Raw genomic sequence first — 57,671 nt, 5'->3', positions numbered from 1 at the left:
CATCCTGTCAGGGCTCGACCGGCCGACCGCGGGAGCGGTACGCGTCGCCGGGCACCAGCTGATGGGCATGAAGGGCCGCGAGCGGCTGCGGTATCGGCGCAAGACGGTCGGCTTCGTATGGCAGCAGACCGGGCGCAACCTGATCCCGTACCTCAGCGCCCAGGAGAACGTGATGCTGCCGATGTCGTACACCTCGGTGCGCCGCGGGCAGCGCTCGGCGCGCGCCGGAGAGCTGCTGGAACTGCTCGGCGTCGGCTACTGCCGGGAGCGCCGCCCGGCGCAGCTGTCCGGCGGCGAGCAGCAGCGGGTGGCGATCGCGACCGCGCTGGCCAACGAGCCGGAGGTGTTGTTCGCCGACGAGCCGACCGGCGAGCTGGACTCGGCCACCAGCGACGAGGTCTTCGACGCGCTGCGCGGTGCGAACCGCGAGCTGGGGGTGACCGTCGTGGTGGTCACGCACGATGCGGCGGTATCCGAGCGGGTCGGGCGTACTGTGGAGATCCGGGACGGCCGGATCAGCACCGAGACGGTACGGCCCGCGCACGGCGCGCACGATGGCGGTTCGGAGGTCGTGGCCCAGTCCTACGCGGTGCTCGACCGCGCGGGCCGAGTCCAGCTGCCGCACGAGTACACCGAGGCGCTCGGGCTGCGTGAGCGGGTGCTGCTGGCGCTTGAGCCGGACCACATCGGCATCTGGCCGCAGTACCGCAGCCCCGGAAGCGCCGCTGCGGCTGCTGCCGGCGATGGCGACGACGGCTCCGGTCCGCTGCCGGCGAGTGTGGAAGGGGACGAGCAATGAGCGAGGCCGACCGCGGGGCCGACGCCGCTGCCGCCCCAGCATCCGGCACGGTCCTCGATGACAGCGGCCCGATGGTCGTCGCGCAAGGTCTGCACCGCGTGTACGGCAGCGGCGAGCGCGCGGTGCACGCGGTCAATGACGTGTCCTTCGACGTGCCGCGCGGCGAACTGTGCGTCATCGTCGGGCGCTCCGGCTCCGGCAAGACCACGCTGCTCAACCTGATCGGCGCGCTCGACCGCCCGGACTCCGGGGAGCTGGCCATCGACGGCCGCCCGGTGTTCGGCAAGGGCCGGCGCCCGGCCGACTCCGAACTGGCCGAGCTGCGGCGCGGCACCGTCGGGTTCATCTTCCAGTCCTTCGCGCTGCTGCCGGTGCTCACCGCGGCGGAGAACATCGGCATGCCGCTGCGCCTGCGCCGCGCCCCGGTGGCCGAGCGCGAGCAGCGGGTCAAGCTGCTGCTCGACCTGGTCGGCCTCGCCGCGCACGGCAAGCAGCGGCCGGGCGAGCTGTCCGGCGGCCAGCAGCAGCGGGTCGCGATCGCCAGGGCGCTGGCCAACACCCCGCGCCTGCTGATCGCGGACGAGCCGACCGGCCAGCTCGACCGGGCCACCGGCCGCTCGGTGATGCGCCTGCTGCGCGCGATCATCGCCGCCGAACACGTCACGGCGCTGGTCGCGACGCACGATCCGGCGATGGTCGAACTCGCGGACCGGGTTCTGACACTGCGCGACGGCCAGCTGGCCGAGGCGTGAACCGAGGGATGATCGTGTACGGATACATCGGCTCGATGAAGACCAAGCCGGGCTGCCGCGACGAGGTGGCGGCGCTGCTGACGGCCGGTGCGGCCGCCCTGCGCGCGATCGGGTGCAGCCACTACCTCGTCTTCGCCTCGGACACCGACCCCGACACCATCTGGGTGACCGAGGTCTGGGAGAGCAAGGAGAAGCACGACGCCTCGCTGCAACTGCCGGAGGTCAAAGCCGCGATCGCCACGGCGATGCCGATGCTGACCGGCGAATTCACCCGCCAGGAACTGTCCGTCTTGGGCGGGCTCGGGGTCTAAGATCCGCAGGCGCGTCGCTAGGTTGGCCGGGTCCATCGCACACGCCACTCCGGCCGAGCCGGTCAGCTGACGCTGCGCGCCTTAAGCGCCCTGGCCAGGTCGTCGCGTGCTTCGAGGACCAGTCGGCGCAGCGCCGGGGCGTGCCCGTCCTCGGCGAGCCAGCGGTCGGTGCGTGCCAGCGTGGCCTCCTCCACCACACGGCTCGGGAAGGCGAGCACCGCGATCCGGCGCGAGTTCTCGATCGAACGCTGCGACCACACCTCGTCCAGCGCGGTGAAGTACCGCTCGACAAAGGGGAGCAGCAGGTCGGGGCGCTCCGGCGTCGCGGCTAGGCCGAGCAGCAGGTCGCGCAGCAGATCGGTGGGCTGGTCGCCGGATTCCACCGCGAGCTTCCAGGCCGCCGCCTTCGCCTCGGCGGTCGGACGCGCGGCGAGGCAACCGGCGTGCTTGCGCCGGCCGGCCGCCGTCGCGTCCCGCATCAGCTCCGCATCGAGCCGGGTCTGGTCGGCGTGGCCGCCGCGGGCCAGCGCGTGCAGGAAGGTCCAGCGCAGATCCGTGTCCACGGTAAGGCCGTGAATGGGCGCGGCGTCGCTGGTAGATCCGGCGCCCTCCGCGGGCGCAGTGCCTTCGAGCAGCGCGTCCAGCAGGGCGTAGTCCTCCGCCGAGCATGCGGTCGCGGCGAAACCGCGGGCCCAGGCGAGCTGGTGGTCGGAGCCGGGTGTCGCGGCGGTCAGCTCGCGCCGAGCCATCGCGGCGGCCTGCCGTGCCGCCTCCCGCGCGGCCTGCGGCGTCAGATAGAACTCGAGCACGGTCTCGGTCTGCTGCAACAGGTTCTGCACGACGCCGACCTCCGACTCGGCCGCCGCGTGCCGGTCCACGAAGTCGATGAAATCGCGCCCGGACAGCTCGGCGTCCCGGGTCATGTTCCACAATGCCGACCACAGCAGCGAGCGCGCCATCGGGTCCTCGAACGAGGACAGGTGCTCGCGCAGGAACTTCACCTGATCGGCCGTCAGCCGTACCTTCGCATAGGTCAGATCGTCGTCGTTGAGCAGGTGGAAGACATCGCTGCCGTCACCCGCCTTTGCGGACGAGAACGGGAACGGCGTGCGCGTGTCCGCGAGATCCAGCTCTTGCCGATCGACCCGCACCACCCGCGCCAGTCCGTCCGTACCGGCGCGGCTTTCCTCCACCGCGTAGCAGCCGATCGCGATCCGATGCGGCCTGGCCTCCAGGTAACCCGGGGCCGCCGACTGCACGATCGCGTCTCCATCGATCGTCAGCGTGTTGAGCTGTGCGGTCTCCAACCAGGCCCGTGACCAGGTGGCTAGGTCGCGGCCGGACGTCTCCGCCAGCACGTCGAGCAGATCCGCGAGCGTCGTGTTGCCGTACGCGTGCCGCTGGAAGTAGCGCCGCGCGCCCTCCAGGAACGTCTCCTCGCCGACATACGCGACGAGCTGCTTGAGCACGGACGCGCCCTTCGCATAGGTGATGCCGTCGAAGTTCAGCTTCGCATCTTCGAGGTCGTTGATGGTCGCCACGATCGGATGCGTCGTCGGCAACTGATCCTGCCGATAGGCCCAGGCCTTGCGCCGATTGGCGAAGGTGACCCAGGAGTTCTTCCAGCGGGTCGCGTTCGCCTGCGCGTAGGAGCCCATGAACTCGGCGAAGGACTCCTTGAGCCACAGGTCGTCCCACCAGCGCATGGTGACCAGGTCGCCGAACCACATGTGCGCCATCTCGTGCAGGATCGTGCAGGCGCGGCCCTCGTACGCCGCGTCGGTCACCTTCGACTGGAAGACGTACTCCTCGGTGAAGGTGACGCAGCCGGGGTTCTCCATCGCGCCGAGGTTGTATTCGGGCACGAAAGCCTGGTCGTACTTGCCGAACGGATACGGGTAGTCGAAGTGCTCGTGAAAGAAGTCAAGGCCCTGCTTCGTGACCTCGTGGATCGCGTCCGCGTCGAAGTGCTCGGCCAGCGAGCCGCGGCACAGCGCGGCCAGCGGGATCTCCAGTGTCGAACCGTCCGGCAGCGCGCGCGTGTACAGGTCCCGCACCACGTGATACGGCCCCGCCACCACGACCGTGATGTACGTCGAGATCCGCTGCGTCGGCTCGAAGATCCATCGCGCCGCGCCATCAACCACGCGCTTGCGTTCCCGCGCGGCCCCGTTGCTCGACATATGCCAACCGGCCGGCGCCGTGATGTCGAACAGGAACGAGGCCTTCAGGTCCGGCTGCTCGAAGTTCGCGAACATCCGGCACGAGTCCGCGGGCTCGAACTGCGTGTAGAGGTACACCTGTCCGTCCGCGGGATCGACGAACCGGTGCAGGCCCTCGCCACTGCGGCTATAGGCACAAGATGCGACGACGGTGACTTCGTTCTCTGCTTCGAGGCCGGTGAGCCACACGCGGGAGCCGCGGAACACCTCGGCCGGATCGAGCGCGCGCCCGTTCAGCGTCACCGACTCCACGTGCGGCGCTACCAGGTCCAGGAAGGTCGTGGCGGACGGCCCGGGCTCCGCGTACGTGAAGCGGATCGTGCTCGCGGACCGGAAGGTGCTCGCCCCCTGCGCCTTCGCGCCGCTCAGGTCCAGCTCGATCCGGTAGCTCTCCACCGTGATCAGCCGCGCCCGCTCCCTGGCCTCGTCCCGGGTCAGGTTCATCCCCGCCATGTGCCACTCCGCTTCGCTCCGCGCCGTTGCGCAACCGGCCCATCATTACAGGCCGCCGCGCTGACCGCGATCATAGGGTGCGTCTAGGGCGAGGCGGCGGGCGCACGAGGAGTCCGGAGATAGGGCCCGGCATGTTCCCGACACAAATAAAGGGTCAGGCCTTCCGGCGTCGCCACCCTCGAGAGGCCACCCCACCGCTGATCCGGGTCCAGCTTCTCCAACGCCGCACGCAGGGCGCGGAAGTCGGCCTCGGAAGTGGCGTGCTGGGTCGGGGCGGGAGCAGGCGACCCCTGCGAGTTCTCTCGACCAGCGCTCAGAGGCGAGGGGAGCGAGAGTACGTCGGGTACCAGAAGCTGGTCGATCAGTGCCTTCATCGCATCCGCATCCGCTTTGATGCGGGCGTCGAGTTTTTCCACCGTCATGCCGAGAACTGGGCCGGCCAGGGGAGCGGCGTGCTTGAGAATCGTGACCAGCTCGCGCAGGTAGGGGGCGAACCGCCGGAGCCAGGCCGCGGACTCGGACAGTTCGTACGTCCCCGCCCCATCTGGAAGAGGATGCCAGGCTCCCGGTTCCTCGCAGTAGAGCGACAACTCATAGGCGGTGCCTTTGATCCGGCTCTCCTTCGATACGGAGACCGTGAGGACGCACGGGCACGAAGTCTCGAAGCCCGCTTGGAGCTGCTGCTGCACCTTAAGGAACTGACGCTGCAAGTCACCCCTGAGATCCTCGATGCGCTCGGAAAGCACGGCTTGGCTCGCGGTGAGCGTCGCATTGATTCGTTCGAGGCTGTCGCGCCAAGCGTCGTGCTCCGACGGAGCCAGACCCAGTAGCAGGAGCGGCACGTGGATCTCCTCGCCCGACTTGCGGCATTCGATCTCATGACGCGGCGGGGTCCGGGCCAGCCGGCGCTGAAGATCGTCGTAGTCGAACAGCTCGGAACACTGCTCGTCTTGAGCGCTCCTACATGGGCAGGGCACCATCCGCCGGATACTCAAGCCGGGGTACCGGTCGAGCGTGAGATTGAGCCCGTCGTCGAGAATCGCGAAGAACGCGGCGGGCGACGGGCCGCGTACCGCGAGCTCGACACAGTTGCGGTGGCTGTCGGTGCGGATGAGCGCACGGTGGCGGCCGTCGGTATGTGCCAGCAGCGCGCCGGTGCGCCAATGCGTTCCGGTGCTGAATCGGTGCGAGCGGGCGATGAACCAGGTGGGGATGCCCGGCGGCGTCGTGTTGAGCTGATAGACGACCCTGATCTCGTGCTCGCCGGGCGTGGCCGCGTCCCAGAGCTTTTGGTACGGCGGGGCGTTCCACGGAAGGCGTTCGACCACGAGGCTGAGATCGGCGCCCCGACCGCCATCGATTTTGTAAGACAAGTCGTACTTGTCCATCATGCCGAGGAAATGATCTCGCAGTCCACGATCGAGGTCGTTCCAAAGCTCGTCCATGTGCTGCCGGCGCAGCAGGCCATGGCAGCGTTCGACTTCGGGACTGTCCAGAACCTTGCTGATGTAGCCGTTCACCCACTCGGGCTGAAGCACCACGGTGTCGGCGAGCTCGGAGTCGTCCTGATAGAAAAGGATGTCGCCGAGTTCGTGAAGCGCCGTCGCGACGTAGCGCTGGTGCTGGGGATTGCCCAGCCCGGCGCTCGCCATTGTCTGCCACAGCTGCGACGGTGACACATGGGTTTCCGGCCTGGTGCGTACCGCGTTCGCGGCTTGCAGCCAGGTGACCGGCCACTCGGTACCCATCAGTGGCAGCGCTGCCGCCTGCCGCGCTATTTCCGCTCGCAGCGCCGCCAAGCCGTCTTCGCTTTCGTTGTCGATGGCGATGTTGTCGACGATCTGCGGATACTCCGCGCGCAGTTCGTCAAGCGGCAGATCGACCGGCCGGCCTCCGACGGGAGCATGCGTCGCGACGAGGAGAACCGGAGACTTGGGCGCACGTGCGGCGATGATGTCCAGCCAGTAGCGCAGGCGGCCTTGAACCCATCCCAGCCTGCTGTTCCACAGCAGCAGGAACAGGGATCGCTCGGTGAGGAAGAACTGATGGGTGGCGTGGTATATCTCCTGGCCGCCGAAGTCCCAGGTGCTGAGCGTCATCCTGGTTCCGGCCAGATTCGGGTGAGCGAGGTCGTACGTGAAGACGCGCAGCCCGTGGGTAGTCGACTCCGCGGGGTCGAACGGCTGCTCGACCAGCCGCTTGATCGCGGAGGTCTTGCCGACAGCGCCTTCGCCGACGACGAGCATCTTGGAAGACCACTGCTGTGAAGCGCCCTTCCTTCGCTCCTTGAGGAACTCCAGTGTTGACGCGGTGCCGCTTGCCGCGACCTCGGGCGGCGGGCTGAGCAGTGGGTTGCCGTGAACGGTGAGGTTCTCCAAGCCCGGATACTCCAGCAACCAATCGGGCAGGGAACGAAGCTTGTTGTCGTGCAGGTAGAAGTCTTTGATGCCGCGAAGGCCGCGCATTGACTCCGGGAGCTCGGCCAGCTCGTTCCGGCGCAGGTCCAGGACCCGGAGGTGCTGCAATCGGCCGACTGACTCCGGCAGAGCGGTGAGACCGTTTCCGTCGAGATCGAGATGCGCGAGCAGCTTGAACTCGCCGATCCAGGTCGGCAACCGGGACGAGTTGATCTCGAATGCGTGCAATTCATGCAATCCGGTCAATCCGCGCACACAATCGGGTAGGCAACCGAGATCGTTGTTGCTCAGCGAAAGGTCTTCGAGGTTGCTCAGTTGACTCAATGAATCTGGGAGGCTGGTCAGCTGATTTCCTTCGAGCCGGAGGTTGGTGAGGCCTGTCAGCTCGCCGACGGAGTCCGGCAATCGAGTCAATTCGTTCCGGCCGAGATCGAGAAACGTCAGCGCGCGCAGATCACCGATCCGGTCCGGTAGCTGTGACAGCTGATTGTCGGAAAGCTGCAGTTGGTTCAGTCGCGCCAGCCGCCGCAGGCTGTCAGGCAGCGATGGAAGCCGGTTCCCGGAGAGATAGAGGTTGTGCAGCAGACGTAGTTCGCCGACCCAGTCCGGCAGGTGCGTCAAGCCGCTACCCGAGACTTGGAGAGTCCTGAGATGACGAAGCTTGCGGATCCAACTGGGCAATTCGGTCAGCGTCTCATGGCCGACAGAAAGCCCCATCAGTCTGGGTAGGTCCGCGATCCAGTCGGCGCTGTCGGCATGCGGTATGCCCTCGGCCCACAAGTTGGTGAGGCGGTTAAGGCTCCTAATGCCGTCTGGTATCTGTGGGAGCTGATTCAAACCGATGTTGAGGTGCTCCAGGTTGCGCAGGCGACCGATGGATGGCGGTACTTGGGACAGTTTGTTTCCGCGCAGGCTCAAGTACCTGAGGCGCGTAAGCTGAAACAGCGACTCGGGGAGGTCTTGGAGCCCGCATGCGCTCACCTCAAGTGTTCTCAGCTGTCGGCATTCACCTAGCCAGCTCGGCAACGCGCCGATGTTGTTGTAGCTGAGGGTGAGCGTCGTGAGGTGAGCGAGCGATGCGATCTCGCTGGGCAGTGCGGTAAGAAGGTTCGATCCGATGTACAGGTTCTTAAGGCGTTTGAGCCGGCCGATCCATTCGGGCAGTGTGCCGATGTTGTTGGCGAACAGGTCCAGCGCATTCAGCTGGTCCAGACGGGCGATCCAGCCGGGCAGCTCATTGAGCTTAAGGCCGCCGAGATGCAATCTCCGGAGCTGCGGCAGCTGACCGATCCACTCGGGGACCTCGGGAAGATCATTGGAACCTATATTGAGGTTAGTCAACCTGTTAAGGCTCGCGAGCGAGTCCGGAAGGCTGGAAATGCGGTTCTCGTTCAAGAGGAGAGTGGTGAGGCGACGTGACGCGCCGAGCGACGCGGGAAGCTCGCGGATCTCATTTTGGCTCAGATCCAGAGACCTGAGCTCTGTTAGGTCCCCGATCCATGACGGTACCTCGGCGAGCCGATTGCCCGATAGGTCAAGGCTTTCCAGCCAGGTGAGGCGCTTGACTGACCGGGGCATCTCAGTGAGCTGGTTCGAAGGGGCCCACAGCCGGCGGATCGTCGTGATGTCTCCCAGCCATTCCGGCAGCTCCGTGAGCCGGTTGTCGCCAAGGCTCAGCGTGGTAAGGCGATCGTAGAGCGCGAGCCACTCCGGTGGCCGCGTCAGTTCGAGGTCCTGGATGCGCAAGTCGCGCACGTCGAGACGCCCGAGCCAGTCCGGTAGCTCAGCTAGGGGGTTGGAGCTGACGTTCAGCTTTATAAGACCACGCAGACTGGCCAACGACTCGGGCAACCGCGTGAGCTGATTGGCGTGCAGCCAAAGACATTCGAGTCGGCTCAGGTCCCCGATCCACTCGGGTACCTCGGTGAGTTCGTTGCCGTCGAGGGCGAGCCAGACGAGGTCGCGCTGTTCGCGCAGCCAAGACGGCAGTTGCGCGAGATGGTTCCCGCTGACGTCCAGGCAGTCCAGCCGCGGCAGCGACCGTACTTCCTCCGGGATGCGGGTGAGCCCCAGATTGACGAGCTTGAGCTTCGTCTCACCGCGCGCGACTGCCCGGGCGATGCGGCGTTGCGCGATCTGTTCGCCCCAAGACTCCACGGCCCCTCCGGCATACCAGTCCTCTGTGACGAGTGTGCCCCGCCCGGTAGCCGGACGGGGCACACTCGGCGAAAACGAGCCGGAGGCGGCGGAGCGCGTCGCGCCCTACTTGCGGCGCGCGATCTTGTTGCCGAGCCAGACCAGCGGGTCGTACTTGCGGTCGACCACGCGCTCCTTCATCGGGATCAGCGCGTTGTCGGTGATCTTGATGTGCTCGGGGCAGACCTCGGTGCAGCACTTGGTGATGTTGCAGAAGCCCAGGCCGTGCTCCTCCTGCGCCTCCTTGCGCCGCTCACGGGTGTCGAGCGGGTGCATGTCGAGCTCCGCCATGCGCATCAGGTAGCGGGGCCCGGCGAACGACTGCTTGTTCTCCTCGTGGTCGCGCACCACGTGGCAGGTGTTCTGGCACAGGTAGCACTCGATGCACTTGCGGAACTCCTGCGAGCGCTCGACGTCCACCTGGGCCATCCGGTACTCGCCCGGCTTGAGGTCCTTCGGCGGCTCGAAGGCCGGGATCTGGCGCGCCTTCTCGTAGTTGAAGGACACGTCGGTGACCAGGTCGCGGATGACCGGGAAGGTGCGCAGCGGGGTGACCGTGACCGTCTCGTCCTCGTCGAACACGGACATGCGGGTCATGCACAGCAGCCGCGGCATGCCGTTGATCTCCGCGGAACACGAGCCGCACTTGCCGGCCTTGCAGTTCCAGCGCACCGCCAGGTCCGGGGCCTGGGTGGCCTGGAGCCTGTGGATGACGTCGAGCACCACCTCGCCGTCGTTGACCTCGACGGTGAAGTCGTGCAGACCGCCGTCCTGGTCGTCGCCGCGCCAGACCTTGAACTTCGCCTTGTACGTCATGATGCGTCCGCCCCAGTCCCCTTCTCCGGCTGCGTCCCGGTCGCGGCCGCCGGCGCGTCCGACGGGGCGGGCAGCTCGGCCAGCTCTTCCTCGGTCAGGTACTTCTTCAGCTCGGAGCGCTCGAACAGGGCGAGCAGGTCCGGGCGCATCTTCGGCAGCGGCTGCTTCTTGATCTGGGCGTGCCCGTCCGGGCCCACCGAGCAGACCAGGTTGACCTTCCGCCACTCGGCCGACATCTCCGGGTAGTCCTCGCGGGTGTGGCCACCGCGCGACTCCTGGCGCTCCAGCGCCGCCTTGGCCACGCACTCGGAGACCAGCAGCATGTTGCGAAGGTCCAGCGAGAGGTGCCAGCCGGGGTTGAACACCCGGCCGCCAGACGCGGCGACCTTCTCCCGGCGCGGCGCCAGCTCGGCCAGCTTCTCGATCGCCGCCTGCATCTCGTGCTCCCGGCGGATGATGCCGACCAGGTCGTTCATCGTCTGCTGCAGCTCGGAGTGCAAGGTGTACGGGTTCTCACCCGAGGACTGCTCCAGCGGAGCCAGCGCCTCGGCCTCGGCGGCGGTGACGTCCGCGTCCGAGACCGCGGGCCGAGCGGTCAGCGAGTCGACGTACTCGGCCGCGTAGAGGCCCGCGCGCCGGCCGAAGACCAGCAGGTCGGACAGCGAGTTGCCGCCGAGCCGGTTCGAGCCGTGCATGCCGCCGGACACCTCGCCGGCCGCGTACAGCCCCGGCACGATCGAGGCCTGCGTGTCCGGGTCGACCTCGACGCCGCCCATGACGTAGTGGCAGGTCGGGCCGATCTCCATCGGCTCCGCGGTGATGTCGACGTCCGCCAGCTCCTTGAACTGGTGGTACATCGAGGGCAGCCGCTTGAGGATGAACTCCTTGCTGCGGCGCGAGGCGATGTCCAGGTACACGCCACCGTGCGGGGTGCCGCGCCCGGCCTTGACCTCGGAGTTGATCGAGCGGGCCACCTCGTCGCGGGGCAGCAGCTCCGGCGGGCGCCGGTTGTTGTCCGGGTCGGTGTACCAGCGGTCCGCCTCCTCCTCGGTCTCCGCGTACTGCGGGCGGAAGACGTCGGGGACGTAGTCGAACATGAACCGCTTGCCCTCGGAGTTGCGCAGCACGCCGCCGTCGCCGCGCACCGACTCGGTGACCAGGATGCCCTTCACCGAGGGCGGCCAGACCATGCCGGTCGGGTGGAACTGGATGCACTCCATGTTGATCAGCGTCGCGCCGGCCAGCAGCGCCAGCGCGTGGCCGTCGCCGGTGTACTCCCAGGAGTTGGAGGTCACCTTGAACGACTTGCCGATGCCGCCGGTGGCCAGGACCACCGCGGGCGCCTTGAACAGCACGAACTGGCCGTCCTCGCGCCGGTAGCCGAAGGCACCCGCGATCCGGTCGCCGTCCTTGAGCAGCCGCGTGATCGTGTGCTCCGCGAAGACCTTGATGCTGCCCTCGGCGTCGCCGGTCTCCCGCGCGTCCTGCTGCTGGAGGCCGACCACGGCCTGCTGCAGGGTCCTGATCAGCTCCAGACCCGTGCGGTCGCCGACGTGCGCGAGGCGCGGGTACTCGTGGCCGCCGAAGTTGCGCTGCGAGATCTTGCCGTCCTTGGTGCGGTCGAACAGCGCGCCCCACTGCTCGAGTTCCCACACCCGGTCCGGCGCCTCCTTGGCGTGCAGCTCGGCCATCCGGAAGTGGTTGAGGAACTTGCCGCCGCGCATGGTGTCGCGGAAGTGCACCATCCAGTTGTCGTTGGGGTTCACGTTCCCCATCGCCGCGGCCGCGCCGCCCTCGGCCATGACCGTGTGGGCCTTGCCGAACAGGGACTTGCAGATGATCGCGACCCGCTTGCCGTGCAGCCGCGCCTCGATCGCGGCGCGCAGCCCCGCCCCGCCCGCGCCGATCACGACGACGTCGTATTCGTAGGTGTCCATGGGAAATCGGCTCTCTTGCCTGTGATTAGAAGAAGCGCGGGTCGCTGAACGCGTTGGCGGAGACCAGCAGCACGTAGAGGTCCGCGAGCGCGACGCTGAACAGGGAGACCCAGGCGAGCTGCATGTGCCGGGCGTTGAGCTTGGAGACGAAGCCCCAGGCGCGGTACCGGATCGGGTGCTTGGAGAAATGCTTCAGCCGTCCGCCCATGATGTGCCGGCAGGAGTGGCACGACGCGGTGTACAGCCACAGCAGGGCCGCGTTGATGAGCAGCACCAGCGTGCCGACGCCCATGTGCCCCCACTGCCCGGCCGGGTTGCGGAACCCGAGGATCGCGTCCCAGGTCAGGATGATGTTGAAGATCGCGGCCAGCACGAAGAAGTACCGGTGCGAGTTCTGGAAGATCAGCGGGAAGCGGGTCTCGCCCGAGTAGGAGCCGTGCGGCTCGGCGACCGCGCAGGCCGGCGGCGACTGCCAGAAGGCGCGGTAGTACGCCTTGCGGTAGTAGTAGCAGGTCATCCGGAACCCGAGCGGGACGATCAGGACCAGCAGCGCGGGCGACCAGGACCACCACGACCCGATGAAGTGGACCTCCCCGGCGCCCGGCATCGGGACGCAGTTGTCCGAGATGCACGGCGAGTAGAACGGGGAGATGTAGGGCGAGGCGAAGTAGTGGTCGTTCTGGAAGGCCCGGAAGGTGGCGTACGCGATGAACGCGATGAAGACCACGAAGGTGATCAGCGGCGAGACCCAGTAACGGTCCGTCCGCAGCGTTGGCTTGTCGATCTTTGCCCGTCCGGGCGACAGGGTTCCGGTGCTCATTCTTGTGCAAGCTCCTGCTTCGGTGGAGTAAGCAGCACAACTCGTCTGCGGCGAACCGCACTCTAGTCCTTGTGAGGGCGGATCAACGTCGCGCTATCACACGCAGTGACGATGGTGACCAAATTCACATGGCCTACTGCCCAGGTCGGAGGGGTAGGCGGCGCTCCGTAGTCGTTCGGCGACGGGCTTCGGCTTAGCTCTCTTCGGGGGTAGGACCCGTCACGGACCAGGGCTCGCTGAAGACGTGCGCCGTGTCCGTCCCAGCGAGGGCGGGCAGCGGCTGCTGCTGCATGATCGTGGCCGTTTCCGCGCCGACTATCTGACGCACCGTCATCACCCGCGGATACCACGGCGCGAGCCGGGCCGCTTCGTCGAGTCGCTTGGCGGCCTTCTTGGCGCGACCCCGCACGGCCTCAATGCGTGCCTGAGTACACAGCGCGTCAGCCAGTGCGAGCGGTGTGCGGGCGCGGGCGAGGCAAACGCGGTTCATCTTCGCCGCCGTGCGTGCGTCGCCGTTCGCCAGCGCCGACAGCGCGCGCCCCGTCCGGTCCGACTGCGCCGCCATGCCGCTGGCCGCGACGGATCGCAGGTGGGCCCCCGCCATCGACAGCGCCTTGGCCGCCAGTTGCGGGTCTCGCTCGGCGGCCAGCAGCATGAGTTTGGCCGATCTGGCTGAATTCATCGCCGACAGCGCATCGGTCAGCCTCGGTGCGTCTGCCGGATCCGGTTCGGGGAAAGGCACGCGCAGCGCCTTGTCGTACTCGCCGCGCGCCGCGAGCAGTTCAACAGTGAGCAGCGCGACGCTCAGTGCGGCGTCCGGTTCGGCGCGCAGTCGGATGAGCGCCGCCTCCGCCTGGGGGAAGTCGCCGAACTGCGCGTCGATCGCGGCAACCGCCGCACTGGAGCGGTCGGGGCGCGCCATTCCCGGGTCCGTGTGCCTTTTGGGCGCGATGAGCAGGCGGGAGATGATCATGCGGCCAGACGACGGGTCGCGGTTCGTCGCCATGAGGATGGAGAACACGGCGATGATCACCGCCATCGTTAGCGCGGACCAGGCCGGCAGCAGCGAGGCCGCGACCGCGGTCAGGGCGATGAGCAGCACGAAATACGAGCCGGTGAAGGCACGCCAGACCAGTGCGGCGCGCCTTCGCGGCAAGACGACACCGCCGACCGCGATCGGCAGGAGGCGCACCACCCGCACGTGATCGCCGACCACCCGGCGGCTGAGCCGTGGCCCGATGCCGATGTTCAGCCAGAGCACCCGGGCACCGAGCACGATGCCGACCGCCATCGTCAACGCCGAGCTGAGGATGATCGCGGCCACCGAGAGCGCGACGCCGAGCGCGAACTGGCCGGCCCTCGTCGGCGGTCCGCTCAGCGCTGCGAGCTCAAAGGTGATCAGCGGCACGACCAGGATCAGTGACCTAGCCCGGGCACGGATCACTGCCTTGCTGTCGCCTGGATGCGCACCTGTTCGCGCCATGCCTGACTCGCCCCTCCCCGGCATCTCAACTCATGAGCGCGGCACACCTTACGGCAACGGGGTGCGGAAGTCAGCGGGGCCGTTGACGTGTGGTCCGTGGGGTTGCCTGCTGCCCGGTACCATAGACGGGGGCGTTGTCTGCCCAGCACCTGAGCGCGACCGGCGACGGGGCCTCGCGCGCTGGCTGGCCGACCGATCAGCGCCCTTCCCTCCCGACCTAGGAAAGACGCTACCGGCATGCCTACGCGTAACGACATCCGCAACGTGGCGATCGTGGCCCACGTCGACCACGGCAAGACCACGCTCGTGGACGCGATGCTGTGGCAGGCCGGGGCATTCCGGTCGAACCAGCACGTGGACGAGCGGGTGATGGACTCCAACGACCTGGAGCGCGAGAAGGGGATCACCATCCTCGCGAAGAACACCGCCGTGCACTACAAGTCGCCCGAGGATGGGTCCGACACCGTCATCAACATCATCGACACCCCCGGGCACGCCGACTTCGGCGGCGAGGTGGAGCGCGGCCTGTCCATGGTGGACGGCGTGGTGCTGCTCGTGGACGCCTCCGAGGGGCCGCTGCCGCAGACCCGGTTCGTGCTGCGCAAGGCGCTGTCCGCGAAGCTGCCGGTGATCCTGGTCATCAACAAGACCGACCGGCCGGACGCGCGGATCTCCGAGGTCGTGGACGAGACCTACGAGCTCTTCTTGGACCTGGACGCCACCGAGGAGCAGATCGAGTTCCCGATCGTGTACGCCTGCGCCCGCGACGGCAAGGCTTCGCTCGAGCGCCCGGCGAACGGCTCGGTGCCGGACAGCCCGGACCTTCAGCCGCTGTTCCGCACCATCCTGGAGACTATCCCCGCGCCGACCTACGCCGAGGGCGCGCCGCTGCAGGCGCACGTGACGAACCTGGACGCCTCCAACTTCCTCGGCCGCATCGCGCTGTGCCGGGTGCACCAGGGCACCATCCGCAAGGGGCAGCAGGTGGCCTGGATCAAGCGGGACGGCTCGATGGAGCGGGTGAAGATCACCGAGCTGCTGATGACCGAGGCGCTGGAGCGCAAGCCTGCCGAGCAGGCCGGTCCCGGCGACATCATCGCCATCGCCGGCATCCCGGACATCATGATCGGCGAGACCCTGGCCGACGCCGACGACCCGCGCCCGCTGCCGCTGATCACCGTGGACGAGCCGGCCATCTCGATGACCATCGGCACCAACACTTCGCCGCTGGTCGGCCGGGTCAAGGGCGCGAAGGTCACCGCGCGCATGGTCAAGGACCGGCTGGACCGCGAGCTGGTCGGCAACGTCTCGATCAAGGTGCTGCCGACCGACCGGCCGGACGCCTGGGAGGTGCAGGGCCGCGGCGAGCTGGCGCTGGCGATCCTGGTGGAGATGATGCGCCGGGAGCAGTACGAGCTGACCGTGGGTAAGCCGCAGGTGGTCACCAAGACCATCGACGGCAAGGTGCACGAGCCGGTCGAACGGCTGACCATCGACGCGCCCGAGGAGTATCTGGGCACGATCACCCAGCTGCTCGCGGTCCGCAAGGGCCGGATGGAGACGATGACCAACCACGGCACCGGCTGGATCCGGATGGAGTTCCTGGTCCCGTCGCGCGGCCTGATCGGTTTCCGCACCGAGTTCCTGACCGAGACCCGGGGCACCGGCATCGCCAACCACACCTTCGAGGGCTACGAGCCCTGGTTCGGCGACCTGCGCACCCGCAGCTCCGGCTCGCTGGTGGCGGACCGGGCCGGCGTGGTGACCCCGTTCGCGATGACGAACCTGCAGGAGCGCGGCTCGCTGTTCGTGGAGCCGACCACCGAGGTGTACGAGGGCATGATCGTCGGGGAGAACTCGCGCTCCGACGACATGGACGTGAACATCACCAAGGAGAAGAAGCTCACGAACATGCGCTCGTCCACCGCGGACGAGACCGAGAAGATCGTGCCGCCGCGCAAGCTCTCGCTGGAGCAGTGCCTGGAGTTCTGCCGCGAGGACGAGTGCGTGGAGGTCACCCCGACCTCGGTGCGTATCCGCAAGGTGGTGCTCTCGGCGCAGGAGCGGGCGCGGACCGCGGCGCGGCGCTCGCGCGGCCAGGCGTAGCCTTCGGAAGGGTCCTGCAACGTCGAACGGTCCGGCTCTCCTGCGGGAGCCGGACCGTTCGACGTCTGACTTACCGGTTCGACTACTGGTTGGCGCCCTTGGTGCCGGAGACGAACGGCAGTACGTCAAGGGTGCCGTGGTTGCAGACCGTCACGGGGCCGCCCACGATGGTGGCGGCCAGCTGCCGCTTCTCGTCGGGCGGGATGATCCCCATATATACGGACTGAGCTTCGCAGGGGCCGGTCTGCGGCTCGTCCGCCGCCGGGACATCGAAGTCGAACCGCACCGTCGTCGCCACCGAGGCGTTGTTCGCCACGATGATCTTTGTCGGTTTCACCGCGAAGTCGCGATTGACGTGCGTGGTCAAGCCCGCGTTGTTGCGGTCCTCAAGTTGCAGACCCGGGAAGCCGTACACGGTGCACGTGTGGCCGGAGTTGTTCGTCAGCTCCACGTTCATGAGCTCGTGCCCGGCGCCCGCCGAACCGGCCACGATGCTCACCGTCGCGAACAGGTCCGTGGACACGCACATCGGCAGCCCGGAGGCCGTGGGGCTCGGGGTCACCGCGGTCGCGGAGGGCAGCTGAACTTGGCCGGCGCTGGTCGCCGGTTGAGTGGTCGCGGGGGCACCGCTCTCGGTGGCGTTCGCCGAGGGCCCGTTGTCGCTGCTGCTCGAGCTGCAACCGGCGACGATGCCGACCGAGAGCGCGGCGGCGGTCAGCACGCCGCCGATCGCCCATTCGTACTTGCGGTCCATGACCTCTCTCCCAGAGTCGACACCGCTCGTCGCGGTACCGATGCCGTGCTCCCCGTCCCGGATGCGCACCACCGCCTGAGCGGCGGCCGCCGCCGGGACACCCCCGAATCCGGTGTCGGATTCTTCCCATGTCACGACCGTGTCGCGTCCCGCATTCAACGCCCCGAGCTCGGCCGCTCCCGGCGCGGTCTTGCCGACCGAGTCGCACCCGGCGGACTGGATCGTGGTCGTGGTCATCCGGGTGCCGACCAAGACGCCCCCGGCCGCCACGGCGATCGCGGTGAATCCGGCGGCCAGGCCGACCAGCACGGCGCGATTGCGCCGCCGCCGCGCCCGCAGCACGACCCGCTCGAAACCGTACGGTGGAGCATACAGGGGTGTTACCGGGCCGATCAGCGAGCGTAGTCGCCGGTCGATCGTGGCGTCCTCGGCGTCCCAGGTCTGCGCGAGCGAGTCCTCGAAGCGATCCTCGCGGGAGAGCCGGTCGGCTCGCTCCGGGTCCGGGCCGCCCGGGTGCCGATCGCGCGCGGCGCGCGGATCGAACTGCGAGTCTTCGGAAGAGGGGGTGCCGTTGGTCATCGGGTGCCGTCCAGCGCTTGGCGCAATTGCGCACGGGCCTGGAACAGGTCGCTCTTGACCGTGCCCGCAGGCCGATTCGTCAGCCGGGCGACGTCCGCGAGCGGGAACCCGGCGTAGTAGTACAACAGGACCGTCACACGCTGCCGGTCCGGCAGCGCCTCCACCAGCGCGCGCAGATCCCGGCCGTGGTATTCGGCCTCACCCCCGGAGGCCGAGTACGCCTGCTTCGTGTGCCGGAGCATCTCGCGTTCGCGCCTGGTCTTGCGCCAGTGGTCGCGCACCAGGTTGGCGGCTATGACGTACAGATAGCCGACCGGGTCGTCCACCTTGCGCAGCCGCCCGAGCAGCCGGGTGAACGCCTCCATCGCGATCTCGTGCGCGGTGTCGTCATCGTCGAGCAGCTTGCGGCACCAGCCGGCCAGCCGTCCGTAGTGCGCGGCGAACAGCTCGGCCGCGACCGCGTCGTGGTCGACTTTGCGCCGGCCCGACGGCGGGCCGGCCAGCTCAGGTTCGGCCAGGATCGGCCAGTTGTCGGCGGTGTCGCTCATCCCTGCCCCGACTGACGTGACGGTCATCGGCCGTCACCCGCGTTCCGAGGTGATCCCGATTCGACCATGACCGACCGTCCAGAAAGAGTACTGGTTCCGCAGACCTAGCTGTCGTGTCCAGAGACGACAGTGACGCTGCACGGTTGTCACGATTTTGCTACAACGGGACGTCCGGTACGCGGATGACGCCGGTGAGCCGTGGGATGTGCCCGCGGTTCAGTCGCCGAGCGCTCGTCGTAGGAAGTCAACTTGTAGAAGCATCAAGTTCTCTGTGACCACGTCCTGCGGCGTCATGTGGGTCACCCCGGACAGCGGCAGCACCTCGTGCGGCCGGCCGGCGGCCAGCAGCGCGGAGGAGAGCCGCAAGGTGTGTGCGGCGACCACATTGTCGTCGGCCAACCCGTGAATGATCATCATCGGACGGTGCGGCTCAGCCCACTGCCATGCCCCCGGCCCCGCATCAGGGAACAGCGAATTCGCGTTGTAGACCTCGGGCGCCAGATCGGGATGCCCGAGATAACGCTCGGTGTATCCGGTGTCGTACAGCCGCCAGTCGGTGACCGGCGCGCCGACGATCGCCGCGTGGAACACGTCCGGCCGCTTGAGCACGGCCAGCGCCGACAGGTAGCCGCCGTATGACCAGCCGCGGATCGCGACCCGGCCGCGATCCAGGTCGGGGACCTGCTTCAGGAGCGCGTCGAGGGCGTCGACCTGGTCCTCGAGCGTTGCTCCGACGAAGTCGTCACGCACCGCGCGATCCCAGGCCGGGCCGCGCCCGGGAGTGCCGCGGCCGTCCACGACCAGCACGGCGAAGCCCTGATCGGCGAACCATTGGGAGGAGAGGAACGCGTTGTGCGACGCGACGGCCATCTGTCCGTGCGGACCGCCGTACGGGTCGAGCAGCACGGGCAGTTTCGTTCCCGGCGTGTGATCGGACGGTAGCAGGAGCACGCCACGCAGCTCACGCTCGCCGAGGACGAGTTCGCGGGGCCTGGCCGTGAGGCGCGGCTGCTCGGCGACGGATCGCAGCTCGCTGAGCTGCTTGGGCGCGACGCCTTCGCCTCCGTCCTCGCCGCGGTCGCCGATGCGCAGCACCGTGATACGCCGGTTCGGCTCGTGCAGCGTCGCGGAGGTGACGACGGCGAGCGAACCGCCGATCGCCGCGGCGTTCACGCCGTCGGCCGAACTGAGCTGAGTCAGGGAGCCGTCGGCCAGCGCGACGCGCACGATGTGAATCCGCGTCGGATCATCGAAGGACACGGACAAGTACGCGTGGCGCGCGTCGAATCCGAGCAGCGCGCGGACCTGAACGCCGTCCGGGGTCAGCACACGGTCGCCGACCAGCAGGCGGTAGGCGTCGCCGCGCGGCGCGATCCAGGCCAGTTCCCCGGTGCGCGACCACGCGGGAGCGCCGGGGCCGGACTCGATCCAGACCGGGTCGCACTCCTCGATCAGCGTGCTGGTCGAGCCGTCCGGCTGCACGGCGAGGATCCGTGAGGTGCGCTGGTCCCGCGAAAGCACGACGAGCAGCGCGGGACCGTGCGCGGACCAGTGCACTGAGACGAGGTACTCGAACACCGACGCCGCGGACTGCGTGGACTCGGCGGGCTGTGCTGACTGCTCGGACTGGGCGCCCTCCCAGACCACCGGGGTGCGCGAGCCGTCGAGGCCGAGCCGAACCAGGCCGACCAGCGCGTTCGCGGTGCCGGCCGCCGGGTATCCGACCTCGCGGGCCGGCTGTCCCGGATTGGCCGGATCGGCGATGTGCCAGCGGGTCACCGGCGTGTCGTCCACCCGAGCGGCCAGCAGTTGGGTGCCGTCCGGGGACCACCAGTAACCGCGGTGCCGGTCCAGCTCCTCGGCCGCGATGAAGTCCGCGGCGCCGTAGGTCACGTTCGGGCCGTCCGGCTCCGCGAGCGCCCGGTCCGCAGCGCCGTCGAAGCCGATGACGCGCAGCGCTCCGCCGGAAAGGTAGGCCACGTGGGCTCCGGTCGGATCCGGCCGCGGGTCGATCACCGGGCCCTCGGCCGGTAGCTCGCGCACCGTGCCGGCCTCCAGGTCGGCCAGGAACAGCCGCCCGGACAGGGCGAAGGCAGCAACCCGCACCGCCCCGTCGGTCGCGAAGTCCACGATGCCCGCGGCGCCCTGCCGCGAGCGCTCCCGCCGGGCCTTCTCCTCGACCGTCAGTTCCTCGCCGGCGCTGCCGGCCAGCAGGTCCACCGGGTCGGCGATCAGCCGCTCCGCTCCGGTGTCCGGGTCGGCGGTCCACAGGCAGGTGGCGCGATCGGCGCCGGTCTTGGTGCGCAGGAACGCGATCCGGCTACCGTCCGGGGCGATCGCGAAGGCCCGTGGCACACCCAGGGTGAAGCGCTGGGTACGGGCGAACTGCCGGGGAAAGGAGATCTCTTCGGCCATGCCCCGATGCTATGAGAGAGCCTGCTCCTGATGTACCGCGGCGTCCCAGAGCGACGGATACGCGTCGCGTACCGCACGGTCCAGCACAGCGGTCACCTGGCGCGCGTGGGGGAGCGTGCGCCGTTGCGGGTCCGGTGGCACGGCCCACACCACCCACGAGGGACCGACCGCCCCCGGCGTAGGCAGCGGACAGCAGCGGCCGCGCCCCCAAATGCGCAGATCGACCCCGGCCTCGCGCCATTTGCTCAGGCCGTACTCGGGCTCGCCGTCGGCGCCGAGGTCGACCAGGAACCGGATGCGCCCCTGGCCGTCGGTGATCGGCCCGACCGCCGCCGGGTTCTTGCCGAGCCGTTCCAGCGCCGCCACGCCGACCAGCGACGGCACGTCCACGATGCCCAGCCGCCGGGCGCCGGGCACCGGACGGCCGAGCACGGCGAGCACCGGCGAGCCCGGACTAAGCCGCCAGACCGTGCGCACGAGATCGGGCACGGCGGAGGCGGCCCACTGCCAGGGGCCGGGCGCCAGCCACGCGCCGGAACAGTCGAGTCCTTCGCTCGGGGTTCGGCTGTGTGTCGCGTCACTGTCGAGGCCGATTCCGGGGGTGACCGGCCAACCCAGGGCAGCCGCGTACCAGACCGCGGCTTCGTCGGCGGTGCGCGGCCGCTTCGATACGTCCAGAGAGGTCAGGATCGTATCCGTCATCTGTGGTGCGTTGTCCTTCCCCGGGGCTGTGCAGGACTCTGTTACCGAGTGAATACGATCCGTGCCCTCACTGCGAGACGCCGTAAGCGGACTTCTACCGGACTGCGCAACGTAGGCTTAAACGCATGAGGCGTCGAACCAGTCCGCTACCGCGTACCGGCCAGTCGATCCTGTTCGTACACGCGCATCCCGACGACGAGTCCATCAACAACGGCGCCACCATGGCGAAATACGCCGCGGAGGGCGCCCACGTGGCGCTGGTGACCTGCACCCTCGGCGAACTCGGCGAGGTGCTGGTGCCGGAATTGGCGTATCTCGCCGCCGACCACGAGGACCGGCTCGGCCCGCACCGCATCACTGAACTGGCCGCCGCGATGCGCGAACTCGGCGTCACGGACTACCGCTTCCTCGGCGGCCCCGGGCGCTTCCGGGACTCGGGAATGATGGGCACCGAGCCGAACAACGCGCCGAACTGCTTCTGGCAGGCGGATGTGGACGAGGCCGCCGCGATGCTGGTGCCCGTCATTCGCGAGGTGCGGCCGCAGGTACTGGTTACCTACAACGAGTTCGGCGGCTACGGGCACCCGGACCACATCCAGGCGCACCGGGTGGCGATGCGAGCGGCCGAACTCGCCGCCGACGCGGATTTCGGCGCGGGGCCGGCGCACGAGATATCCAAGATCTACTGGAACACCGTGCCGCGTTCCGTGGTCCAGGCGGGGCTCGACGCGTTGCGGGCCGAGGGTGACTCGACCGGCTTCGTCGCGGTCGAATCGGTAGACGACCTGCCCTTCGTCGCGGAGGACGACACGGTCACCGCGGTCGTGCGCGCCGAGGAGTACGCCGAGCGCAAGGCCGCCGCGATGCGCGCGCACGCCACGCAGATCACCGTGGACGGCCCCTTCTTCGCGCTGTCCAACAGCCTCGGCCAGCAGGTGATGGGCGTCGAGCACTATCAACTGGTCCACGGTGCGTCCGGTCCGGACAAGCCGGAGGTGGATCTGTTCGCCGGGTTGGACGTTTAGTGCCTGCCGCGGCACTCCGGCCGAGGCACCATGCCGCAGAATGGCTGCCGTGAGCCGACTGAAGCCGACCCGCCCGAGCGCCTCCGCCGACGAGGGCGCCGCGGGCAAGAGCGCCGCACCGGTCGATAAGCCCGTCCAGGACGCTGCCGAGCCGCGCGCTTTCGCCTTCGAGAGGGTTTCGCGCTGGCTGTTCCTGCTCCTCGCGGCGGCGGCCGGCCTCGTCGTCGGCGGCCTCGGCTCCTTCGGTCACCGGGCGAGCGCGACCTGGCTGGGCGTCAGCTGGCCTACCGGCCTGCTGCTGTGCTTCGGCGGCCTCATCGGCCTGATGCTCGCGCTGGGCGAACTCGCGCCCGGTGCTGCCGCGTCGTGGCTCCCGACCCGGCTGTCCGCGGTCAGCTGCGCCTCCGCCGGCTGGTTGCTCGCCCTCATCTGGCTCACCTACCTCGGTCCGCCCTTCACGTTCGCGCGCAAGGGCGACGTGATCCTCCCCAACGACTGGAAGTCGATCACGTATCTGCTCGGCGGCATGGCGCTGATCGTCACGGTGACGTACCGCGCCTGGCTCGCGTCGCTCAACGCGCGGCTCGCGCAGCGGTCCGGTGGCTCGGGAGGCGTTCACCCTCGCGGGTGAATTCCGCGGACGCTGCGGCACGCGTTCAGTTACGCCGTATCCCTTTCACCGTGTTCGATGCGCCGAAGCGGCGTTGACGCGTGTTCCCACGGCATCACTCGCGACGGTGGAATATCAGCCATCGGGCCTCGGGCCGACGACGATCACAGTATGGTGATCGCCAAGGCACTGTCCGTGATCGGGCCGATTCGGCGGCGCGGACGTCGATCTGCGATCTGGAAGGCCGGAACGGCGCTGTGAATACTCCAGAGTCCACGGATTACCCAGGGCGGGGCACCGATCCGTACCGGCGCGACCCTTATGACCCGCAGTTCGCCTCCGGTCTGTACGAGACCGGCGGTTACGAGACCGGGGTTCCCGGCGCGACCGACCTGCTCGAGTTCCCGCCGCTTCCGGAGTATCTGAGCGACGGCCCCGACGGCGATCCGAACCCAGGCGACCCGTACTCGATGCCTGATTCAGGCGCCCTGCCGCACCAGGAGCCCCAGGCCGCCGACCCGCAGCAGTCCGGCCTGCGCGTGTCCTCCACCGCCGAGGCGACCGCCCGCCTGCTGATCAAGCTGCCCTCTGCGCCGCCTCAGCCCTCGACGACGCTGCGTCCGCACGCAGCCTGGGAGGACCGCGCCGAGGACGCCCTGCCGGAAGGCGCCCCGGGCCCGCGCCGCAACGCCGCACCGGCCGCCCCGTTCGCACAGGTCGCCGCCTCCCCGGCGCGGCCCAGTGCGCTGCCCTCAGAACTTGCTGCGCTCACTACGGCCACGCTCGTGGTGCCGCTGCCGCGCGACACCCGGCCGACTCCGGCGCTGCTTACCACGACGCTGCCGCCGTCCACGGCCGCGCAGCAGAACGCGGCGGAGCTCGCCGACGCCTTCCACGACACCCTGGAGCAGGTCTTCGGGCTCGACCTCGAGAAGGTCTCCGCGGCCGACGTAGGCCTCGACCGCTCGGCCGATCCGGCCGCCACGGCGGACGACGACCTGCCCGGCACCTGGTTCCGCGACGAGCCGGCGGGCGCGGCGGCGGTGCGCGAGCCGGGCGCCGCCGGGGGCGAGGAGATCGTCGAAGGCGAATTCGCCGACGCGGGTCAGCCCCCTTACGAGTACGTGCCCGGCGCCGTTCCGGCCGCCACCTTCGGCGGCCCCTACGGCGTCCCGACCCAGCCCGCCGCCTTCCCCGGCTTCGGCGGGTACTACCCCGAGGGGCACGACCCCTCGCGGCACGCCCTCGCGCTGCGCTACCTCGGCGGCATCTTCCACAACTCCTCCGGAGAGTCCGCGTATCTGGACCCTGGCTCGCCGGCCGCCCGCGCCCTGCGCGGCTCCGCGGCCGCGGCCAGTCCGTTCGCCGCGCCCTTCGCCGCCCCGGACGCGCCGACCCAGCAGCTCACCAAGATTCCGGCGCAGGCGGCGGCTCCCGCCCTCGTCGCGGCAGCCGCCGCCCCCTCGGCGCCCGCGCAGCCGCGGCCGCGCCACGGGGGCGCCGCCGGAGACGAGTCGGCAGTCGGCCGCGTCCCGAAGCCGCGCGCCGACCGGCGCAGCCAGGCCGAGAACGACGCGGCCGAGGACGACACCGAGCGGCGCGGCGGTAGCAGGCTCCTGACGATCGTCGCCGTCGTGGCGGCCGCCTTCGCCCTCCTCTACGGCGTCGCGCTGGCGGTGGCGAGCGGGGTCTTCGGCGGCAGCGTGCCGCGCGGCACCGTCGTCGCCGGAGTCCCGATCGGCGGACTGAGCCCGGCCGCGGCCGAGCAGGCGCTCAGCGACCGGCTCGGCGCCACGGCCCGCGCGCCGATTCCGCTGCTGGTCGGCCAGACCCCGGTCAGCCTCGACCCCGGCACCTCGGGGCTCACCCTCGATGTCGCGGGCACCCTCCAGGCCGCGCAGCAGGACCGCACCAACCCGCTGGTCATCATCCCGGCGCTGTTCGGCGCCACGCACCAGATCGCGCCGATCCCGAGTGTGGACGCGGCCGCGCTCGGCCGCGCGCTTGACAAGATCGCCGCCGCGTACAACAGCCCGATGGTCGAAGGCGCCATCACCTTCCGGGCCGGCGTCCCGGTGGTCACCGCGCCCAAGGAAGGCCGTGGATTCAGCACGGACGGCGCGATCACCGCGATCCGGAACGGATACCTGCGGGTCACCGGTCCGATTCGGATCCCAGTGCAGCCGTTGCGCCCGAAGGCCACGCCCGCGGCGCTGCAGGCAGCGCTGGAGACGATCGCCCGTCCGGCGGTGTCGGCACCGATCGCGCTGGTCACCGGGACCGTCACCACGCAGCTGACCCCGGCTCAGATCGGCGACGCGCTCACCATCACGCCCGACCCGACCGGTCAGCTGGCCGCCCATCTCGACGGCGCGCGGCTGCGCAGCTACCTCGGCCAGAACGTGCGCGCGCAGGAGCAGTCCGCGGTCAACGCCTCCTTCTCCATCAACGGCGACCAGCCGGTGCTGGTCCCCGCGCGCGACGGCCGCGGCTTCGCCCCCGACAGCCTCGCCGCCGCGGTACTGCCCGCACTCACCGAGTCCGCGCCGCGCACCGCGAACGTGCCGCTCGGCCCGCTCCCCGCAACCTTCACCACCGCGCAGGCGCAGGCCCTCGACGTCACCGACGTGCTCGGCAGCAGCACCCTGCCGGTCCCGGACGCCCCGAACCGCTTCACCAACGTCCAGCGGGCCACCTCGCTCGTCGCCGGCGACATCGTGCCGCCCGGGGCCACCTGGTCCTTCCTCGGCACCGTCGGCGCGCCGACCACCGCCAACGGTTTCGCGGTCAGCGCGGCGGCGCAGCGCGCGGGCGTCGACCCCTCCGGCGGCGTCGACACGGTCGCCACGGCGGTCTTCGACGCGGCGTTCTCCGCCGGCATGGGCGACACGGTGCACCACCCGCACGCCTCGTACGTCGACCGCTACCCGGTCGGCCTCGACGCGGCCGTGGTCGCGCCCGGCACCGACCTCCAGTGGAGCAACGTCAGCGGCCACCCGGTCTACGTCTACGCCTCCTACGCGAACAACTCGCTCACCGTCGCGCTCCTCGGCGAGAAGCCGTACGACGAGGTGAAGGTCGACGTGTCGCAGCGTACTGCGATCGTTCAGCCCAGCGCAGGGCACGGCTCCTGTGCGGGGGCGCAGCCGGGCTTCCAGGTCGATGTCACGCGGACGCTGCTGCGCGGCGGCAGCCAGGTGGGCACCGAGCAGTTCCACGTCACCTACGTGCCGCAAAGCGGGCAGGGCTGCTCCACCGGCTCGGTCTCGGGCTCGAACTCGGGGACGGGCTCGCAGACCAGCGGGTCCGGTAGCGGCACGAAGTCCGGCGGCGGTTCCGGCGGCGGCAGTGGCACCGGCTCGTCCCCCACCTCCGCGCCGAGCCCCGCGCCCACCGGAATCCTCGGCGGCCTGCTGCACTGACCACCGCACCGGGTCGGAACCACACCGAGTCGGCGAGCCGCGGTACTGCATGGACCAGGCATGACAGTTGTCATGCGAGGTTCACGACGCCGCACACTGACGCGGCGGCGCGCAATCCGATTCGATAGTCCTAGTTGCCAGGGCGTACGGAACAGGCCGAACGCCCAGGGGATTCGACGACGGGACTGAAGATGACTACGGGAGTACGCGGCGGGCCGGGGTCCGCCGCGGTGACGTTCGAGAACGTCTCAAAGCACTACGGGCAGGTCAAGGCGGTCAACGAGCTGAGCCTCGAGATCCCGCAGGCCCGCACCGTGGCGTTCCTCGGGCCCAACGGGGCGGGCAAGTCCACCTCCATCGACATGCTGCTGGGCCTGCGCAAGCCGTCCTCGGGCACGGTACGGGTGTTCGGCAAGGCGCCCCATGACGCGATCATGGCCGGCCATGTGGGAGCGATGCTCCAGTCCGGGGGACTGCTGAGCGATGTGACCGTGCGCGAACTGCTCACCCTCATGACGAAGCTGCACCCGCGGCCGCTGCCGGTCGATGAGGTGCTCAAGCGGGCGAACATCGCGGACATCGCCGAGCGCAAGGCGGACAAGCTCTCCGGCGGCCAGACCCAGCGGGTGCGGTTCGCCATCGCCATCGCCGGGGACAGCGACCTGATCGTGCTCGACGAGCCGACCACCGGCATGGACGTGGAGAACCGGCAGATCTTCTGGGCCGCGATGAAGGCGCAGGCCGAGCGCGGCAAGACGATCCTGTTCGCCACCCACTACCTGGAGGAGGCGGACCAGATCGCCGACCAGGTGATAGTGATCAACAAGGGCCGGCTGCTGGCCAACGGCACCGTCGCGGACATCAAGGCGCAGGCCGGCTTCCAGCGCATCTCGTTCCGGCTGCCCGGGGTCTCGCGCGACCAGCTGCTGATGCTGCCGAACGTGGTGTCGCTGGACGTCCTCAACGACCGGGTGCAGATCCAGACCTCGGACTCGGACAAGACCTTCTACTCGATCATCGACGCCGGCTACCGGCCCGAGGACATCGAGATCACCGCGCTGGGCCTCGAGCAGGCCTTCGTCGCGATCACCCAGCAGGACAATGGCGCGGACGCGCACGCGGAAGTAGTGGAGGACGCCCGATGACCGGCGTGATCGCCCTGACCCGGCTGGAGATCCTGCGCGCGCTGCGCAACCGCCGCGTCATGTTCTTCACCATCCTCTACCCGACCGTGCTTTTCCTGCTGACCGCGGGCACCGCCAACAGCAACAAGATGGTGGAAGGCACGCACCTGAGCCTGCGTACCTATTTCCTGATCGCTTACGCCTCCTTCGGTGCTCTGGGCGCTGCGCTCACCACGAACGCCCAGAAGATCGCGACCGAGCGCAAGGAAGGCTGGATCCGGCAGCTGCGGCTGACCGCCCTGCCCGGCAACGGTTATGTGATCAGCAAGATCGGTTCGGCGACGCTGATCACCGTCCCGGCCATCGCAATCGTGTTCATCGTCGGCGGTTCGATGGGCGTGCACCTGAGCGCGGCCAAGTGGGTCGCCGCGTTCCTGGTGCTGTGGGCCGGCGCTCTTGCCTTCACCGCGCTGGGCATCGCGATCGGCTACGGGGTCCCGCAGGACTCGGTGCAGATCGTCACGATCCTGGTGTACGTCGGCGGCTCCTTCCTCGGCGGGCAGTTCTTCCCGCTGGGCGGCGGGGTGCTGGAGAAAGTGGGCAAGGCGCTGCCGACCTACCAGGTGCGGCAGTTGGCTCAGGACGTGATCACGGGGACGCACGTGCCGAGCAGCGGGATCGCGATCCTGATCGCGTGGACGGTCGGCGCGAGCGTCCTGGCGGCCCGCATGTACCGCCGCGGCGTGGACGCCGGCTGAGCAGGGGCGGCCGGCGCACATGAGCGGCGAAGTCCGCAACGTCCGCGAGGACGACGCAGCCATCCGGCTCGGGTTACGCACCCGGACCGGATGGCTGTGGGCTGGGGTCTGGCTGATCTATCTGCTGATCCCGCTCGTCGACAACTTCAACAAGCGGTACGCGCTCTGGCAGCAGGTTCTGGGCATCACCGGGTTCTGGCTGTTCTGCTACATCTACACCCGGTTGACCATCACGAGCCGCGCCGCGTGGGAGCACGACCACCTGCGCTGGAACCGGGACCGCAGGGCGACGGTCTACCTCGGGATCCTGATCGCCCTCGCCGTCGGGCTGCCGATCCTGTGCACCCCGACCTGGATCGCGCTGTGGATCTACGTCTCCGCGGTCTGCGGCTCGATGCTCCCGCTGGGCGGGGAGCGGCGCTGGGCGCTGATCGGCGGCGCGGCGGCCACCGGCGCCATGGTGCTCGAAGGCGTCCTGCTCAAGGTCGACACCGGGACCTGGGCCTGGATGGTGCTGCCCTCGTTCTTCTCCTGCTTCGCGGTGATGGGTGTGCGGCGGATGCGCGGCCTGATCGGCGAGCTGCACCAGGCCCGCGAGGAGGTCAAGCATCTGGCGGTCAACGAGGAGCGGCTGCGCCTGGCCCGCGATCTGCACGACCTGGCCGGGCACTCGATGGCGACCATCACGCTCAAGGCCGAGCTGGCCAGGCGGCTGATCCCGTTGGACGCCGCGGCCGCGGAGAAGCAGGTCGCGGACATCGAACAGGTCTCCCGGCAGGCGCTGGCCGACATCCGGGAGGCGGTCTCCGGCTATCGGCGGGCCACGCTCGCCGTCGAGACGGTCTCCGCGCGCACCGCGCTCGAGGCCGCACAGATCTCCTTCGAGGTCGACCCCGCGTTGCTGCGCCGTTCTGGCACGCTCGAACCGGAGGCCGAGGCGGCGCTCGCCTGGTGCCTGCGCGAAGCGGTGACCAACGTGGTCCGGCACTCCGGCGCCACCTGGTGCCGGGCGCGGCTCATCGAGGCGCGCGTTGACGGCGAGGCCACGGTCACGCTCGAAGTGGTCGACGACGGTCGCGCCAGGCCGTGCCCGGAGCAGGCCCCTGACGCGGTCGACGGCTCCGATGCGCTCGACGCTTCCGCGGCCGCGGCGCTCGCCGAGCCCGCCGAACAGGCCGAGCACTGGGGTAACGGCCTGACCGGCCTGCGTGAGCGGCTGGCCCCGTTCTCGGCCACGCTGAGCGCCGGGCCGACGCGCCCGCACGGATTCCGGGTCGCCGCCACCCTCCCGGTACGGTGACTGTCGGCTAAGGTTGGGCCGTGAATTCGGGGAGCGCGAATCCGGGGAGCGACCAGGACAAACGTATCAGGGTCCTGCTAGCGGAGGACCAGGCGATGATCCGCGAGGCGCTGGCGACCCTGCTCGACCTTGAGCCGGACATGACCGTCGTCGGGCAGGTCGGCCGCGGCGACGAGGTGGTCGACGCGGTGGACGCGCTCGGCGGCGTGGACGTGGCGCTGCTCGACATCGAGATGCCCGGCCTTGACGGCCTGAGCGCCGCGGCGCAGCTGCGCAAGCGGCACCCTGAGACCAAGGTCGTGGTGCTCACCACCTTCGGCAGGCCCGGCTTCCTGCGCCGCGCCATGGAGGCCGGCGCGGCCGCCTTCATGGTCAAGGACGCCCCGGCCGCCCGCCTGGCCGAGGCGGTGCGCAGGGTGCTGGCCGGCGAGCGGGTGATCGATCCCGATCTCGCCGCCGCCGCGCTCGCCGACGGGATCAACCCGCTGACGAGCCGGGAGCGGGACGTGCTCGCCGCCTCTGCCGACGGTTCCGTGAACGCGGAGATCGCCGAAAAGCTGAGCCTTTCCGAAGGCACCGTGCGCAACTACCTGTCCGCGTGCATTCAGAAGACCGGGGCACGCAATCGCGCTGAAGCCGTGCGTATCGCGCAGGAGAAGGGCTGGCTTTAGAGCTCTGCCCGGTTTTCCCGCCGAGAGGGGACGACTGTCGACACCGTCCGCGGATCGCTCTGTCCAGATCACTTTGTCAAGATCGCGCCCTGGACCACAGTGTCGTATCAACAGTGTCGTATCAAGATGACAGCCCCGGCCCGACGCCTCGCGCTTGCGTCGGGCCGGGGCCGGCCGCTTCGGGCTACCGCTAGGCGGCGTACGGTTCGGCGGACAGCAGCTTGACCGCCATGGTCCTGCCGTTGGGCAGCTCGTACTCGGTGCTCTCGCCGATCTTGCGACCGTTGATGGCCGAACCGAGCGGCGACTGCGGCGAGTACACCTCGATCGCGGCCCCGGCGTCCTCGCGCGAGCCGAGCAGGAACTCCAGCGTGTCGTCGTCGTCCCCGTCAAAGGCCACCTTGACCACCATGCCGGGCGCGGCCACGCCGGAGACCGAGGGCGCCGTACCGACCTGAGCATTCTCCAGCAGCTGGCGCAGCTGGAGAATGCGGGCCTCCTGCTTACCCTGCTCCTCCTTGGCGGCGTGGTAACCGCCGTTCTCCCGTAGGTCGCCCTCCTCGCGGGCAGCCTCGATCTTCTTCGCGATCTCGGTACGGCCCGGACCCTGGAGGTACTCCAGCTCGGCCTTCAGCCGGTCGTACGCCTCCTGGGTGAGCCAGGTGGCGTTGTCGCTGGTCTGGGTCACGGATGCTCCTCGTAGCGTCAAACGGATAGTCGGGTAGCCGTCGGATCGGATACCCGCGAAACTACGAGGCTACCAAGCGTCGCCGACAATACGCAGCGAACTGTTATTCAGCCGACCGGCTCAGCCCGTCAGTTTGCAGGTCTGCACCGTCACGGTGTTCGCCGTGGTGGTGGTCTGCAGCGTGTAGGTCTGCACGTTCTTCGCGCGCCCGGACAGAATCGGGACCGAGGCCGTGCCGACCACCGTGCCGTGCCCGTCCACCGCGACCAGGGTGCAGGTGGCGGACTTGTCCGCGGGCTTGTCCACCTCGAAGGTCACGATGACCGACGTGGCGGTGGTGGCGTTGAAGCTGGTCACGGTGCCTTGGATGTCCGGATGCGACAATTGCCAGGCGATATAGCCGCCCACGCCGCCGAGTACGGCGAGGCCGACGATGCCGAGACCGACCTTCCTCGGCCCGGACATGCCGCCCTTCTCGCCATAGCGGCCTTCCGGCGGCGTCATCGCGGTTCGGGAGCTGTCCAGGCGCGCGGATCCGGGTGCGCCGGGCCGGCCGCCTTGGGTCGGGCCGCCCCCGCTGGAGGCGGCCGCGGCGCGGCCGAACGGGGTCTGCGGGTTTGCGGGCTGAGTCGCGGGCCGGTCACCGGTGTTGCCGGTGGCGGAGGACTGCGGGTCGGGCAGCCGGAAGCGCTGTTGCGGGCGCAACGGCTCCGAGCCCGGCTGTGGCCGGGGCGGCTCGGGCGTTGAACTGATGGTGTCCGTCATTGTTCCCTCGGGGTGCCGGGAATCGGGAATTATGCGCGACCGGGCGGTGCTGTGTTACCGACGGGTGTCGGACGCTATATGTTGCGGCGCCAAACACACTCGTCCGCCACTATAGAGGCTGCCGTGACTATTACCACGGCGAACGACAGGAACCGTTCAGACGAGGAGACCGGCCCGTGGATCAGCGGCTCCGGCTGATGGCAGTACACGCACATCCTGACGATGAGTCGTCGAAGGGCGCGGCGACCATGGCACGTTACGTCGCGGAAGGCGTAAATGTGCTGGTGGTGACATGTACCGGCGGGGAACGCGGGGACGTTCTCAACCCGCGCCTGAAGGATGATCCGAACATTGCTGCGAATATCCGCGCCGTGCGTCGCGCGGAGATGGAGGCAGCGCGCAGCATTCTCGGCGTCGACCAGGCCTGGCTCGGATTCGTCGACTCCGGGCTGCCGGAGGGCGACCCGCTGCCGCCGTTGCCGGAAGGTTGCTTCGCCCTCCAGGACGTCACGACCGCGGCGGCACCGTTGGTGAAGCTGATGCGGGAATTCCGCCCGCACGTCGTGACCACGTACGACGAGGACGGCGGCTACCCGCACCCGGACCACATTCAGTGCCACCGCGTATCCGTCGAGGCCTTCGATGCCGCGGGGGATCCGGACCGGTACCCGGAGGCCGGCGAACCCTGGCAGCCGCTCAAGCTCTACTACAACCAGTCCTTTTCCAAGGCGCGGGTGCTGGCCTTGCACAACGCGATGATCGAGCGCGGGCTTAAGTCCCCCTACGAAGGCTGGATCGACCAGTGGGGCGACCGGCCGGAACGCCACATCACCACGCGCGTGCCGTGCGGCGACTATTTCGAGATCCGCGATAAAGCGCTGCTCGCGCACGCCACTCAGATCGACCCGGACGGCCCGTGGTTCGGCGTCCCGATGGACGTGCAGCGCGCGGCGTGGCCGACCGAGGACTTCGAATTAGCTCGATCGCTCGTGGACACGACGCTCCCCGAGGACGACCTGTTCGCGGGCGTGCACGAGACCGTCGGCGTGTAATCGAAGAAGACGCATACAGGCCGCGCCGTTCCAAGAACGGCGCGGCCTGCGTTTTGTCCGCCGGGTGCTTGCTAGTTGCCGAGGTTGGGGATCAGCAGGACGTCCTTGAGCCCGCTGTCAGGGTGCTGCGCTTTCCACTGATCGAGTTTGTCCGCCAGGGTGCTGTTACCGACGATGACGCGCAGCGGAGTCGAGGACTGTGCGAGGACGCCCTCGAGCGCGGTCACGCTCTTGTCCTGATCCGCGGTCCATCCGGCGTCCGCGGTCGCGCCGAGGTTCGGCGCCTCGTTCAGCTGATAGATCTGCGGTGAGATCGACCCGTCGTCGTGGTTGAGCGTCGCCATCACGAGCGAGAGGTTGATGTTCTCCAGGGTGTGGTCCTGCCAGACGGTCAGCGTGGGCACCCCGTCGCCGAGCAGGCCGCGCGACAGCAGGGTGTCCATCGCGTTGCGATCCGACGGGAAGATGTGCTCGCCGCTGCCCCAGACCCGGGCCCAGGTGGTGTGCCGTCCCGGCTTCATCTTCAGGTAGCTGAACTTGAGCGGGCCGTAGTAGAAGCTGTCCGTAGCCACGAACCCGGCCAGGATCGCGACGCAGCCGATCGCCGCGCCCACCACGCCGCGGCCGGGCAGCTTCGGCCGGCGCAGCAGATGCCCGGCGGTTCCGATGCCGACCAGCGCGATGATGACCCAGGCCTGCACCGCCTTCTGGAAGTAATACGAGGTGGTGTGGATCGTCGTGGTCTGATAAGCCCAGAACGCGAGCACCGCCGCCCCGCAGAATGCGGTACTCGCCAAGGCGGCCAGCGCGGTAGGCCGGCGCCTGGCGGCGTGCGTCGCGAAACCGACCACCGAGAGCAGCCCGATGATCGCAAGGCTCTGCTGCGTCATCGGCACCGTGAAGCCGATCGCCAGCGCGGCCTGCGAGGACTGCAAACCGCTCTGCTTCGCGGAGAGCACCTCGGAGAGCGAGACCGGGATCGCCACGATCGCCGCGCCCACCGCCAGCTTCCAGTGCGGCAGCCAGCGCTTGCGGTACAACACCGCAGACACCACGACGATCAGCGCGGCGAACGGCGCGAACAGCTCATAAGTCAGGCAGATCGCGACGGTCAGCGCCGCCATCAGCACGATGTGCAGCCTGCCGCTCGACGGCGGCCGCAGCGCGCACGCCGTGATCAGCGCCAGCAGCCCCATCCCGAAGATCTGCGGGTCCCAGCCGCACCAGATCGAGGTGGTCATCACGCCGGTGGACAGGAACGAGGCGATCGCCGCGACGATGAACGTGCGCCGCCATCCCGCCAGCGCCGGACCGGCGACCCAGCGCGCGCCCCAGGCCACGCACAGCACGAAGAAGCCGTAACCCAGGCAGGTGTACACCTCGTACCGCATCAGTTCGGCGGTCGGGCTGCCCGGATCGGTGTGCGAGGTGACGAAGATGTCCAGCAGCGCGTAGGTGAAGTGCTGGCCCGGCGGATAAACGGCGAGCATGCCCGGGTCCACGACGCCGCGCGCCTTGCCCTGCATCAGGTAGGTGTAGCCGCCGAGCCGGTGGATCGAGTCGAACAGGCTGAAGTGCCGGGTCCGGTCGCCGGTCAGCGCGGCGAAGGCGAGGCGGTGCCCGGCGTTCTGGAACCACAGCGGCCCGTACGCCACGGCCGAGGCGATGCCGAACGCGGCCAGCAGCGGCAGGTCGCTGCCCAGCACCCGGCGCGGCCAGCGCGGGCGGCGCCGCAGCGTGACGCCGATCGCCAGCAGCACGGTGAGCGCGGTGCCGCCGACCGCGATCGGGTTGAGTCCGAAGGGCCAGAACGAGAACGGGATGCCGGCCGCCATGGCGGTGCCCGCCAGCAGGCCCAGGGTGACCATCAGCCGGTCGAGGACGGTGCCGCCCATGCGGACGAGGCCGCCGGTGAGGTACACGATGACGACGATCAACACCGCGTCGATGTGCAGCAGGTGCGTGATCACCGGCAGCACCCAGGCAGCGGCGAGCAGCCCGCCGACCAGGCGGGGGTCGCGGGCGGAGAAGCGCTTGGCGGCGCTGGGTGCCTCATCCGGGGCCGTGCGCTGCTTGGGCAGTTGGCCTGGCAGCGAGCGGGCCCAGCGGACCAGCACTTGTGATCCCATGTCGGTGGCACCTCGTGTCGGAAGCAGACGCCCACCCCCTTTGGTCGGCTGCGACAGTTTAGGCGTGTTCTCCCGTCTGATTCATCCAGACTCCGTCTCGATGCGCTTCGGGAACCCCTGGCGGGGCATGCGCAACCGCCGGGAGGCCCATCGTCGCCCTACTGTGGGGTGGCCGCGCTCGAAACCCGGCCCGCCCTCATGACACAATCCGGCGTCAGAGAGGAGGAGCGATGAATCTGACGATCCTGACCGGGGCGACGGCGCTGCTGTTCCTCGGCTTCATCTTCGAACTCGTCCGGCGGCGCCGGCTGCGCGAGAAGTACGCGGTGCTCTGGATCTTCGTCGGCGTCATCGTGCTCGGCCTCGGCCTGTTCCCGACCGCGCTCAACCACGTCGCGATCGCGTTCGGCGTGGCCAACGGCGTGAGCCTGGTGCTGTTCTTCGGCGTGATGTTCCTGCTGCTGGTGTGCCTGCACCTGAGCTGGGAGGCCAGCCGCCTCGAGGACGAGACGCGGGTGCTGGCCGAGGAGATCGCGCTGCTGCGGCTGCGCATGGACGAACAGAGCGAGCGGACCGAGGAGCGTTCGGCGTCGTGACCGATACCTTGCACGCCGAGGAACTCGGCACCGTGGCCGAGGCCGCGGTGGGAGCGGGCGCGCGCCAGACCCAGCGGGTGCTGATCATCGTCCCGGCCTGGAACGAGGCCGAGTCGATCGGCAGCGTCATCGCGGAAATTCAGGGCGCGCTGCCGTTCGTGGACGTGCTGGTGGTGGACGACGGCTCCACGGACGGCACCGCGGCGGTGGCGCGGCAGGCGGGCGCGGTGGCCGTCCGGCTGCCGTACAACCTCGGCGTCGGAGGGGCGATGCGCCTCGGCTACCGGTACGCCCGCGACCACGGCTACGACGTGGCGATCCAGGTCGACGCGGACGGCCAGCACGATCCGGCCTACGTCCCGAAGCTCATCGACGCGCTGTCGGCATCCTCGCTCGTCATCGGCGCACGTTTCGCCGGCGAGGGCGACTACCGGGTGCGCGGTCCGCGCCGGTGGGCGATGACCATGCTGTCCTGGGTGCTCTCCCGGCTGGCCCGCACGAGGCTGACCGACACCACCTCGGGATTCCGGGCGTGCAACCGCGAACTGATCGCCCTGTTCGCAGAGTGGTACCCGGTCGAGTACCTGGGTGACACCGTCGAGACGCTGGTACGCGCGCTGCGGCTCGGTTATCGGGTCAGCCAGATCCCGGTGGCGATGCGCGAGCGGCAGATGGGCACGCCGAGCCAGTCGCCGTTCAAGGCGATGCTGTATCTCGGCCGGGCCTTCCTCACGCTCTTCTTGGCGCTCGTCAGGCGGTAACACGCGCCCCCGGCGGTAACGCGGCCTCGCCCTGGTTAGGCGCTCAGGCGCTTGCTCGGGGAGGCCGCGTAACGCAGCAACTGCCGTGCCGAGTCCATCCGGCGTTGCTTGAGTGCCGCGGGCACCAGGCTGAGCGCGTGCAGCCGGGCCGAGCGGTGCCGGCGCGAGACCGCCGCCGCCTCGGCCCAGCCGATCGAGTCCAGGTGATCGGCCGTCTCCAGGAAGAAGGCACGGGCCTCGGCGAACCGGCTGCCGTCGATCGCCTGCTTCGCCGATTCGCTGGACAGGTGCCGCCGGTACTGGAAGCACACGTGGTCGCCGGCGATCAGCTCCTCGCCCCGCTCCACCAGCTTGATGATCATGTCGAGGTCCTGGATCACCTCGAGGTCCTCGCGAAAGCCCACCGCGGCGACGGCGTCCGTGCGCCAGCAGATCGAGGGGAAGTACAGCCAGTTGCCGCGCAGCAGGTTCACCGCGAGCTCCTCGCCGCGCAGGCGGTGCGGGCCCGGCCCCTTCGGCTTGTAGATCCGCCGTTTGGCCGAATCCACAAGACCGCCGCCGATCACCCGGCCCGTTTCGTCGATGACCTCCACGCCCGGCTGCACGATCCCGGCCCCCGGAGCCAGCGCCTCAAGCCGCCGGACGGTGCTCACGTAGTCGGGCAGCATCAGGTCGTCGCTGCCCATCATGACCATCCGGTCCCGCTTGGCCAGCTCCACGCACTTGCGGAAGTTGCCGGTCACCCCGAGGTTCACCGGGTTGCGCTGATAGCTGACCCGCGGGTCGCCGAGCGCGGCGAACCACTCGGGCACCCCGGCCGCCTCGCCGTCGTCGACCACGGTCAGATGCCAGTCCGGATCGTCCTGCGCCAGGATGCTGCGCACCGCTGCTTGCATCATCGCGACATCGCCGTAGTACGGCATCATGATGTCGATGCTCGGCATCTGAGGGTCCTTATTCCCGAGTGGTTTGGGTTGGGCGCCGGCGCGGTCAGAAGCTCGTGCCGAGCAGGAACTCGGCGAGCGTCAGGTGCCAGTCCGGCATCGGCGGCAGCCCGGCGGCGGCCCACTTCTCGTGGCCGAGCACGCTGTAGGCCGGACGCGGGGCGGGGCGGGGGAACTTGTCGCTGGTGGTCGGGCGCACCCGCTCCGGGTCGAGGCCGGACAGCTCGAAGGCCGCGCGGGCCAGGCCGAACCAGGTGGTCTCGCCGGAACAGGTGCCGTGGTACGCGCCCGCCGGGGCCTGCCCGGCCAGCGCCGCCCCGCCGAGCGCGATCAGCTGCGTGGCCAGGGCGCGCGCCCAGGTCGGCTGGCCGCGCTGGTCGTCCACCACGTCCAGGAACTCGCGCTGCTTGGCCGCGTTCAGGATGGTGGCGACGAAGTTCTTGCCGTACTCGCCGTAGAGCCACGCGGTACGCACCACGAAACCGGTGCCCGGCAGCGTCTGCAGGACCGCCTGCTCGCCGACCAGCTTGCTGCGGCCGTAGGCGTTGACCGGGCTGCTCGGCGCGTCCTCCGGGATCGGCGCGGTCGCGTCGCCGGGGAACACGTAGTCGGTGGACACGTGCAGCAGGATCGAGCCGGAATCGGCGCACGCGGAGGCCAGGTTCTGCACCGCGGTCCCGTTCACCGCGGTCGCGTCGGCCTCGCGGGCCTCGGCGCCGTCCACGTCGGTCCACGCCGCCGCGTTGACGACGACGTCCACGCCGTCGACCGCGCGCTTGATCGCGTCCGGGTCGGTGATGTCCAGCTCGGCCCGGCCCAGCGCGACGACCTCGTGCACCGCCTCGCCGAAGCCGTCGTCCTTGAGCCCCGCGCTCTCGAGCCCGGCGTCGACCCGCGGCGTCTCCCCGCGCTCCGGCTCGCCCAGCGGGTGCGCCGGTCCGATCAGCAGTTGGGCGACTTCCCGGCCGAGCATCCCGGCCGCACCGGTGACGAGCCAGCGCGCCACTACAGCGCCGCCTTCGCCTTGAGTGGTTCCCACCAGGCGCGGTTCTCGCGGTACCACTGCACGGTGCGGGCCAGGCCTTCGTCGAAGCTGACCTGGGGGGTGTACCCGAGCTCCGTGCTGATCTTCGTGATGTCCAGCGAATAGCGCCGGTCGTGGCCCTTGCGGTCGGCCACGTTGTCCACGCTGCCCCAGTCCGCGCCGCAGGCCTCGAGCAGGCGCGCCGTCAGTTCCTTGTTGGTCAGCTCGGTGCCGCCGCCGATGTTGTACACCTCACCGGCGCGGCCCTTGGTCAGTGCCAGGTGGATGCCGCGCACGTGGTCGGAGACGTGCAGCCAGTCGCGCACGTTGCCGCCGTCGCCGTAGAGCGGGACCCGCTTGCCGTCCAGCAGGTTGGTGACGAACAGCGGGATCATCTTCTCCGGGAAGTGGTAGTGCCCGTAGTTGTTGGAGCAGCGGGTCACCACGGCGTCCAGCCCGTGCGTGCGGTGCGCGGCGAGCACGAGCAGGTCGGAGCCGGCCTTGGAGGCGGAGTACGGCGAGTTCGGCGCCAGCGGCCAGGTCTCGGTCCAGGAGCCCTCGTCGATCGAGCCGTACACCTCGTCGGTCGAGACGTGCGCGAAGCGCGCGATGTGGTGGCGGCGCGCGGCGTCCAGCAGCGTCTGGGTGCCCTGCACGTTGGTGACGACGAACGCGGTGGCTCCGGTGATGGAGCGGTCCACGTGCGACTCGGCGGCGAAGTGCACGATCGCGTCGTGACCGGGCAGCACCTGGTCCAGCAACGCGGCGTCGTTGATGTCGCCCTGCACGAAGCGGTAACCCGGGTGGTGGGCCACCGGCGCGAGGTTCGCCAGGTTGCCGGAATAGGTCAGCTTGTCGTACACGGTCACCGAGTGGTCGGTACTGCCGTCGAGTTCCCCGCCGAGCAGCCCGCGCACGTACTCCGAGCCGATGAAACCGGCTCCGCCGGTAACCAGGATTTTCATGGTGGGCATCCTATCCCGTGCCCGCGCTGTGTCCCCGAGTTCCACAATCGGGCCGTGACCTGCGAAGATTAGCGCCGCGTCAAAGGAGACGATACGCTCGGCCGACGCGCGAAGCGTCGCGAACAAGGAGTGCCGCCTGGTGTCCGCCCAGCAAGAGCCGACCGGCCAGAGCCCGACCGAGTCGGCTCGAAACACCCAGATCCCGGCCGTCACGGCGATCCTGACCGCCTATCACCCCGATGAACGGCTGGCCGCGGTCGTCGAATCCGCGCTCGCGGACTGCACCCGCGTCGTCATCGCGGACAACACGCCCGCCGGGTCCCCGAGCCTCGCCTCGAAGCTGGACGATCCGCGCATTGAGGTGATCGCGATCGGCAGCAACCTCGGGCTCGGCGGCGCACTGAACCTGGCCGTGAAGCAACTGCCGCCGGACGCCCAGGCGGTGCTGCTGCTCGACCAGGACTCGGTGCTGCCGGAAGGACTCATCCCAGGCCTGGCCGCGCACCTGCGCGACGATCCGACGATCGGGGTCGCGGCGCCGACGCCCTGGGACGCCAAGCACGAGAAGTTCTACAACGTCGGTGCGGGCCTGCACGACTCGACCGTGGACCGCGAGGCCGTCATCACCTCCGGGATGCTGGTGCGCCGCGAGCTGATCGACCGCATCCCCTTCCGCGAGGACCTGTTCAACGACTTCGTGGACATCGCCTTCTGCGTCGACGTGCGCCGCACCGGCGCGCGCATCGTGCAGGACTACCGGATCAAGCTGCCGCACTCGATGGGGGACCGGCGCGAGCACAAGCTCGGCCCGCTGACCGTGCGCGTGATCCACTACCCGGCCTGGCGGCACTACTGGATCGCCCGCAACGGCATGCGGTTCGCCATGGACAACGTGCGCAAGCACCCGCTCGGCTTCCTGCCGATGGCCGTCTTCCTCGGCCGCAAGTTCGTCTCCACCACGCTGTTCGAACCGGACCGCCGCCACCACCTGCCGGCGCTGACCCGCGGTGTACGTGACGGCCTGCTGAACCGGGCCGCCGCCCGCTACCTGCCCGAGGGCGCCAATCCGCCCGGGCTGCGGTTGAAGTGATCAGGGATTGAAGAAGTGATCAGGCATCAGGGCTAGCTATGGCATCGAACGCTGCGACCATGCGCATCGCGGCCGTCGCGACCGCGTACCACCCGGACGACCGGCTCACCGCCGTCGTCGAGTCGGCCCTGGAGAGCTGCTCGACCGTCATCGTCGTGGACAATACGCCGGGCGCCGAGCCGACCGTGGCCGACAAGCTCACCGGGCTCGGCGGTGACGGCACCGAGGGGCGCGGCCGCGTCAAGGTCCTGCGACCCGGCGCGAACCTCGGCCTCGCGGCCGCGCTGAACCTCGGCATCGCCGAACTGCCCGAGGACGCCGAGGCGGTCCTCCTGCTCGACCAGGACTCGGCCTTGCCCGGCGAGGTGGTGGCCGCGCTCGCCGCCTACCTCGACGACCCGACGATCGGCATCGCCGCGCCGACGCCCTGGGACGCCGCGCACGACTCCTCCTACGACAACCTCGCCGCGCTGCGCTCGGAGGTCGCCGACCGCACCGACGTGATCACCTCCGGGATGCTGATCCGCCGCGACGCGCTGGAGCGGGTCGGCCGGTTCCGCGAGGACTTCTTCGTCGACTTCGTAGACATCGACTTCTGCCTGCGGCTGCGCCGCACCGGCCTGCGCATCGTGCAGGACCAGCGGCTCAAGCTGCCGCACTCGCTCGGCGACCGGCGCCCGCACCGGCTCGGCCCGCTGCGGGTGCAGGTCGTGCACTATCCCGCCTGGCGGCTCTACTGGATCGCCCGCGGCGCCGCGACCCTGCTGCGCGAGAACCTGCGCCGCGACCCGCTCTGGTCGCTCAAGGCGGTGCTCTTCCTCGCCTCCTGGACCTGGCGCACCGCCGCCTTCGAGGACACCCGAGCCAACCACTCGGCCGCGCTGCTGCGCGGCGCGCGCGACGGCCTGCTCGGCCGCATCAGCCTTCGTTACCTGCCTGAGGGAGCCACCTATCGTGCCGCCCGGTGAGACCCGAGACACTGAACCGATCGGCCCGATCACCGCGATCGTCACCGCGTACCACCCGGACGAACGCCTCGCGCAGGTCGTCGAGTCCGCGCTGGTCGGCTGCGCCCTGGTGATCGTGGCGGACAACACCCCGGCCGAGAGCGCGTCGAGCGCGGAGAAGCTGGACCACCCGAACGTCAGGGTCCTGCGCTCCGGGCACAATCTCGGCCTGGCCGCCGCGCTCAACCTCGGGCTGCGCGAGGTGCCCGCGGAGTGCGGCGCGGTGCTCTTCCTCGACCAGGACTCGGTCCTGCCGCCGGACCTGGTGCCCGGCCTCGCCAAGCACCTGGAGGATCCGACCATCGGCGTGGTCGGCCCCGCGCCGATCGACGCGGAGAAGGGCGGTCAGTACGAGACCCTGTCGGTCCTGCACGGCGACGTCTCGGACCGCTACAGCGTCATCACCTCCGGCATGCTGGTGCGCCGGTCGTGCTTCCAAGCGGTGCCCGGCTTCCGTGAGGACTTCTTCGTCGACTGCGTGGACATCGACTTCTGCCTGCGGCTGCGCCGGGCCGGGGTGCGCATCGTGCGGGACAAGAACCTCGTCCTGCCGCACTCGATCGGCGACGGGCGCGACCACCGCCTGCTGTTCGTCCCGGTCCGGGTGCTGCACTACGCGGCCTGGCGGCACTACTGGGTCGCCCGCAACGGCATGGTGCTCACCCGCGAGCACGGCCGCGCCCTTCCCGGCTTCGCGCTCATCAACGCTCTGTTCATGGCCCGCTGGCTGGCCGCGACCGCGGTATTCGAGCCCGAACGCCGCACCCACGTACGCGCCATCCTGCGCGGCCTGCGCGACGGTCTCACCGGCCGCACCGACCTGTCGTACCTGCCGCGCGGCGCGGAGTACCACGGCGCAGGCGGCCACGCGGCAGACCAGTCCACGGCGAACCATCGGGCTGGCGCGGACTGATGTCCGGCGTGCTCGACGACACCGGCAAACCGCAGCCGGCCGCCGAGGCCGAGCCGGACGTTGCCGGGCGACCGGCGGCGTCCGTGCGCAAAGTCGGCGCGGCGCGGCGCTGGGCCCGGTCGCACGCGATCGCGCTCGCGGGTCTGCCGTTGCTGGCGGCGACCTTGTTCGTGCTGTACCTGCACCAGGCGATGACCCAGCCACTCAACGCGGACGGGTCGAGTAACGCGCTGCAAGCGTGGGACATGCTCCACGGCAATCTGCTGCTAAGCCACTGGAGCCTGACAGACGTCTCCTTCTACCTGACCGAGTTACCCGAGTACCTGCTCGTCGAGGCGCTGCACGGCCTGGACGGCGACGTCGTGGCGATCAGCGCGGCGATCACCTACACGCTCCTGGTGCTGCTGGCCTGTGTGCTGGCCCGCGGCCGCGCCGTCGGCAGGGAGGCTTTCGCCAGGGCGCTGATCGTGATCGTGGTCATGATCGCGCCCACGGCCGGGCCGGGCACGATCGTCGTGCTCTCCTCACCGGACCATCTCGGCACCGCGGTTCCGCTGGTGCTCCTCTACCTGGTCTACGAACGCGTCCCGCAGCGCTGGTATCGGCCCGCGCTGCTCTTCCTGCTGCTCGCCTGGGCCGGAATCAGCGACAGCACGGCGCTGCTCGTCGGCGGCAGCGGGATCGCACTGCTCTGCGCGCTGAGGCTGTGGCACGGCGAGGGTGAGCGCCGGGCCCAGCTCGCCGAGTTCTGCGCGGTGCTGCTCGCCGTGATCGCCGGTGTCGAGGTACCCCGCCTGATCCACCAACTCGGCGGCTATCTGATGCGCCCGCCCAGCCTCGCCTTCACCGGCGCCGACCAGATGGCCACCTCACTCTGGGAGGCGATCGGCTACTACCTGCGGCTGTTCGCGGCCGACTTCTTCGGCATGCCGCTGATCGGCGCCAACCCGGCGGGCGGCAACCTCACTCCCGCCGAAACCGTCATCACGCTGCTGCACTTGTCCGGGGCCGCGCTGGTCACCGTCGCACTGGTCAAGTCCGCGCGGCGGCTGACGCGCGACGTGGATCCGATCGTCAGACTGCTGACGATCGGACTGCTGCTGAACCTGGTGGCCTTCGTGTTCAGCACCGAGATCGAGGGCGGCGCCCGCGAGATCGCGGTGGTGCTGCCGCTCGGTGCCGCGCTGGCCGGCAGAGTGCTCGGATCGCGGATCGCCGCGGACCGCAGGCTCATCGCCACGCTCGGCGCTCTGGCCGTGGCGTTCTGCGGAGTGCTGATGTACCACGCGAGCCAACCGAGCGCGCCGGCGGATGCCTCCGGCGCGGAGATCTGGCTTAAGGCACACGGCTACACCTACGGGCTCGGCGGGTATTGGAACGCGAACAACATCACGGTTGCGTCCGGCGGCGCGGTACAGGTGCGACCGCTCAACACAGAGCCGCAAGGCATCGTGCAGTACGTGTGGGATTCCAACTCGACGTGGTACGACCCTGAGAAGCACTATGCCGACTTCATCGTCTTCGGCCTCGGCGCGGGCAGTTCCGTCTACGCGCGGCCGGAGCAGGCGATCGCGCAGTTCGGCCCCCCGGTGCGGACCGTGCAGCTGCCCGGCGAAGAGATCATGATCTGGAACAAGAACCTTCTCGCCCAACTGCCCCGGGGCTGAGTCGAGGCCGGCCGGATCGCGGAACCGCGCGTCGCTCGGACGCCGCCGGACCCGCGTCCAATGGCCGCGGCCCTTCGGGTACCGTGGGTCTGCGCTCAGCAACCCGACCGATAGGCTGTCCACTTATGCGCGGAATCATCCTGGCAGGCGGCACCGGCTCGCGGCTGTGGCCGATCACCAAGGCCATCTCCAAGCAGCTCATGCCGGTCTTCGACAAGCCGATGATCTACTACCCGCTGTCCACGCTGGTGATGTCCGGGATCGACGAGATCCTGATCATCACCACGCCGGAGGACCAGGCGGCGTTCCAGCGGCTGCTCGGCGACGGCTCGCAGTTCGGCCTGCGCCTCGAGTACGCGGTGCAGGAGCGTCCTGAGGGGCTGGCGCAGGCATTCATCCTCGGCGAGCAGTTCATCGGCGACGAGTCGGTCGCACTGGTGCTGGGCGACAACATCTTCCACGGCGTCGGGCTCGGGCGGCAGCTGCGCAACCACACCGACCTCAAGGGCGGGCTGGTCTTCGCCTACCCGGTCGCCGACCCGAGCGCCTACGGCGTCGTCGAGTTCGACGAGAATGGCCGCGCGGTCTCGATCGAGGAGAAGCCGGCCAAGCCGAAGTCCCGGTACGCGGTGCCCGGCCTCTACTTCTACGACAACCGCGTGGTCGAGATCGCCAAGGCGCTCAAGCCGAGCGCCCGCGGCGAGCTGGAGATCACCGGGGTGAACGCGGCCTACCTGGAGGCCGGGGAGCTGACCGTCTCCGTGCTCGACCGCGGCACCGCGTGGCTGGACACCGGCACCTTCGCCTCGATGGTCCAGGCCGCCGAGTACGTCCGGGTGATCGAGGAACGTCAGGGCCTGAAGATAGGGTGCGTCGAGGAGGCCGCGTGGCGGGCCGGGTTCCTCGACTCGGCGCGGCTGCGCGAGCTGGCCGAGCCGCTGCTCAAGAGCGGGTACGGTGCGTATCTGCTGGGCCTGCTGGATACTGAGAGCAGTCCGGGAGGCATGTGATGAGCACCGTTCTCGCCGCCGTCGGCGCGGTTCACCCGCTGGCCGCGGCCACCGTCAACGACAACACCCCGTGGGTGGGGCCCGGCATGATGGGCTTCCTCATCGTGGTGGTCATCGGCCTGGTCACCTGGTTCCTCGGCAAGTCGATGACCAAGCAGCTGCGCAAGCTGGACGCCGGACGCGCCGAGCAGCAGGAGGCTGAAGGCGAGGAGGAGGCCGAGGCCGCCGCACCGGCTCCCGCGCACGATCCGAAGCTCAACGGCGCGCACTGATCTGCGGCGCGGACCCTCGCGGGTAAGCCGCGCCGCCGCCGTCCTCGTGCGTTCGCCGGGAAGCCGGCCGTTCGCCGATCCCGCTGTTCGCCCTGGGCGTAATAGGCGCGCCGCCCAAGCGGCTGATCGGTGAGAATGGGCGCGTGGACCAGACCGGCTCTTCGAACTCGCCCGAGGTGGCCAGTCCGAAGAATCACCAGACACAGCCGCCCGGCCTGCGGGTGTCGGTGCTGCGCGGCGTCGAGGCGCGCCGCGACGGCACGCTGCTCGAGATCCCCGGGCGCCGGTTGCGGTCCCTGCTCGCGCTGCTCGCGCTGAGCCCGGGCGTCCCGCGGCGCGCCGAATACCTCGCCGATCAGCTCTGGGACGGCGAACCGCCGAGCGCCAACGCGCTGCAAGCGCTCATCTCTCGGCTGCGCCGGGTGCTCGGGGCCGACGCCGTGATATCCCGGCCCAACGGCTACCTGCTGGCGCTCGGTCCCGAGCAGGTGGACCTCTCCCGGTTCGACCGGTTGATCGCCGAGGGGACCGCGATCGCGGCCCGCGAGGCGCTGAGCCTGGCCGGTCCCGAGCCGCTGGCCGAGTTCGCGGACGTGCCTGACCTGGCCGACGAGGCGCGCCGGGTCGAGGCCGAGTGCTGGAAGGTGCGCGCGCTCGCCGAATCCGCCCCCGCGCCGGGACCCGAGCACGACGGGTTCCCGAACGAATCCGCGCCGGCTGGTCCCGCGGCGGCCATCGCACCTCGGCTCGCGCCCGGCGGCGTCCGGCTCATCGGCCGCGATCACCTGATCGCCGAGATCAGCGCGCGACTGGACACCACCCGCCTGCTCACCTTGGTCGGCGCCGGGGGAGCGGGGAAGACCTCCGTCGCCAAAGCCGTCGCCTACGCGCGAGACGGCGCGGTCGTCGCCGAACTCGCCCCGGTCGGCTCGGAGGCGGTCGCCGCGGAGGTGCTGACCGCGGTGGGCGGCCGCGACCTGGTGGTGACCGAGCGGGCCCGCCGCGCCATCGACCACGGCGACTACCGCACCCGCATCGCGGCCACGCTCGCCGATCGCAGGATGCTGCTGGTCCTGGACAACTGCGAGCACGTGGTCGACGCGGCCGCCGACCTGGCCGCGCTCATTCTGGACCGCTGCCCGCAGGTCACCATCCTGACCACCAGCCGCGAGCCGCTGGCCGTGCCCGGCGAGGTGCGCCTGCCCATCGACCCGCTGCCGGTGCCGCCGGTCGAGGCCGAGCAGTCCAGGCTCGGCGAATACGCGGCGATGCAACTGCTGCTCGAACGCGGCCGCGCGGTGCGGCCCGACCTGGCCACCGACGGCCCCGACGGCGAGGCGCTCGCGGAGATCTGCCGGCGGCTCGACGGCATCCCGCTCGCCCTCGAGCTGGCCGCGGCCCGCTTCAACCTGCTGACCCCGCGTCAGGTCGCCGACCGGCTCGACGACAGGTTCCGGCTGCTGACCAACGGCGCCCGCACCGCCCTGCCGCGCCAGCAGACGCTGCGCGCGGTGGTGGACTGGAGCTGGGACCTGCTCGACGCCGCCGAGCGGGAGGTGCTGGCGGCCTGCTCGGTGTTCGTGGGCGGGGCGAGCCTTGAGGACCTGGACGCGGTGGTCGGCACCGACGTGCTCGACGTGCTCGGCCGCCTGGTCGCCAAGTCGCTGGTGGTGGCCGACCGGCTCGACGACGGCACGATGCGGTACCGGCTGCTGGAAACGATCCGCGAATACGCCCGCGACCGGCTGACTGAGATCGGCTGCGAGCGGACTGCCCGCGACCGGCACGCCGCCCACTACGCGAACCTGATCGCCACCGCCGAGCCCAAACTGCGCGGCCCCGAGCAGCTGCAGTGGATCGCGCGGCTGGACGCCGAGGACGACAACCTGCGCGCCGCGTTGAACTGGACGCTTGAGCGCCGCGACGTCGCCAAGGCGCTGCGCCTGTCCACCAATCTGAGCTGGTACTGGATGCTGCGTGGCCGCCGTGACACGCAGCCGCTCTACACCGCGGTCGCGGAATTGGCCGAGAGCGCGGGGGAGACTTCCTCCGCGCAATACGCGCTGGTCCTCGCGTTACGTGCGATCACCGGCCTTGACACGGGAGTCGAAGTCGAGGAGACCAGGGCGCTGCTGGAGCGCTCGCGGGCGATCTTCCGCGAGGTCGGCGGCTATCACACGATCGGCATCATGGTCGAACTGCTGCTGGCCATGTTCGGCGCGGACGGAATCTCGCAGACGCTGGACGAGGTGCAGGCGGCGGCCGAGGCCGCGGGCAAGGACTGGGACGTCGGCCTGATCCTCATGTTCCGCTCGCGCATGCTCGCCGACGACGACACCGCCGCGGCCGAGCAGTGCACCCGCCAGGCGCTGGAGCTGTTCCGCCGCACCGGCGACCGCTGGGGTATCGCGGAGACCGGGCAGGCGCTCGGCTACGTACAGAGCATGCGCGGCGAGCACCGCGCGGCGCTGGAGACCTACGCCGAGGCCGCCGAGGTGGCCGAGGAACTCGGCGCCACCGGCGACCTCGGGATGCTCGGCCTGCAAATGGCCTGGGAGCACGAGTTCCTCGGCGAGCCGGAGCAGGCGGACCAGATCATCGCGCAGACCGAGCAACGCCTGGTCGACCGCGCCGCCTCGGTGGAGATCCGCACCTACCTGATGCTCAGCCGGGCCGAATTCGCCCGGCGCCGCGGCGACCTCGACGCCGCGGCGCGGCACCTGGCGGCGGGACGCTCGACCGCCGAGCGCGGCTACCTCGGCCCGTTCCGCGCCCAGTACGAGATCAGCTCCGGCCTGCTGGCCGCGGACCGCGGCCGGCCGCGCGAGGCCGCCGAGCACCTGCGGGCCGGCCTGATCGCGGCGACCAAGCTCTTCTACGACCGCCCCGACGTGGCCGCCTGCGTCGAGGGCCTGGCGGCCGCGGCCCAGGCAGCGCAGCAGCCGCGCCTCTCCGCCGTGCTGCTTGGCGCGGCGACGGCGATCCGGCCCGCGGTGCTGCCCCCGGCCCGGCACATCGACGTGGCGCGGGCCGTGAGCGCGGCGCGCGGCGCGCTCGGCTCCGCGGAGTACGAGCGCGCCTTCGCCGAGGGCCGGGCGCTTTCCCCCGAAGCGGCCCTGGCCCTGGCCCGCGAGCAGGCCGACCTGCTGGCGGCCTGACCCGGCGTCAGGCACGGCCGTCAGCTGCGCCGCTTGTAGGCCCGCACCGCGAGCGGCGCGAACACCGCCGTCAGCCCCGCGGACCACAGCAGCGTGACCCATACCGCGTGGAACGCCGGCCCGCCGATCATCAGTGCCCTGGCCGAGTCCGCGGCCGTCGTCAGTGGGTTGATCTTCACGAAGGCCTGGAGCCAGCCGGGCATGGTGGTGGTCGGCGCGAAGATGGACGAGGCGAACATCATCGGGAACAGCACCAGCTGACCCACGCCCTGCACTGCCTGCGGAGTCTTCGCGGTCGAGCCGATGTACACCGCCACCCACGAGATCGCCAGGCCGAGCGTCATCAGCACTCCGATTCCGGCTAGGAAGGCCAGTGGCGAGGTGTGCACGCGGAAACCCAGCGCCACTGCCGAGGCCGTGGTGATCACGGCCGCGATCAGCAGCCGCATCAGCGCCGCCACGATGTGTCCGTTCAGGACGGCCGAGCGGGCGATCGGCAGTGAGCGGAAGCGGTCGATCACGCCCTTGGAGAAGTCGTTGCTCAGCTTGATCCCGGTGTACATGGTGCCGAAGGTCAGCATCTGCGCCAGGATGCCCGGCACCAGGAACTCCAGGTAGTTCCCGTTGACGCTGTTCTTCATCGCCCCGCCGAACACGTACGTGAACAGCACCGTCATGATCAGCGGGAAGATCGTGACGTCCATGAGCTCTTCCGGATCCGCCTTGATCGACAGCAGGTTCCGCCGGATCATCGTCCCGCTGTGCCGCAGCCACTCGGCGAACGACACCCGGCCGGAAACCCCCCTGCTGGTTCCCGGCCGCGCGAGCGCCGTGTCCGCCGCGCTTGCCTCCACCGCGCTCATCAGTGCTCTTCCTTTCGAGTCCCGCCGTCGCTGTCGCCGCCGGCGCTCGTGCCGGTCAGCGTGATGAAGACCTCGTCAAGCGAGGCCGTGAACGTGCTGACGTCCGCGAGCGCGATCTCCTTGGCGGCGATCTCGCGCAGCACCAGGTTCAGCTGCTCGTCCTCGGCGAGCGGACCGCTCACCTGGCCGATGCCCTCCTCCCGTGCGGTGCCCAGCACCTCAGCCATCAGCGCCTGGAGGACCGGCAGGTCGATCGCGTCCGCGGGACGCACCCGCAGCCGCCGCCCGGCCACCTGGTGCTTGAGCTCCTCGGGCGATCCGGATGCGATGATCCGACCGCGGTCCATCACCGCGATCTGCCGGGCCAGCGCCTCGGCCTCCTCCATGTACTGCGTGGTCAGCAGCACGGTGGTCCCGTTCCAGGCCAGCTCGCGCACGATGTCCCACAGGTCGTTGCGCCGCTGCGGGTCGAGCCCGGTGGTCGGTTCGTCGAGGAAGAGTACCTGCGGGGTGCCGACGAGCGAGGCGGCCAGGTCCAGCCTGCGGCGCATGCCGCCGGAGTAGTGCTTGGCCAGCTTCTTCGCCGAGTCGCTGAGCCCGAAGGTCTCCAGCAGCTGGTCGGCGCGAGTGCGCGCCGCCTTGGCCGGCATGTCCAGCAGCCGCCCGATCATGTAAAGGTTCTCCCGGCCGCTGAGCGCCTCGTCGACCGAGGCGTACTGGCCGGTCAGGCCGATCACCCGGCGCACCGCGTGTGCCTGCCGCACCACGTCGAAGCCGCCGACCGAGGCCGTGCCGCCGTCCGGGGCCAGCAGCGTGGCCAGCATCCGCACGATGGTGGTCTTCCCGGCGCCGTTCGGCCCGAGCAACCCGAACACGGTCCCGGTCGCCACGTCGAGGTCCACCGCGTCGACGGCCACCTGGTCCCCGAACTTCTTGACCAGGCCCCGCGTGGACACCGCGGCGTCGACCGTTGTCGCCGCAACCTTTGTCTGTGTCATGGGCTCAAGGTCGCACGCGGCGCTGACACCGCCCTGACACGAGCTGACAGTGGCGGGCTCAACTCTTGTCAGCGCCGGTCAGCGGTCCTCGGTCAGGCGACGCAGCAGCTCCAGCGCGTCCTGCGCCTTGACGGGCCGGAAGAACTCCGCGTCCGCCCGCTCCACCGCCTCGATCGCCTGCGGCGCCAACGCGGCGCCGCGCTCGGTGACCGCGACTCGCTTGGCGCGGGTGTCACGGGGGTCGGTCTCTCGAACGATCAGGCCCTTGCTTTCCAGCGCGGCGAGCACGGAGGAGGTCATCTTCACATCCGTGCCCGCCTGCCCGGCCAGCGCGAGTTGGTTCGGCGGCTCGCCCTGCCGGCCGGCCCACCAGGCGCAGGCCAGCAGGACGAACTGCACATGCGTCAGGTCCAGCGGGGCGAGGGCGGCCGTGACCGCGCGCTGCCAGCGCAGCGTCGCGTGCCACAGCAGGAACCCCGGACTCTCGGCCGGCTGCAAGGCCATCAGTCCTCGGCCCCTGACTTGTGGCCCGCCGCGGCTTCGGCCTCCTTCTTGGCGCCGGCTCCACCGCCCGCCGCGGCCTCGCCACCGACACCGCCATCGACACCGCTATCGACACGGCCACCGGCCGCGCGCGCCAGCGCCGCCATCGTCTCCGGGAAGTCCGCGGTGATCGCCGGACCGACCTGCGGACCGAGTTCGCCCGCGGCCGGCCCGGTGATCTCGGTCCGATAGGTGATGCGGGTGCGATCCGCGCTCAGCCGCTCAAGCCGGTGCATTGTGCGGATCACCACCCCGCCGAACTCCGCGACGTCGACGAAGGTCTCGTGCTCGCGCACCTCGACGAGCCGCAGGAGCACCGGCTCGTCGAGGTGCGGCGTCATCGTGATGCGGCTGCCGGCCGCGAACGGCCCCTCCAGCTCCACCTTCTCGATGTCCGCGTTCCACTCGGCCCACGTGGCCACATCGGCCCAGCGCGCCCACAGCGCCTCTGCAGCCGCGTCGGTCTCGATGGAGTGCTCGTACTGCCACATGACCTGTCCCCTCTCCGATTAGTCTGTACGCAGATTATCTGTGCATAGACTATCGGTCAAGGGGGCCGGACGCCGCTCTCATCCCTGGTCCGCGACCACCGACTTGACCGGCGTGCCGATCTCGACGGTGCGGCTGACCGTGCACAGCCGGTCGTGCGACAGCTTCACCGCGCGCGGCAGGATCGCGCGGGCCGCGTCGCCCTGTGCGCCCTCGGGGAAGGAGACCCGGAAGGTGACTTCGAGGTCTGTCATCCGGCTGCCCTGGTCGTCCTTGATCTTGTGGCCGGTCACGGTGACCGAGAACCCGGTCGGCTCGGCATGCCGGCTGGTCGCGACGTCGGCGTCGATCGCGGTGCAGCCGCCGATCGCGGCCAGCAGCAGCTCGACCGGCGAGAAGAGCTCGTCGCCGGAGCCGAGGTCGATCGTCACGCCGCGCGGATTGGTCGCGGTGTACCGTCCGGCGGCGATCCGGTCGACGCGCACGCTGCGCAGCGTGTCCGGGCTGGGGGAGTCGTCATTCGTGCTCATGCTGCCGACCATAAGCGCTGGCGCCGTCCGATGTCGGCTCGGGCCGCGCAACCTTCGGCCGCCCGGCGGCAGGAGAACAGAGCGCGGGCGGCCTGTGTCGACCGCCCGCGCCTGCGCTCACGTAGCGATTACCGCTGCATCAGGAGTGTCGAAAGGTGCGGCATCAGTACGTGAACGAGTAGGCAGCCAGGGACGAGACGCCGCACGACGACACGTACAGCGAGTACGTACCGTGCGCGAGGCCTGAGGGCAGCGCGAACTCAGTGGTCTGCGCTTCGCCAGGCTTGCTGGGTACCTCGGAGCTCCAGTTGTAGGTGCGGGCGTAGTACACGTGGCCAGCGCTGTCCTTCAGGTAGACGATCGGGTAGTTCTCCGGGGCCTGGAAGTCGTCCTCGCCGGTAGCCACCAAGCCGGACAGCTGGGTGCCGGCCAGGTGGTAGGAGCCGTCGGAGTTGGCCGTGACGCTGGTGACGGTGGGGCGCCAGGAGTCCTGCGGTCCGCCGACCGGGGTCCAGATCCAGTTGCGGCCGCCGGCGGCGCCCATGACCTGGCCGTTGGGCAGGTCGAGGAAGTTGACGACCTGTCCGGAGGAGTCGGGGGGTTCGGGAATGGTGCTGATGGAGTTGGTGCTGGGGTCATATTCGTCGATCATCGGTCCTGACGCGGAGCCGCACTGGTTGGTGAGCCAGCTGCACTTGACCGAGTCGAAGATGACCTTGCCGTTGGGTTCGACGCTGGTGTACACGTCGTCGGTGTACGTGCCCTGAGGCGTTGGCGGTCCGGTCACCCAGCTGCCGGGGCTGCTGGTGGTGGAGCCGGGGGTGTAGATCGCGGTGGTGTTGCTGCCGGCCACGAAGATCTTGCCGTTGTACATCTCGGTGACCATGGAAGAGTCCACGTTGCCGTTGGCGTAGCCGGAGGGCGGGGTGGCCAGGGTGTGCCAGGTGTTGTTGGTCGGGTCGAAGCGGTAGGCGCCGTAGTTGCCCACGGAGACCACCGAGCCGTCCGAGAGCGGCACCCAGCCGTCTTCACCGGAGGTGGTGGGCCGGGATCCGGCCGCGGTCCAGCTGTTGGTGGCGGGGCTGAAGATCTGCGTGCTGGGGGTGCGCTGGTCGCTGGAGACGATCGAGCCGTTGCGCAGGCTGGCGCTTCCGGTGTCCCACAGGTTGCCGTAGAGGCCGGACTGGCCAAGGCTCCAGGTGTTGGTCACCGGGTTGTACAGCTGCACGCCGTTGTGGTCGTTGGCGGAGCTGCCGGAGGGCCAGAAGTACACGTATTCGCCGCCGGCCTGGTAGAAGCGGCCGTCCGGCAGGATGTGCTCCTGCGCCGCGCCGAGGCCGTAGGGGCTGGTGGCCAGCGAGACCCAGTGGCCGTTGGCGTAGCTGCCGAACGCGTCGGGCACCAGCTTGACCCACTGGTGCAGGTCCGCGCCGTTGGACAGGATGCTGCCGTCGCTCATCAGCCACATGAACGTGGCCGGTCCGCCGCTGAACTGGTTCACCGGTGCGGCCACCCACGTGCCCGCACCGGGGTTCGAGGAGGGCGAGGACGACGGAGTCGGGCTGGCGCTGGGGCTCGGCGTCGGGCTCTTGCTCGGGCTGGAACTCGGCGTCGGGGTCGGCGACGCCGAGGTGGGGCTCGGCGTGGCAGAGGTCGAACTCACCGAGCCGTTGCACACGGTGCCGTTCAGGGTGAGCTGCGCGGGAGCCGCGTTCGTGCCCGAATACGAGCCGTTGAAGCCGAAGGAGAGGGCCGCGTTGGTCCCGACCGAGCCGTTGTAGGAGACGTTCGCGACGGAGACGTTCGAACCGCTCTGGGTGTAAGTGCCGTTCCACAGCTGGGTGATCTGCTGGTTGCCGGGGAAGCTCCAGCCGACGTTCCACGAGCTGATCGGCGCGCCGAGGTTGGTCACCGCGACGCTGACGCCGAAACCGGTGCTCCACTGGCTGGTGATCGAATACGTGGCCTGACAGCCGGACGCGGCGCTGGCCCCGCCCGCCGTCACGGCGACGACTGCGCTCGAGCCGAGGGCGGCTACGCCGCAGGCGACGGCGGCGCGGCGCAGGCCGGGGCGGGACCCGGGCGTTCGCCCGCGCCCTGTTGACGCAAACAAGGTCGTTCGCTCCTCACTGATGGACATGGTCAGGTGCAGATCGAAACCGTGCCGCCGGAAACTTCCCGGCGCGCTGGTGTTCCGGGGTGCCCTCGCGCCGGCCTTCGCCGCGCGCCCAAAACCATCAGCTCGCTGAGACATTGGGTCTCAGCGATGTGCCCGGGACCGTAGGCGCCAGGCCGCGTTCGTGTCAACCAAGAGCGGGCGAGGCCGCCTGGATCGCGACATGGACGCAGGTCATCACGGGATAGCCCGCTCCGTCGTTGAGACTTTCAGCCCCGTCCCGAAGATCGAGCCGGCCGCCGCGGGTCGCGGTGACCGGCTCCGTTCACGCCAACGCGGCGGCGAAGGGCGGGTCGGCGCCGACCCGCTCGCAGGTGAGCGCCGAGATCAGCACTGCTTCATCGACCGTCTCCGCCAGCAGTTCGGCAGAGCACTGGCTCAGTCGCTCCGGCGGGTGCAGCCCCCGCCGCACCAGGCCGCCGAGCAGGCCGGAGGTGAACGCGTCGCCGGCCCCGATCGTGTCCACCAGCCGGATCTTGCGGCCCGGCCGGTGCACCGGTGCGGCGTCCGGACGCAGCAGATGCGCTCCGTCCGGGCCGTCCGTGATCACGACGGCCAGCGCGCCGAGCTTCAGCCACCGATCACCGACTTCTGCGATACCCGTTCCCGGGTACAACCACTCGATGTCCTCGCGGCTGGCCTTGACCAGGTGCGCCACCGAGACGAAGTCCTCGACGAGCGGCCGCGCCTGTTCCGAGCTCCCGAGCAGCAGAGGACGGATATTCGGGTCATAGCTGATCAGAGTGCTGCCGTGCTGCCGCGATCGGGCCACCGCGGCGCGGATGTGCCGATCGCCGGGCTGCGTCCAGGAGGCGAGCGAGCCGACGTGCAGCACCGCTGTGTCCGGCGGGATCCGCGCCAGCTCCGCGTCAGTCCACTGCCAGTCGGCGGTGCCGTCGAGGTAGAAGTCGTACCCGGCGTGGCCCTCCGCGTCCAGGGAGACCACCGCGAGCGTCGTCGGCTCGGTGGCCTGCGGCGCGCTGCTCAAATCGACGCCCTCCGCGGCGGCGTGCTCGCGCAGCTGCCTGCCGAAGGCGTTGTCCGCGAGCCGCGCCATCAGGGTCGCGCGATGACCGAGCCGCGCCAGGCCGATCGCGACGTTGAACGGACTGCCGCCCGGCCGCGCCTGATAGTCGCCGGGGCCGGAGCCCGGCACCAGGTCGATCAGAGCTTCCCCGATCACGGTCAGCCGCGGCCGGCCGGACGCCGGGCCGAGTCGGTCGGCCGAGGGCGGCTCGGCCTGGAGATACTCCGTCACGAGCTCATCCTGTCTCGGCTTTGCTTGCCGCGCGCCGCCGGGGCCGCGATTTCCCCGGAGCCGCGCGTGATCAGGCGCGTCGGGACGATGTGCGTGCTGGTCGGCGAGGTATCGCCGTCCAGCCTGCGGAACAGGGTCTCCGCGGCGATCCGGCCGAGCGCCTCGATGTCCTGCGCCACGACGGTGATCCCCGGCCGCAGCATGTCCGCGAGCGGGAAGTCGTCGAACCCGACCATCGCCACCTCGTCCTGCAGGCCCAGCGCGCGCAGCGCCCGGCTCGCGCCGATCGTGACCAGGTTCTGCCCGGTGAACACGGCGGTCGGGGGATCCGGCAGCCGCAGCATCCGCTCGGTCGCCTCGATCGCGGCCTGCTCCGAACTCGCCTCGTGCCACTCGATCTGCTCGTCCGGCCGCACCCGCGCCAGTTCCAGCGCGTGCCGATAGCCCTCGAAACGCTGCGCGGCCGTGGAGATGGACAGCCGGTCACCGAGGTACGCGATCCGCCGGTGTCCGCCGGCCAGCAGGTGATTCACCGCGTTGATCGCCCCGGTCCGGTTGTCCGAGAGCACCGCGTCGGCGTCCAGCAGCTTCGGCTCGCGGTCGACGAACACCAGGCAGGTCCCGGCCGCGCGCTCCTTGATCAGGTAGCTGTGGTCATGCCCGGCCGGAACGATCAGCAGCCCGTCCACCCGCCGGTCGATGAACGCCCCGGCCAGCTCGCGCTCTCGCGTCGCGTCCTCGTCGAGGCTGCCGAAGAGCGCGAGCACGTGGCGCCGCCGGGCGGTGTCCTCGACCGCGCGCATCAGCGCCGCGGAGAACGGGTTCGCCGCGTCCTCGACCAGCATGCCGATGGTGGCGGTGCGCCCGTCGCTGCGGCGCAGATTGCTTGCCGTCAGGTTCGGCCGGTAGCCCAGCTTGTCGGCCGCCTCACGGACCCGGGCGGCGAGCGCGGGATCGACCGTGCTGACCCCGTTGACCACGCGGGAGACGGTCTTGATCGCCACCCCGGCCAGCGCCGCGACGTCCCGCATGGTGGGCCGTCCGGCCGGCCGCGATGGACCAGGTTCCGCGTGAGGCATCGTTGTCTCTCCCGAGGGTTGCGTTACCGACTCGTTGCCTATGGGTCTCTGCCTGTGGCTTGACGCATTCTCGCATAAGAGAGAGTATCCCGGCGAGACAACGTTGTCCCGAGGTTCCCGCGGAATTTCTCGCCCCTCGCGAATTTCGATCGGGCCGCACCGGGACACAAGACCCGACCTCCGGCTACCACCCTCACCCCGCGTACGTCCCAGAGAGGCTTGAACCATGGACAGCTCGACGACGAGCACCCACGCGCCGCGCCTGAGCCGGCGCACCCGCGCGGCCGCCGCGGCGACCGCGTTGTGCGCTGTCGCCGCCCTCGCGGCCTGCAGCTCCTCCTCCGGCGGCACCTCCGCAGGCTCCGGCGGCTCGGGTTCCGGCTCGGGCTCCGCGGTGGGCGTCTCGCTGATCCTCAAGACGCTGACCAACCCGTACTTCGTCAGCATGGAGAACGACGCCAAGACCGCCGCGGCCAAGGACAACGTGAACCTCACCGTCGCGGCCGGCACCAAGGACGGCGACACCCAGAGCCAGATCACCGCGATCGACAACGCGATCGCCCGCGGTGACAAGGGAATCCTGATCACCACCAACGGCGACGCGGTCAACGCCGCGCTCAACCAGGCCAAGCAGGCCGGCCTGTTCGTCATCGCGCTGGACACCGCGCCGAACCCGCCGAGCACCGCCGACATCACCTACGCCACCGACAACACCGCCGCCGGAAAGCTCGACGGCCAGTACGCGGCCGCCGCGCTCGGCGGGAAGCCGGCGGTCATCGCCATGCTCGACCTGTTCAACAACCAGGTCGTCTCCGTCGACATCGACCGCGACCACGGCTTCCTGGAAGGCATGGGCATCAACCCGGGCAGCGCCACCGAGAACGGCCAGGAGGCCAAGACCGGGACGTACACCGGCGGCGGCACGTACACCATCGCCTGTCACCAGCCCACCCAGGGCGCCATCGACGGCGGCCGCACCGCGATGGAGAACTGCCTGTCCGCGAACCCGAACATCAACGTGGTCTACGCGATCAACGAGCCGGCCGCGGAAGGCGCGTACAACGCGCTCAAGGCCGCGGGCAAGCAGAGCCAGGTCGCCGTCTACGCGATCGACGGCAGCTGCTCCGGCCTGAAGCTGGTCAGCAGCGGCGAGTTCACCGCGGACGCCGTGCAGTACCCCGGCAAGATGGCCGCCCTCGGCGTGGACTCGATCGCCAAGCTGGCGCGCGGCGGCTCCAAGCCCAGCGTGACCCAGGGCAAGGACTTCTTCGACACCGGCACCGCGCTGGTCGCGCTCAAGGGCTACTCCGGCGTGACCGTCCAGTCCCCGTCCGACGCGGCCTCCGCCTGCTGGGGCAGCTGACCGGCGACCGGATCGCCCGGCCCTGAACCGGGGGCCCGACCCGGGTGCGCCGACGCGTCCGCACTACGTGCCGGCGCACCCGTCCATCCGACCTGAGCACCAGATCACCCG

The 57,671-nt window shown here is 69.8% G+C and carries 46 protein-coding genes (1 of these 46 cut by a window edge); 22 read left to right on the top strand and 24 right to left on the bottom strand.

The window, feature by feature from the left end; genetic code table 11:
• The 3 genes in view from VFA06_RS16890 to VFA06_RS16880 are tightly spaced (at most 8 nt apart) and all read left to right on the top strand, a layout consistent with a single transcriptional unit that may run on beyond the window.
• Window positions 1–799, top strand: the 3' portion of a protein-coding gene (locus tag VFA06_RS16890; protein WP_349260217.1) for an ABC transporter ATP-binding protein. It extends 263 nt beyond the left edge of the window; 799 of the gene's 1,062 nt are visible here — the last part of the coding sequence; its start codon lies beyond the left edge, outside the window; it ends in the stop codon at window positions 797–799.
• Window positions 796–1,551 carry an ABC transporter ATP-binding protein gene (locus VFA06_RS16885; RefSeq protein ID WP_324841545.1) on the top strand — a complete coding sequence of 252 codons (756 nt, stop codon included), beginning with the start codon at window positions 796–798 and terminating at the stop codon, window positions 1,549–1,551. The genes VFA06_RS16890 and VFA06_RS16885 overlap by 4 nt, the downstream gene beginning before the upstream one ends.
• An 8-nt stretch (window positions 1,552–1,559) precedes the next feature.
• A complete protein-coding gene (locus tag VFA06_RS16880; RefSeq protein WP_324841544.1) occupies window positions 1,560–1,862 on the top strand; it encodes a putative quinol monooxygenase in 303 nt (100 codons plus the stop codon).
• Between the two features lie 62 nt (window positions 1,863–1,924).
• Here the strand turns inward: VFA06_RS16880 and pepN are convergent, their stop codons facing one another.
• From pepN to VFA06_RS16850, 6 genes are all read right to left on the bottom strand, one after another.
• Window positions 1,925–4,537: an aminopeptidase N gene (gene pepN, locus VFA06_RS16875; protein ID WP_324841543.1), complete on the bottom strand. Its 2,613-nt coding sequence runs from the start codon at window positions 4,535–4,537 to the stop codon at window positions 1,925–1,927.
• 83 nt (window positions 4,538–4,620) lie between these two features.
• Window positions 4,621–9,111, bottom strand: a complete 4,491-nt coding sequence (locus VFA06_RS16870) for a leucine-rich repeat domain-containing protein (protein WP_324841542.1) — start codon at window positions 9,109–9,111, stop codon at window positions 4,621–4,623.
• A gap of 105 nt (window positions 9,112–9,216) precedes the next feature.
• Window positions 9,217–9,966 carry a succinate dehydrogenase/fumarate reductase iron-sulfur subunit gene (locus VFA06_RS16865; RefSeq protein WP_324841541.1) on the bottom strand — a complete coding sequence of 250 codons (750 nt, stop codon included), beginning with the start codon at window positions 9,964–9,966 and terminating at the stop codon, window positions 9,217–9,219.
• Window positions 9,963–11,903: a fumarate reductase/succinate dehydrogenase flavoprotein subunit gene (locus VFA06_RS16860; protein ID WP_324841540.1), complete on the bottom strand. Its 1,941-nt coding sequence runs from the start codon at window positions 11,901–11,903 to the stop codon at window positions 9,963–9,965. The genes VFA06_RS16865 and VFA06_RS16860 overlap by 4 nt, the downstream gene beginning before the upstream one ends.
• A 25-nt stretch (window positions 11,904–11,928) precedes the next feature.
• A complete protein-coding gene (locus tag VFA06_RS16855) occupies window positions 11,929–12,723 on the bottom strand; it encodes a hypothetical protein (protein ID WP_324841539.1) in 795 nt (264 codons plus the stop codon).
• Window positions 12,724–12,916: 193 nt separating this feature from the next.
• Window positions 12,917–14,206, bottom strand: coding sequence for a hypothetical protein (locus VFA06_RS16850; RefSeq protein ID WP_324841538.1), 1,290 nt, complete (start codon window positions 14,204–14,206; stop codon window positions 12,917–12,919).
• A gap of 237 nt (window positions 14,207–14,443) precedes the next feature.
• Between VFA06_RS16850 and typA the strand changes: the two genes are divergently transcribed.
• Window positions 14,444–16,312, top strand: coding sequence for a translational GTPase TypA (gene typA / locus VFA06_RS16845; RefSeq protein WP_324841537.1), 1,869 nt, complete (start codon window positions 14,444–14,446; stop codon window positions 16,310–16,312).
• 82 nt (window positions 16,313–16,394) lie between these two features.
• On the opposite strand, the gene VFA06_RS16840 is transcribed toward typA, so the two are convergent.
• The 4 genes from VFA06_RS16840 to VFA06_RS16825 all read right to left on the bottom strand — a co-directional run bounded on the left by VFA06_RS16840 (window position 16,395) and on the right by VFA06_RS16825 (window position 21,310).
• Complete coding sequence (locus VFA06_RS16840) at window positions 16,395–17,645, bottom strand: DUF4232 domain-containing protein (RefSeq protein WP_324841536.1); 1,251 nt, start codon at window positions 17,643–17,645, stop codon at window positions 16,395–16,397.
• Entirely contained in the window at window positions 17,642–18,220 is a 579-nt protein-coding gene (locus tag VFA06_RS16835) for a sigma-70 family RNA polymerase sigma factor (protein WP_324841535.1), read from the bottom strand. The genes VFA06_RS16840 and VFA06_RS16835 overlap by 4 nt, the downstream gene beginning before the upstream one ends.
• Window positions 18,221–18,409: 189 nt before the next feature.
• Window positions 18,410–20,608 (bottom strand): S9 family peptidase, encoded by a 2,199-nt coding sequence (locus tag VFA06_RS16830; RefSeq protein ID WP_324841534.1) that lies wholly within the window; start codon window positions 20,606–20,608, stop codon window positions 18,410–18,412.
• 9 nt (window positions 20,609–20,617) lie between these two features.
• Window positions 20,618–21,310, bottom strand: coding sequence for a hypothetical protein (locus VFA06_RS16825; protein ID WP_324841533.1), 693 nt, complete (start codon window positions 21,308–21,310; stop codon window positions 20,618–20,620).
• Between the two features lie 125 nt (window positions 21,311–21,435).
• Between VFA06_RS16825 and mshB the strand changes: the two genes are divergently transcribed.
• The 7 genes from mshB to VFA06_RS16790 all read left to right on the top strand — a co-directional run bounded on the left by mshB (window position 21,436) and on the right by VFA06_RS16790 (window position 30,220).
• Entirely contained in the window at window positions 21,436–22,335 is a 900-nt protein-coding gene (gene mshB / locus VFA06_RS16820; protein WP_324841532.1) for an N-acetyl-1-D-myo-inositol-2-amino-2-deoxy-alpha-D-glucopyranoside deacetylase, read from the top strand.
• Window positions 22,336–22,384: 49 nt separating this feature from the next.
• The gene (locus VFA06_RS16815; RefSeq protein WP_324841530.1) at window positions 22,385–22,966 is read left to right on the top strand and encodes a hypothetical protein; all 582 of its coding nucleotides are present in this window, start codon (window positions 22,385–22,387) and stop codon (window positions 22,964–22,966) included.
• 236 nt (window positions 22,967–23,202) lie between these two features.
• A complete protein-coding gene (locus VFA06_RS16810) occupies window positions 23,203–26,367 on the top strand; it encodes a VanW family protein (RefSeq protein ID WP_324841529.1) in 3,165 nt (1,054 codons plus the stop codon).
• A gap of 191 nt (window positions 26,368–26,558) precedes the next feature.
• Window positions 26,559–27,512 (top strand): ABC transporter ATP-binding protein, encoded by a 954-nt coding sequence (locus VFA06_RS16805; protein ID WP_324841528.1) that lies wholly within the window; start codon window positions 26,559–26,561, stop codon window positions 27,510–27,512.
• Window positions 27,509–28,249, top strand: coding sequence for an ABC transporter permease (locus VFA06_RS16800; RefSeq protein WP_324841527.1), 741 nt, complete (start codon window positions 27,509–27,511; stop codon window positions 28,247–28,249). Before VFA06_RS16805 ends, VFA06_RS16800 begins: the two co-directional genes overlap by 4 nt.
• Before the next feature lie 19 nt (window positions 28,250–28,268).
• A complete protein-coding gene (locus VFA06_RS16795; protein ID WP_324841526.1) occupies window positions 28,269–29,549 on the top strand; it encodes a sensor histidine kinase in 1,281 nt (426 codons plus the stop codon).
• 20 nt (window positions 29,550–29,569) lie between these two features.
• Window positions 29,570–30,220, top strand: a complete 651-nt coding sequence (locus VFA06_RS16790) for a response regulator transcription factor (protein WP_324841525.1) — start codon at window positions 29,570–29,572, stop codon at window positions 30,218–30,220.
• Window positions 30,221–30,410: 190 nt separating this feature from the next.
• On the opposite strand, the gene greA is transcribed toward VFA06_RS16790, so the two are convergent.
• Window positions 30,411–30,908 carry a transcription elongation factor GreA gene (greA, locus tag VFA06_RS16785; RefSeq protein ID WP_324841524.1) on the bottom strand — a complete coding sequence of 166 codons (498 nt, stop codon included), beginning with the start codon at window positions 30,906–30,908 and terminating at the stop codon, window positions 30,411–30,413.
• Between the two features lie 120 nt (window positions 30,909–31,028).
• Window positions 31,029–31,673: a DUF4307 domain-containing protein gene (locus tag VFA06_RS16780; RefSeq protein ID WP_324841523.1), complete on the bottom strand. Its 645-nt coding sequence runs from the start codon at window positions 31,671–31,673 to the stop codon at window positions 31,029–31,031.
• Window positions 31,674–31,849: 176 nt separating this feature from the next.
• On the opposite strand from VFA06_RS16780, the gene mca reads away from it, so the two are divergent.
• Entirely contained in the window at window positions 31,850–32,725 is an 876-nt protein-coding gene (mca, locus tag VFA06_RS16775) for a mycothiol conjugate amidase Mca (protein WP_324841522.1), read from the top strand.
• A gap of 71 nt (window positions 32,726–32,796) precedes the next feature.
• Here mca and VFA06_RS16770 read toward each other — a convergent pair whose 3' ends face one another.
• Window positions 32,797–34,854 (bottom strand): hypothetical protein, encoded by a 2,058-nt coding sequence (locus tag VFA06_RS16770; RefSeq protein WP_324841521.1) that lies wholly within the window; start codon window positions 34,852–34,854, stop codon window positions 32,797–32,799.
• Between the two features lie 230 nt (window positions 34,855–35,084).
• On the opposite strand from VFA06_RS16770, the gene VFA06_RS16765 reads away from it, so the two are divergent.
• Together VFA06_RS16765 and VFA06_RS16760 are read left to right on the top strand one after the other, a co-directional pair.
• Entirely contained in the window at window positions 35,085–35,450 is a 366-nt protein-coding gene (locus VFA06_RS16765; protein WP_324841520.1) for a DUF2304 domain-containing protein, read from the top strand.
• Between the two features lie 77 nt (window positions 35,451–35,527).
• Window positions 35,528–36,211: a glycosyltransferase family 2 protein gene (locus tag VFA06_RS16760; protein ID WP_349260215.1), complete on the top strand. Its 684-nt coding sequence runs from the start codon at window positions 35,528–35,530 to the stop codon at window positions 36,209–36,211.
• Between the two features lie 35 nt (window positions 36,212–36,246).
• Here the strand turns inward: VFA06_RS16760 and VFA06_RS16755 are convergent, their stop codons facing one another.
• The 3 genes from VFA06_RS16755 to rfbB are packed head-to-tail and all read right to left on the bottom strand — an operon-like array spanning window position 36,247 to window position 39,144.
• Window positions 36,247–37,155 carry a glycosyltransferase family 2 protein gene (locus tag VFA06_RS16755; RefSeq protein ID WP_324841518.1) on the bottom strand — a complete coding sequence of 303 codons (909 nt, stop codon included), beginning with the start codon at window positions 37,153–37,155 and terminating at the stop codon, window positions 36,247–36,249.
• A gap of 46 nt (window positions 37,156–37,201) precedes the next feature.
• Entirely contained in the window at window positions 37,202–38,194 is a 993-nt protein-coding gene (gene rfbD / locus VFA06_RS16750) for a dTDP-4-dehydrorhamnose reductase (RefSeq protein WP_324841517.1), read from the bottom strand.
• Window positions 38,161–39,144, bottom strand: a complete 984-nt coding sequence (gene rfbB / locus VFA06_RS16745) for a dTDP-glucose 4,6-dehydratase (protein ID WP_324841516.1) — start codon at window positions 39,142–39,144, stop codon at window positions 38,161–38,163. The genes rfbD and rfbB overlap by 34 nt, the downstream gene beginning before the upstream one ends.
• Before the next feature lie 139 nt (window positions 39,145–39,283).
• Between rfbB and VFA06_RS16740 the strand changes: the two genes are divergently transcribed.
• The 7 genes from VFA06_RS16740 to VFA06_RS16710 all read left to right on the top strand — a co-directional run bounded on the left by VFA06_RS16740 (window position 39,284) and on the right by VFA06_RS16710 (window position 48,261).
• The gene (locus VFA06_RS16740; protein WP_324841515.1) at window positions 39,284–40,234 is read left to right on the top strand and encodes a glycosyltransferase; all 951 of its coding nucleotides are present in this window, start codon (window positions 39,284–39,286) and stop codon (window positions 40,232–40,234) included.
• A gap of 59 nt (window positions 40,235–40,293) precedes the next feature.
• A complete protein-coding gene (locus VFA06_RS16735; protein WP_324841514.1) occupies window positions 40,294–41,202 on the top strand; it encodes a glycosyltransferase in 909 nt (302 codons plus the stop codon).
• Window positions 41,189–42,154 (top strand): glycosyltransferase, encoded by a 966-nt coding sequence (locus VFA06_RS16730; protein ID WP_324841513.1) that lies wholly within the window; start codon window positions 41,189–41,191, stop codon window positions 42,152–42,154. Before VFA06_RS16735 ends, VFA06_RS16730 begins: the two co-directional genes overlap by 14 nt.
• Window positions 42,154–43,821 carry a hypothetical protein gene (locus tag VFA06_RS16725; RefSeq protein WP_324841512.1) on the top strand — a complete coding sequence of 556 codons (1,668 nt, stop codon included), beginning with the start codon at window positions 42,154–42,156 and terminating at the stop codon, window positions 43,819–43,821. The genes VFA06_RS16730 and VFA06_RS16725 overlap by 1 nt, the downstream gene beginning before the upstream one ends.
• 125 nt (window positions 43,822–43,946) lie before the next feature.
• Window positions 43,947–44,831: a glucose-1-phosphate thymidylyltransferase RfbA gene (gene rfbA / locus VFA06_RS16720; RefSeq protein WP_324841511.1), complete on the top strand. Its 885-nt coding sequence runs from the start codon at window positions 43,947–43,949 to the stop codon at window positions 44,829–44,831.
• Complete coding sequence (locus VFA06_RS16715) at window positions 44,831–45,103, top strand: hypothetical protein (protein WP_324841510.1); 273 nt, start codon at window positions 44,831–44,833, stop codon at window positions 45,101–45,103. Before rfbA ends, VFA06_RS16715 begins: the two co-directional genes overlap by 1 nt.
• 143 nt (window positions 45,104–45,246) lie before the next feature.
• Window positions 45,247–48,261, top strand: a complete 3,015-nt coding sequence (locus VFA06_RS16710; RefSeq protein ID WP_324841509.1) for an ATP-binding protein — start codon at window positions 45,247–45,249, stop codon at window positions 48,259–48,261.
• 20 nt (window positions 48,262–48,281) lie between these two features.
• Here the strand turns inward: VFA06_RS16710 and VFA06_RS16705 are convergent, their stop codons facing one another.
• The 8 genes from VFA06_RS16705 to VFA06_RS16670 all read right to left on the bottom strand — a co-directional run bounded on the left by VFA06_RS16705 (window position 48,282) and on the right by VFA06_RS16670 (window position 56,149).
• A complete protein-coding gene (locus VFA06_RS16705; protein WP_324841508.1) occupies window positions 48,282–49,124 on the bottom strand; it encodes an ABC transporter permease in 843 nt (280 codons plus the stop codon).
• Entirely contained in the window at window positions 49,124–50,122 is a 999-nt protein-coding gene (locus VFA06_RS16700; protein ID WP_324841507.1) for an ATP-binding cassette domain-containing protein, read from the bottom strand. Before VFA06_RS16700 ends, VFA06_RS16705 begins: the two co-directional genes overlap by 1 nt.
• A 78-nt stretch (window positions 50,123–50,200) precedes the next feature.
• On the bottom strand, window positions 50,201–50,626 hold the full coding sequence (locus tag VFA06_RS16695) for a MarR family winged helix-turn-helix transcriptional regulator (RefSeq protein WP_324841506.1): 426 nt from the start codon (window positions 50,624–50,626) through the stop codon (window positions 50,201–50,203).
• Complete coding sequence (locus tag VFA06_RS16690) at window positions 50,626–51,156, bottom strand: SRPBCC family protein (protein WP_324841505.1); 531 nt, start codon at window positions 51,154–51,156, stop codon at window positions 50,626–50,628. The genes VFA06_RS16695 and VFA06_RS16690 overlap by 1 nt, the downstream gene beginning before the upstream one ends.
• Before the next feature lie 78 nt (window positions 51,157–51,234).
• Complete coding sequence (locus tag VFA06_RS16685) at window positions 51,235–51,684, bottom strand: OsmC family protein (protein WP_324841504.1); 450 nt, start codon at window positions 51,682–51,684, stop codon at window positions 51,235–51,237.
• A 163-nt stretch (window positions 51,685–51,847) separates the two neighbouring features.
• The gene (locus tag VFA06_RS16680; protein WP_324841503.1) at window positions 51,848–53,689 is read right to left on the bottom strand and encodes a cellulose-binding domain-containing protein; all 1,842 of its coding nucleotides are present in this window, start codon (window positions 53,687–53,689) and stop codon (window positions 51,848–51,850) included.
• A gap of 436 nt (window positions 53,690–54,125) precedes the next feature.
• Window positions 54,126–55,118 (bottom strand): carbohydrate kinase, encoded by a 993-nt coding sequence (locus tag VFA06_RS16675; RefSeq protein WP_324841502.1) that lies wholly within the window; start codon window positions 55,116–55,118, stop codon window positions 54,126–54,128.
• The gene (locus VFA06_RS16670; RefSeq protein WP_324841501.1) at window positions 55,115–56,149 is read right to left on the bottom strand and encodes a LacI family DNA-binding transcriptional regulator; all 1,035 of its coding nucleotides are present in this window, start codon (window positions 56,147–56,149) and stop codon (window positions 55,115–55,117) included. The genes VFA06_RS16675 and VFA06_RS16670 overlap by 4 nt, the downstream gene beginning before the upstream one ends.
• 274 nt (window positions 56,150–56,423) lie before the next feature.
• Here VFA06_RS16670 and VFA06_RS16665 point away from each other — a divergent pair, with 274 nt between their 5' ends.
• A complete protein-coding gene (locus tag VFA06_RS16665) occupies window positions 56,424–57,560 on the top strand; it encodes a substrate-binding domain-containing protein (protein WP_324841500.1) in 1,137 nt (378 codons plus the stop codon).
• Window positions 57,561–57,671 lie beyond the last annotated feature (111 nt).

Origin of the sequence: Actinocrinis sp., from assembly GCF_035653575.1 — a bacterium.
Classification (GTDB): Bacteria; Actinomycetota; Actinomycetes; order Streptomycetales; family Catenulisporaceae; genus Actinocrinis.
The sequence above is the reverse complement of the archived record's forward strand: the minus strand, read 5'-3'. Positions and strand labels throughout refer to the sequence as shown.

Coding starts and splice junctions, on each gene's coding strand:
- VFA06_RS16885 (WP_324841545.1), top strand. CDS start 796: ATGAGCGAGGCCGACCGCGGGGCCGACGCCGCTGCCGCCCCAGCATCC.
- VFA06_RS16880 (WP_324841544.1), top strand. CDS start 1,560: ATGATCGTGTACGGATACATCGGCTCGATGAAGACCAAGCCGGGCTGC.
- pepN (WP_324841543.1), bottom strand. CDS start 4,537: ATGGCGGGGATGAACCTGACCCGGGACGAGGCCAGGGAGCGGGCGCGG.
- VFA06_RS16865 (WP_324841541.1), bottom strand. CDS start 9,966: ATGACGTACAAGGCGAAGTTCAAGGTCTGGCGCGGCGACGACCAGGAC.
- VFA06_RS16860 (WP_324841540.1), bottom strand. CDS start 11,903: ATGGACACCTACGAATACGACGTCGTCGTGATCGGCGCGGGCGGGGCG.
- VFA06_RS16855 (WP_324841539.1), bottom strand. CDS start 12,723: ATGAGCACCGGAACCCTGTCGCCCGGACGGGCAAAGATCGACAAGCCA.
- VFA06_RS16850 (WP_324841538.1), bottom strand. CDS start 14,206: ATGGCGCGAACAGGTGCGCATCCAGGCGACAGCAAGGCAGTGATCCGT.
- typA (WP_324841537.1), top strand. CDS start 14,444: ATGCCTACGCGTAACGACATCCGCAACGTGGCGATCGTGGCCCACGTC.
- VFA06_RS16840 (WP_324841536.1), bottom strand. CDS start 17,645: ATGACCAACGGCACCCCCTCTTCCGAAGACTCGCAGTTCGATCCGCGC.
- VFA06_RS16835 (WP_324841535.1), bottom strand. CDS start 18,220: ATGACCGTCACGTCAGTCGGGGCAGGGATGAGCGACACCGCCGACAAC.
- VFA06_RS16830 (WP_324841534.1), bottom strand. CDS start 20,608: ATGGCCGAAGAGATCTCCTTTCCCCGGCAGTTCGCCCGTACCCAGCGC.
- VFA06_RS16825 (WP_324841533.1), bottom strand. CDS start 21,310: ATGACGGATACGATCCTGACCTCTCTGGACGTATCGAAGCGGCCGCGC.
- mshB (WP_324841532.1), top strand. CDS start 21,436: ATGAGGCGTCGAACCAGTCCGCTACCGCGTACCGGCCAGTCGATCCTG.
- VFA06_RS16805 (WP_324841528.1), top strand. CDS start 26,559: ATGACTACGGGAGTACGCGGCGGGCCGGGGTCCGCCGCGGTGACGTTC.
- VFA06_RS16800 (WP_324841527.1), top strand. CDS start 27,509: ATGACCGGCGTGATCGCCCTGACCCGGCTGGAGATCCTGCGCGCGCTG.
- VFA06_RS16795 (WP_324841526.1), top strand. CDS start 28,269: ATGAGCGGCGAAGTCCGCAACGTCCGCGAGGACGACGCAGCCATCCGG.
- VFA06_RS16780 (WP_324841523.1), bottom strand. CDS start 31,673: ATGACGGACACCATCAGTTCAACGCCCGAGCCGCCCCGGCCACAGCCG.
- VFA06_RS16770 (WP_324841521.1), bottom strand. CDS start 34,854: ATGGGATCACAAGTGCTGGTCCGCTGGGCCCGCTCGCTGCCAGGCCAA.
- VFA06_RS16765 (WP_324841520.1), top strand. CDS start 35,085: ATGAATCTGACGATCCTGACCGGGGCGACGGCGCTGCTGTTCCTCGGC.
- VFA06_RS16755 (WP_324841518.1), bottom strand. CDS start 37,155: ATGCCGAGCATCGACATCATGATGCCGTACTACGGCGATGTCGCGATG.
- rfbB (WP_324841516.1), bottom strand. CDS start 39,144: ATGAAAATCCTGGTTACCGGCGGAGCCGGTTTCATCGGCTCGGAGTAC.
- VFA06_RS16735 (WP_324841514.1), top strand. CDS start 40,294: ATGCGCATCGCGGCCGTCGCGACCGCGTACCACCCGGACGACCGGCTC.
- VFA06_RS16725 (WP_324841512.1), top strand. CDS start 42,154: ATGTCCGGCGTGCTCGACGACACCGGCAAACCGCAGCCGGCCGCCGAG.
- rfbA (WP_324841511.1), top strand. CDS start 43,947: ATGCGCGGAATCATCCTGGCAGGCGGCACCGGCTCGCGGCTGTGGCCG.
- VFA06_RS16715 (WP_324841510.1), top strand. CDS start 44,831: ATGAGCACCGTTCTCGCCGCCGTCGGCGCGGTTCACCCGCTGGCCGCG.
- VFA06_RS16705 (WP_324841508.1), bottom strand. CDS start 49,124: ATGAGCGCGGTGGAGGCAAGCGCGGCGGACACGGCGCTCGCGCGGCCG.
- VFA06_RS16700 (WP_324841507.1), bottom strand. CDS start 50,122: ATGACACAGACAAAGGTTGCGGCGACAACGGTCGACGCCGCGGTGTCC.
- VFA06_RS16695 (WP_324841506.1), bottom strand. CDS start 50,626: ATGGCCTTGCAGCCGGCCGAGAGTCCGGGGTTCCTGCTGTGGCACGCG.
- VFA06_RS16690 (WP_324841505.1), bottom strand. CDS start 51,156: ATGTGGCAGTACGAGCACTCCATCGAGACCGACGCGGCTGCAGAGGCG.
- VFA06_RS16685 (WP_324841504.1), bottom strand. CDS start 51,684: ATGAGCACGAATGACGACTCCCCCAGCCCGGACACGCTGCGCAGCGTG.
- VFA06_RS16670 (WP_324841501.1), bottom strand. CDS start 56,149: ATGCGGGACGTCGCGGCGCTGGCCGGGGTGGCGATCAAGACCGTCTCC.
- VFA06_RS16665 (WP_324841500.1), top strand. CDS start 56,424: ATGGACAGCTCGACGACGAGCACCCACGCGCCGCGCCTGAGCCGGCGC.